Here is a 57,671-nt window from a genome sequence, read left to right on the forward strand (position 1 = left end):
CTCGCTGCTGCGTGTACTCAATCTGCTTGAGATGCCGCGCTCCGGTACGCTCAACATTGCAGGCAACCATTTCGATTTCACCAAAACACCGTCTGACAAAGCGATTCGCGACCTGCGTCGCAACGTCGGCATGGTGTTTCAGCAATACAATCTGTGGCCGCATCTCACCGTGCAGCAAAACCTGATCGAAGCGCCATGCCGCGTACTCGGCTTGAGTAAAGATCAGGCGCTGGCTCGCGCAGAAAAACTGCTTGAGCGTCTGCGTCTCAAACCTTATAGCGATCGTTACCCGCTGCACCTTTCTGGTGGTCAGCAACAACGTGTTGCTATTGCCCGTGCGCTGATGATGGAGCCGCAGGTACTGCTGTTTGATGAACCGACCGCCGCGCTGGACCCGGAAATTACGGCACAGATCGTCAGCATCATTCGTGAGCTGGCGGAGACCAATATTACCCAGGTGATCGTCACCCACGAAGTTGAAGTGGCGCGTAAAACCGCCAGCCGTGTGGTGTATATGGAAAACGGTCACATCGTTGAACAAGGCGACGCGCGCTGCTTTACCGAGCCGCAAACCGAAGCATTTAAAAACTATCTCTCTCACTAAAGATTCGGGATAACGACAATGAAAAAAGTTCTGATTGCCGCGTTAATTGCAAGTTTTAGTCTTTCCGCCACAGCTGCCGAAACCATTCGTTTTGCTACCGAAGCATCCTATCCTCCGTTTGAATCTATAGACGCAAATAACCAGATCGTCGGTTTTGACGTCGACCTCGCACAGGCACTGTGTAAAGAGATTGATGCAACCTGTACTTTCTCCAACCAGGCATTTGACAGCCTGATCCCGAGTCTGAAATTCCGCCGTGTGGACGCCGTTATGGCAGGTATGGATATCACTCCAGAGCGTGAAAAACAGGTGCTGTTCACCACTCCGTACTATGACAACTCCGCCCTGTTTGTGGGTCAGCAAGGTAAATACACCAGCGTTGATCAGCTGAAAGGTAAAAAAGTCGGTGTGCAGAACGGGACGACACACCAGAAATTCATTATGGATAAACATCCGGAAATCACCACTGTCCCGTATGACAGCTACCAGAACGCAAAACTGGATCTGCAAAACGGGCGTATCGACGGTGTATTCGGTGACACCGCAGTGGTAACCGAATGGCTGAAAGATAATCCAAAACTGGCGGCTGTGGGCGACAAAGTGACCGATAAAGATTACTTCGGTACTGGCCTCGGCATCGCAGTACGTCAGGGCAACACTGAACTGCAGCAGAAATTTAATACTGCGCTGGAAAAAGTGAAGAAAGATGGCACTTACGAAACCATCTACAACAAATGGTTCCAGAAGTAATTCCTGATGAATGAATTTTTTCCTTTAGCAAGCGCCGCCGGGATGACCGTCGGCCTTGCCGTTTGTGCATTGATTGTCGGACTGGCGCTGGCGATGTTCTTTGCAGTATGGGAGTCAGCAAAATGGCGCCCTGTTGCGTGGGCAGGTTCGGCGCTGGTGACGATTCTGCGCGGCCTGCCAGAAATTCTGGTGGTGCTGTTTATCTACTTTGGCTCCTCGCAGTTACTGCTGACGCTTGCGGATGGCTTCACCATCAATCTTGGATTCGTGCAGATCCCGGTGCAGATGGACATTGAGAACTTCGACGTTAGCCCGTTCCTTTGCGGTGTTATCGCTCTGTCACTGCTGTATGCCGCTTATGCTTCGCAAACTCTGCGTGGCGCACTGAAAGCGGTGCCGATGGGTCAGTGGGAATCGGGTCAGGCGCTGGGGCTGTCGAAATCGGCTATCTTTTTCCGTCTGGTGATGCCGCAGATGTGGCGTCATGCGCTGCCTGGTCTCGGCAACCAGTGGCTGGTACTGCTGAAAGATACCGCGCTGGTCAGTTTGATTAGTGTGAATGATTTAATGCTGCAAACCAAAAGCATCGCCACCCGTACCCAGGAACCGTTTACCTGGTACATTGTGGCGGCGGCGATTTACCTGGTGATTACCCTGTTGAGCCAGTACATACTCAAACGCATTGACCTGCGCGCGACACGTTTTGAGCGGAGACCTGGCTGATGCTTGAGTATTTACCCGAACTGATGAAAGGGCTGCATACCAGCCTGACGCTGACGGTTGCCTCGCTGATTGTGGCGCTCATTCTGGCGTTGATTTTTACCATCATCCTGACGCTGAAAACACCGGTGCTGGTGTGGCTGGTGCGTGGCTATATCACGCTGTTTACCGGTACGCCGCTGCTGGTGCAGATCTTCCTGATTTATTACGGGCCGGGCCAGTTCCCGACGTTGCAGGAGTATCCGGCACTGTGGCATTTGTTGTCAGAACCGTGGTTATGTGCGCTGATTGCGTTATCGCTGAACAGTGCGGCGTATACCACGCAGCTGTTTTACGGTGCAATTCGTGCGATCCCGGAAGGTCAGTGGCAGTCCTGTAGCGCCCTGGGAATGAGCAAAAAAGATACGCTGGCGATCCTGCTGCCGTATGCCTTTAAACGCTCGCTCTCTTCTTATTCCAACGAAGTGGTGCTGGTGTTCAAAAGTACCTCTCTGGCATACACCATTACGCTAATGGAAGTGATGGGCTACAGCCAGTTACTGTACGGACGTACCTACGACGTAATGGTGTTTGGCGCGGCGGGGATTATTTACCTCGTCGTCAACGGCCTGCTGACGCTGATGATGCGTCTGATTGAGCGTAAAGCACTGGCATTTGAACGTCGGAATTAATGTGACTGCGTACACATTCGCCGGGGGGTTTTGTAGGTCTGATAAGACGCGCCAGCGTCGCATCAGACACCTGCACGGTGCCTGTGCCGGATGCGGCGTACATAGTGCATAAATCCTTATAATGAAGACGGACAACCCACTAAGTTGTCCGTCTTTTTTTATCTCATGCGAACTATTTAATCATATTTATTGCATATAAATTCATTTGATGGCATTGTAAATCCATGCCGCAGACACGGCTAATAATCATAAGATTGACAGACGGGAGTTCCATCATGAAAAAGCTAGTTCTTGCCGCATTACTTGCATCCTGTGCATTCGGCGCTTCTGCCGCAGAGAAAATCAATTTCGGCGTCTCTGCCACTTATCCGCCATTCGAATCGATGGATGCAAATAACCAGATCGTCGGCTTTGATATCGATCTGGCAAAGGCGTTATGCAAACAAATGCAGGCAGAATGTACTTTTACTAATCACGCTTTCGACAGCCTGATCCCGTCACTGAAATTCAGAAAATATGACGCAGTGATTTCCGGGATGGACATCACACCGGAACGTAGCAAGCAGGTAGCCTTTACCACCCCCTATTACGAAAACTCAGCCGTCGTGATTGCCAAAAAAGATACCTATAAGACTTTTGCCGACCTGAAAGGTAAACGTATTGGTATGGAAAACGGCACCACTCACCAGAAATATATTCAGGATCAGCATCCGGAAGTGAAAACCGTCTCTTATGACAGTTATCAGAATGCATTTATCGACCTGAAAAATGGTCGTATTGATGGGGTATTTGGTGATACAGCGGTAGTTAATGAGTGGCTGAAAACCAATCCGCAACTGGGCGTTGCGACTGAGAAAGTAACCGATCCGCAGTACTTCGGCACCGGTCTGGGCATCGCTGTACGCCCGGATAACAAAGCTCTGCTGGAGAAACTGAATAAGGCACTGGCAGCCGTTAAAGCAGACGGTACATATCAGAAAATCAGCGATCAGTGGTTCCCGCAGTAAGATTCAGAAAGCCGCAGATGCGGCTTTTTTATTGCTTCACCAGGAGCGTCAGCACTTCATAATGTGCGGTGTGGGGGAACATATCGAAAAGCTGTACCCGCTCAATGCGATATCCTGGCAGTTCGCGGATATCTTTCGCCATCGTTTGGGCGTTACAGCTTGAGTAGATAATAAAACGCGGTGCCATCGTCGAAAGATAATCACACAGCGGTTTACCAATGCCGCGACGCGGTGGATTAACCAGCACCAGCTCCGGCACTTCACCCTGAGCGGTGGCAAACTGAGTGGAGTCCAGCGCCTGAAATTGCAGACGCGTTAGACCCAGTTCAGCAGCAGATTGTTTCGCACAGGCAATCGCTTCTGGCGCAATCTCAATCCCCGTTAACTGCATTTCTGGCGTTGCGCAATGCAAACCAAAACCGCCAACGCCGCAGAACAGATCCCACATATGATTTACCGGCAATTGTCGCGCCCAGTCACGCGCGGTGGCGTACAGCTGGCTGGCGACAGCCGGATTCGTCTGGAAGAAACTTTGCGGGCGGATCCACAGCGGCACGTCATTAAAACGCTCTGCCAGCGCCTGCTGTTCGGTCAGGTAGATCTCCGTCTCCCCTTCCATTATCGCCATATGCACTGGCTGAATATTGACGGTAATGACTTTTAGCTGTGGCAGTTGTGCCTGTAACCACGGCAGCGCCTTACGCAGTTGCGCCAGCTTGGTTTCAGAACGCAGTACAAAGCGCAGCATCATACCGCCATCTATCTGGCTTTCAGTCAGCAGAATATATTTCAGTTCGCCACGCTTGCGCGCCACGTTGTAGGGCGTCAGCCCCGCACGGGCGATAAACGGTTTTAGCGCCGAAAAAACGGGCGCAAATGAGGCAGGGTAAAGCGGGCAGTCGCAAAGATCTTCTGGCGTACCGTCGCGATGTAGCATTCCGAGCAGTGGTTTTTCAACGCTACCACTCACCACCATTTTGGCTTTATTGCGAAACCCTTGTTCCGGACCAGACACCGGCGCACACCACTCCGAAACCGGAAAATCGGCCAACAGATTTTTAAGATCGGCGGTTTTAGCGGAGAGTTGCTCTGGAATCGGCTGCGTTATCCACTGACAGGAGCGACAGCGACCCGCGTCGTAAAGTGCGCACTGCATACATTGACCTTCACATCATCAGGGGCGAGGATTATACACATTATTGCAACTGGAAGAACCGCCGACTGGTGGCGGGAACGAACAACAGCAATAAGATGAGCATATCCGGCAGCTTTTGTAACATCAGGCTATGGAAGATTTCACGTTTCGATTCACCAGGAATGCTGAACAGCTCAGGGTAACCATAACCGAGCGAAGCTGCCCACAGGTAACTGGCGGCCGTGATTTGCGTCAACAGATACAGCCAGCGCGCCAGGCGACGCCCTTTCACCAGCGAAAACGCACACCAGATTTCAATAAAAACCAGCGCAAGGCTGCTTAGAAAGACCAGCGTTAAACTCCAGGTTTGTACGCTGCGATGAATGAACTCGCCGATACCGCGCACGCCCAGCGTATTGAAAATCATCAGCACGTCGAGGCCACGGATCATAATAATGGCGAGCGCCGCCACCTGCACCAGTGCAGGCACATTCAGGCGAGCATGTGATGAAGATGTTTTCTTAAAAAATCCCAACGTTTCGTCTTCCATGAAAACAATGCCGCGACATGCGCGGCATTATGTAGCCAGGTTGGCAAATTTTAGTGTCTTCAGCCACGTCTTGCACGCTGGATATCGCGTATCCGCTGCTTTTCTGCGCGCGCCATTAAATACCAGGCGATAAATCCGACAATTCCGACCGCACCGAGAATCAATGTTGCCAGGGCGTTGATTTCCGGATTCACCCCCATCCGCACGCTGGAGAAGACCAGCATCGGTAACGTGGTGGCTCCCGGCCCGGAAACAAAGCTGGCGATCACCAGATCGTCGAGCGACAGAGTAAAAGCAAGCAACCAACCAGAAATGATCGCCGGCATGATCATCGGTAGTGTAATGACGAAAAACACCTTCAGCGGCGTCGCGCCGAGATCCATCGCCGCTTCTTCAATGGAGCGATCCAGTTCCCGCAGACGCGAAGAAATAACAACTGCCACATAAGCCGTACAGAAAGTCACGTGCGCCAGCCAGATAGTTAACATACCGCGATCGGCAGGCCAGCCGATGGCATGAGCAAGAGCAACGAACAATAACAACAGCGACAGGCCAGTGATCACATCAGGCATGACTAACGGCGCGGTGATCATAAAGGCAAAGCCATTCGATCCACGAAACCGCCCGAAACGTACCAGCACGACCGCCGCAATAGTCCCGAGGATCGCCGCCGCCGTCGCCGCACAGGCGGCAATCGTCAGACTTAAGCCGACCGCGCTCATCATCGCATCATCACGCAATAACTCACCGTACCAGCGCGTTGACCAACCGGCCCACACCGTCACCAGTTTCGAACTGTTAAATGAATAGATGACCAGCATCAGCATCGGCGCATAGAGAAAGGTGAAGCCCAGCAACAAAATCACAATTCGCCAGGGCGAACGAACGACCGGTAAATTATTCATCCGTGTTCCCCCACGCTTTTTTGCTGATATTTGTGGAACCACATAATTGGCACAATCAGCAGCAATAACATAATGATCGCCACCGCAGAAGCCACCGGCCAGTCGCGGTTATTGAAAAACTCCTGCCACAGAACGCGCCCGATCATGATGCTATCAGGGCCGCCGAGCAGTTCCGGGATCACAAACTCACCCACCGCCGGAATGAAAACCAGCATTGATCCGGCGATAATCCCACCTTTGGTAAGCGGCACAATCACCGTAAAGAAAGTCTTCAGCGGACGCGCGCCGAGATCCAGCGCGGCTTCCACCAGCGAATAATCAATACGAATCAAGGCGGTGTAGATCGGCAGCACCATAAACGGTACGTAGGCGTAAACAATGCCGATATAAACTGCCAGATTGGTATGCAGAATGGTCAGCGGCTGATCGATAACCCCCAGCCACAGCAGGAAGTTATTCAGCACGCCATTGTTTTTTAGTATCCCCATCCAGGCGTAAACGCGGATCAAAAATGAGGTCCACGAAGGCAGGATCACCAGCAGCAATAAGATATTGCGGGTCGACGGTTTACTGTGCGCCACTGCCCACGCCAGCGGATAGCCGAGCAATAAGCAACAAACGGTCGAAATCGCCGCCACCTGTAACGACTGGAGATAAGCATCGAAATAGAGCGGATCGTCAGTCAGTTGCAGAAAATTACCGAGATTAAGAGTGATGGAAAGTTGCCCGTCAGCCCACGCCATCAGTTCGGTATAAGGTGGAATAGCGCGCGCCATCTCCGCCAGGCTTATTTTAAAGACAATCAGAAATGGCAGCAGAAACAACAAAATCAACCAGATATACGGCAGCGCAATCACCAGTTTGCGCCCGTGCTTCATTTGCCACTGTGTAAGCCATTGCTTTAATCCACCCGGCTGGGCAGCAGGTTCAAGTGTACTCATCTTTGCTCCTTAAACCGTCAGCACCACACAACTGTCTGATTCCCAGCACAAACGAACTTCATCGCCCCAGGTCGGTAACCCTTTGCGAAAACGATGGGCGTTTTGTAACTGGGCGCTGATCATCTGCCCGCTTTTCAGGCGGACATGATAAACAGACAAATCACCGAGATAGGCAATATGTGTCACCTCTCCCACTGCAAAATTGCAGCCATCAGCAGGCGGTTCGTCACAGAGCATGATTTTTTCCGGACGCAGCGCCACATGCACCGGCACGTTATCCACCACTGACGCATCGGGATCGACTTTCAACGGATGCACCAGCCCAGGCGAATAAAGCAACAGGCCATCTTCCTGGCGTTCCTTTAGCAGTCCTTCGAAAACATTGACCGATCCAATGAACTCGGCGCTATATCGCGTGGTCGGGTGCTCATAAATTTCTTCCGGCTCGCCAATCTGAACAAATTTACCGCGATTCATAATCGCGATGCGCCCCGCCATGGTCATCGCCTCTTCCTGATCGTGCGTTACCATCACACAGGTCACGCCGACACGCTCCAGAATATCCACCACTTCAAGCTGCATCCGGTCGCGCAGTTTTTTATCCAGCGCGCCCATCGGTTCATCGAGCAGTAATAGTTTCGGGCGTTTGGCAAGGCTTCGGGCCAGCGCCACTCGCTGACGTTGACCACCGGAAAGCTGATGCGGTTTGCGTTTGGCAAACTCCTGCATATGCACCAGCCCCAGCATCTCGTTGACCCGACTGGCAATTTCCGCTTTTGGTAACTTGTCTTGTTTCAGACCAAAGGCAATGTTTTGCTCCACGGTCATATGGGGGAATAGCGCGTAGGACTGGAACATCATGTTGATGGGGCGCAGATAAGGCGGAACCTGTGACAAATCGACGCCATCAAGCATAATCTGCCCGGCAGAAGGTTGTTCGAAACCTGCCAACATACGCAGCAGTGTGGACTTACCACAGCCGGATGCGCCCAGCAGTGCAAAGATTTCGCCTTTATAAATGGTCAGACTGACATCATCGACCGCATGTTGACCATCGTAAGATTTGGTCAAATTGCGGATTTCTAATAGTGGTGTCAGCGACTTACGACTTTTCGCCTGCGGGCGAGGGATAGCGTCATTCACGGCTGCTCTCCGGCATTTAATGTGTGCAAGCGCACCATGATGGTGCGAATTGCCGGCGGGGATGGTGCGCCCGTCCGGCATCTACGGCTGCGGATTATTTTCCGCTCTTCACTTTGGTCCACGCGCGGGTGCGCACACGATCAATTTTCGGATCCTGTACTTGCAGGGTGAACATTTTGGCGCGGACATCTGCCGGAGGATAAATACCAGGATTGTCACGCACTTCCGCGCTCACCAGCGGCGTAGCTGCTTTGTTCGCATTGGCATAGAACACATGGTCAGAGATGTGTGCCACCACATCCGGACGCAGCAAATAATTCAGGAACTGATACGCTTCGTCTTTATTTTTGGCATCGGCAGGCATGGCGAATACATCAAAGAATGCCATCGCCCCTTCTTTCGGAATTGAGAAAGAGACATTCACGCCATTCTTCGCTTCCTTCGCGCGGTTTGACGCCTGCCAGACATCGCCCGCCCAGCCAATCGCCACGCAGATGTCACCATTCGCCAGATCATTGATGTATTGGGAAGAGTGGAAATAACGAATATTCGGGCGCAGTTTCAATAGCAGGTCAGTCGCTGGTCCGGTGTAATCATCCGCTTTGGTGCTGTTCGGATCTTTACCAAGATAATTCAACACAGTGGCAAAAACCTCTTCCGGCGCATCGAGGAAAGAGACACCACAGCTTTTCAGTTTTTCCAGATTTTCAGGTTTGAGAATCAAGTCCCAGCTATCGACCGGCGCGTTTTCGCCCAGCACCGCTTTGACTTTATCGACGTTATAGCCAATCCCGGTAGTCGCCCACATATACGGCATGGCAAATTTATTGTCGGGATCGTGTTTGGCCACCAGCTTCAGCAGCTCCGGATCGAGATTCTTCCACTCCGGCAATTTGCTTTTATCAAGCGGCTGGAATACTCCCGCAGTCAACTGGCGCTCCAGAAAGCTGGCTGACGGCACAACGAGATCAAAGCCGGTACTCCCCGCCATTAATTTGCCTTCCAGCACTTCGTTAGAATCAAAAACATCGTAGACGACTTTGATACCGGTCTCTTTTTCAAAATTTGCCACCGTATCCGGGGCGATATAATCAGACCAGTTATAGATGTGGAGTGTTTTTTGTTCAGCCGCGAGCGTGCCGACAGAGACGGCCATCAGAGCACCCGCAATCAGACCCGATAGCCATTTTTTATTTAAGGCGGTCATATCTCTTTCCTTCTGAAAGTTCGTTAACAAACGAACAAAAGTTGTCACACTGAAAGATATGCAATAAACGTGCATATTTTTTATCGGCGCGGTGCAAGAAAAGAGAACTCTCTCCCGGCCAGCATTGCTCGCTATATAAAAGCCTCGCAAGAATAACTTTAGCCAGGGTTTGAAACTATAGCTGTAATTAAAAAACGGTATTTAACAAATTTTTATGCGTATTTGCTCTATGTGATAAAGCAAACCTGGCACAATAGAAGTGAATTAATCTTTAATGAAAGGTTAAAATCAGCAGGAAATATTACGACGCGCAGTCACTGCGGCAGCGACTGCGTGTTCGAAGAGAGTTATCAGTGAAGGAAATAGTTTTCGGTAACGTTATTTTGCCCTTCATCGTCAGTCGGCAACAGCAGCTGATGGGCATTAGCTTCGAGGATGACCATCGAAATCTGTTCTTCGCTCTGGCGTACAAACCATGCAAACTGTTCATAGGTTACGCCCTGCATAACAGATAAAGACTGGCAAACCACCAGCTTTGGCAGATTATCATCCTGCATATCGAGAAATGCTTTCACGGTCAGTGAGCTGGCATTGATGGCTGATAAATCCGCCGCCAGCGGCAACACGGCTGAAGGCCTGACTTCCGCCATGGCAGAAAACAGGATTGTGTTATCAATCAGGTCGATTTTGGCATCAAAGACACCGTCGAAATTCTGCATATGGGGCAGATGCAAAGCCTGACAGTTATCACATTCAAAAAAACTCATCCCCAGGTCATCGAGCCATTGACGCAACGTATCCAGACCAGGAACGACCAGCGATGTCATAATTTTGTACAACCTCTTCCGATAAAAAGACTGGCACAGCTTACGCAAAAAGCGCAGGCAAAACCATGATCAGTAATGTAATTGCGACTAACCACCCGTTTTCAGGCAATATTCTGCCGTGGCGTGGCGTTCGATCCAGCGGATCATTTTACCCGCAATGTCGATACCGGTGGTTTTTTCTATTCCTTCCAGCCCCGGCGACGCGTTCACTTCCATCACCAACGGCCCGCGATTGGCACGCAGAATATCCACACCGGCAACATCCAGCGCCATCGTTCGCGCAGCTTTGATGGCGATTTCACGCTCTTTCGGCGTGATACTGGCGATGCTTGCCGCGCCGCCACGATGCAAATTGGAGCGAAAATCGCCCTCTTTCGCCCGCCGTTCAATCGCCGCGACAACTTCATCACCGACGACCAGACAGCGGATATCGCACCCTTGCGCCTCTTTTATATATTCCTGCACCAGAATATGAGCGTTCAGGCCGCGAAAAGCATCAATCACGCTTTCTGCCGCCTGGCGCGTTTCCGCCAGCACCACACCAATTCCCTGCGTGCCTTCGACCAGCTTAACCACCAGCGGCGCACCACCGACCATATCGATTAAGTCGCTGGTATCATCCGGCGAATGCGCAATCCCCGTGACAGGCAGGTCAATGCCCTGACGCGCCAGCAGTTGCATTGAACGCAATTTGTCACGCGCCCGGGCAATCGCGACCGATTCGTTCAGCGGATAACTGCCCAGCATTTCGAACTGGCGCAGCGCCGCCGTCCCATAAAAGGTTATAGCAGTGCCAATACGCGGGATCACCGCGTCAAAATGGGGGAGTTTGCGGCCTTTATAGTGAATGGAAGACGCCGCAGGATTAATGTTCATGTAGCAAGAAAGCGGATCGAGAATTTCAACCAGGTGACCACGCTGTATGGCGGCTTCACGCAGCCGCTTACACGAATAGAGCGTTCCATCCCGGGACAATATGGCAATTTTCACCCTGCACCTCTCTGTCAGACCTGGTCAAAAGCCCGCGTATAATACATCGCCGTAACGGTTTTAGCGCGTCGCCCAACCTTGTTTATGCAAATAATCGAGAATAAAAGGACGGCTTTCTTTGATAATCGTCCGGCGAATATGATCGCTCCAGGTATCCCGGCGATTATTGCTGCCACGGGTAAGATAATATTCCGCCAGTTGCTCGTCATACTGCGCCAGAGCATCTTTATCCAGCGGTTGGTAGCTGTTTTCATGCACCAAAATAGAGGCCGGTAAACGCGGCTTGAGATCCGGGTTATCCGCAGGCCAGCCGAGACACAGGCCAAACAGCGGCAGAACATGCTTTGGTAATTTCAGCAGCTCCGTCACCGCTTCAATGTTATTGCGCAGGCCGCCAATATATACACCGCCCAACCCCAGCGATTCCGCTGCGGTTAAGGCGTTTTGTGCCATCATCGCTGTATCAACAACACCGAGCAACAACTGTTCAGCCAGGCCGAGTTGAGCATCCGGGCAGATCTGCAAATGACGGTTAAAGTCGGCGCAAAACACCCAAAACTCCGCCGCTTGCGCAACGTGTTTTTGCCCGCCGGTCAGCGGCACCAGGGCTTCACGCAATGCGGGGTCGGTAATGCGAATAATGCTACTACACTGCAAAAAGCTGGAACTGGAGGTCGCGCGGGCGCTGTTGATAATCGCCTCACGCTGTTCAGCGGAGATAGGTTCATCAGTGAAATGGCGAATGGAGCGGTGACCACAAATAAGTTCAATGGTTGGCGTCATTATCTTTTTCTCTTTCTGAACGTGAAGATTCCGGTGGATGATTCATCAGTTGCGGGGCCAGCCGTTTTGCCACCTGAAGAATAACCACCACCGCAGCGGGAAGCATGAGCAAAACACCGAGAAAAATCATCAGAATTTGCGCTTCTGGCGTAGAAAACGGCGCTGGAAGCGAAAAGTTGTCACTTATCGACAGCAGCGCCGCCGCCAGTAACATCATTCCAATAAATTCCAGTATCAACACGCTTTTAGGCAATTTACCGATCGCGCGCATAAACTTCCCTCTGCAAAGTGAGCTGCCAGTTTAAAACCTTTCGCCGCGTTGTGCTTAACAGTTATAGCTTTAAGCAATCAATGCAACAGGTTAAACCTACTTTCAGCGAATAACATTTGGCGTGATCATGCACACATGAGAGATAAATGGAGAAAGCCAATGCAAACCGTTATTTTCGGTCGTCCGGGTTGCCCTTACTGCGTGCGTGCCAAAGATTTGGCAGAAAAGTTAAGTAATGAACACGATGATTTTCACTACCAGTATGTGGATATTCGTGCTGAAGGGATCACTAAAGAGGATCTGCAACAGAAAGCTGGCAAGCCGGTAGAAACCGTACCGCAGATTTTTGTCGATCAGCAACACATCGGTGGCTATACCGATTTTGCTGCCTGGGTGAAAGAGAATCTTGACGCCTGATTACTGGATAAGCCCTCTCTGTTTGAGGGCTTTATTGATTTTTTCTGTGTTGCGGCCTGAACAAGCTACTGATAAACAAAAAACATAATGCGCCCAGCGCACACCAGAAGACGGCACTCAACAACCACGCCAGCTCCTGCCAGAATGAGCGTGATGGTGAAAAAAACAGACGCATAATTAACATAGAACACGGCGCTGCCAGCATTGCGCCAAACAGTGGTTTAAGGACTTCTCTACGCCGCGAAAAAAAGCTGGCTACAGCCCCAGGAAGAATGAAAAACAGTAAGCCGATTTCAGGGTGCCCGGCAGCCCGAAAAGCTCCCTTCATATGTGTCGCCAGAAAAAGGCACACCACAATAAAGAGGACAAAACAGCAAATTGCCCCCGCCCAATGTTGTTTATGTTTCACATGTTCCTCCTGACACTGCCTCTATCGAACACATTTTTCGCCGGTGTGGCGCTCAGTAAGATAAAGCCGCTTCGCATTCCATGCTAATATAGGCCAACACAATTCTTATAGCCGTTGGTATCTAATGTGATTACACTAGTAAAATATATTGTTACTTTACTATTGATTAAGTGCGCTGAATGAATCTGCGCTCTGAATTCAGGTAAAAACATTATCTTAAATTACCATTTCTTTCAACAGCTTACTCGTAAACAAGAAGTTAGTCTCCGTGAATATAAACGTCGCCGAATTGTTAAATGGGAATTACATTCTGTTATTATTCGTGGTCCTCGCGCTTGGACTATGTCTCGGAAAATTACGACTTGGTTCAATCCAACTGGGTAATTCCATTGGCGTTTTAGTCGTATCACTGTTATTAGGTCAACAACATTTCAGTATTAACACCGACGCGCTTAATCTTGGCTTTATGCTGTTTATTTTCTGCGTCGGGGTCGAAGCCGGACCCAACTTTTTTTCCATTTTTTTCCGCGATGGGAAAAATTACCTAATGTTAGCCCTGGTAATGGTCGGTAGTGCACTGCTGATCGCCTTAGGGCTGGGTAAGTTGTTTGGCTGGGACATCGGCCTGACGGCCGGTATGTTGGCTGGTTCAATGACATCAACACCGGTTTTGGTTGGTGCGGGCGATACCTTACGCCACTCAGGAATAGAAAGCGGGCAGCTCTCTGCGGCACTGGATAATTTAAGCCTCGGGTATGCATTAACCTATTTGATTGGCCTGGTGAGTTTGATTGTCGGTGCGCGTTACTTGCCTAAGTTGCAGCATCAGGACTTACAGACCAGCGCCCAACAAATCGCTCGTGAACGAGGTCTGGATACCGACGCCAGCCGTAAAGTCTATCTGCCGGTCATTCGCGCCTACCGCGTCGGGCCGGAACTGGTCGCCTGGGCCGATGGCAAAAACTTGCGTGAACTGGGTATTTATCGACAAACCGGTTGCTACATTGAACGTATTCGTCGTAACGGGATTCTGGCAAATCCGGATGGTGACGCCGTGCTACAGATGGGCGATGAAATAGCGTTGGTAGGATATCCCGACGCCCACGCCCGGCTCGATCCCAGCTTCCGTAACGGTAAAGAAGTTTTTGATCGAGACCTTCTCGACATGCGTATCGTCACTGAAGAGGTGGTCGTCAAAAACCATAACGCTGTCGGTAAACGTCTGGCACAACTGAAGCTGACCGATCACGGTTGTTTCCTTAACCGCGTCATCCGCAGCCAGATCGAAATGCCGATCGACGATAACGTGGTGCTTAATAAAGGCGATGTATTGCAGGTGAGCGGCGATGCCCGTCGCGTGAAAACCATCGCCGATCGCATCGGCTTTATCTCTATTCACAGCCAGGTTACCGATCTACTGGCATTCTGCGCGTTCTTTGTCATCGGTCTGATGATCGGGATGATCACCTTCCAGTTCAGCACATTCAGCTTCGGCATGGGTAACGCCGCCGGGTTGTTATTCGCTGGTATTATGCTGGGCTTTATGCGAGCGAACCACCCGACCTTCGGCTATATTCCCCAGGGCGCGTTAAGCATGGTGAAAGAGTTCGGTTTGATGGTATTTATGGCGGGTGTGGGTTTAAGCGCCGGTAGTGGCATCAATAACGGCCTGGGTGCGATTGGCGGTCAGATGTTGATTGCCGGGTTAATTGTCAGCCTGGTGCCCGTTGTTATTTGCTTCCTGTTTGGCGCTTATGTGCTGCGCATGAACCGCGCGCTGTTATTCGGTGCAATGATGGGCGCACGTACTTGTGCTCCGGCAATGGAGATCATCAGCGACACTGCGCGCAGCAACATCCCGGCATTAGGTTATGCGGGCACTTATGCAATAGCTAACGTACTGCTGACGCTGGCAGGGACAATCATCGTAATGGTATGGCCAGGACTCGGATAAAACTGAAGTTGCCCCAAAAATGAAATTTTTTTGTACAACCACAGAACTTTTCCTCGGGGCATCAGTCTTAATTAGTGCCACTGCTTTTCTTTGATGTCCCCATTTTGTGGAGCCCATCAACCCCGCCATTTCGGTTCAAGGTTGATGGGTTTTTTGTTGCCTGAATTTTATCTCCTGCCCTGCCAATTGCGCCACCATCTGTAAAATATCCTCGCGCGATAGCGGCTTACGGTCAGTGACAAAATGCAGTGTCATCCCTTCAATAAACGCATCCAGCGCGCGGGCGGTTCCGGGTTCAAACCATTGTTCGAGCGTTTGCTGACTACGCTGCATCCAGTTTTGCATCACCGTTTTTAATAGCGGTTTTCGGCTGGCCAATGCGTAAAGTTGATACATCAGTTCCATGTTATCCGGCGTTGCAACCTGCGAGCTGTAGATCATGTCAGTTATGGCCTGGCAGGCGCCTGATGCATCACTAACATCGCTAAAAAATGCCTGATATTGCTTAGACATTATCTCTGTAAAACTGCTGAACGCCTCCAGCAGCAACTCATCAATTCCTGAAAAATAGTAGGTCATCGACCCCAACGGCACTCCGGCAAGGGTAGCGATTTTGCGGTGCGTAACGGCATGTATCCCGTAAAGTTTCACCGCCTCCAGCGTGGCCTGGATGATTTTTTCTCGCCGTTGCGGATCGTTAGCGCGACGCATGTCATTTCCTCTCTTTGCAATTGTGTACAAATGTACACAACCTTGCTAAGGTTGTCTTCCCTCTTCTTTTTTTGACGTGATCTATGACCGTAAATTCTTCACGTAATGCCTTGAAACGCCGAACCTGGGCGCTGTTTATGTTCTTCTTTTTGCCAGGCTTGTTAATGGCGTCCTGGGCAACCCGTACGCCAGCGATTCGCGACATTCTTTCTGTTTCGATCGCTGAAATGGGCGGTGTACTCTTTGGTTTGTCGATCGGTTCGATGAGCGGAATTCTCTGCTCGGCGTGGTTAGTGAAACGTTTTGGGACGCGTAATGTCATCCTGGTCACGATGTCCTGCGCGTTGATCGGGATGATGATATTAAGTGTGGCGCTCTGGCTGACATCGCCCGTGCTCTTTGCCGTTGGTCTTGGCGTCTTTGGAGCCAGTTTTGGTTCCGCTGAAGTTGCTATAAACGTTGAAGGTGCCGCCGTTGAGCGAGAAATGAATAAAACGGTTTTGCCGATGATGCACGGCTTTTATAGCCTCGGCACGCTGGCAGGCGCTGGTGTTGGGATGGCGCTAACGGCCTTTGGCGTTCCGGCAACTGTGCATATTTTGTTGGCGGCACTGGTAGGCATCGCGCCTATTTATATCGCCATTCAGGCAATCCCTGGCGGTACGGGAAAAAATGCCGCCGATGGCACGCAGCATGGCGAAAAAGGCGTACCTTTTTATCGCGATATCCAGTTGCTGTTGATTGGTGTTGTGGTGCTGGCGATGGCCTTTGCAGAAGGTTCTGCCAACGACTGGTTACCCTTGTTAATGGTTGATGGTCACGGTTTTAGCCCCACTTCCGGCTCACTGATTTATGCCGGTTTCACATTGGGGATGACCGTTGGACGCTTCACTGGCGGTTGGTTCATAGACCGTTACAGCCGCGTTGCCGTGGTTCGGGCCAGTGCGCTAATGGGTGCGTTGGGTATTGGGCTGATTATTTTTGTCGATAGCGCCTGGGTCGCTGGGGTGTCTGTTGTTCTTTGGGGATTGGGTGCCTCGCTGGGCTTCCCGCTGACCATTTCTGCCGCCAGCGATACCGGCCCCGATGCGCCGACCCGCGTCAGCGTAGTAGCGACGACCGGTTATCTGGCTTTCCTCGTCGGGCCGCCGCTGCTGGGCTATCTCGGCGAACATTATGGATTACGTAGTGCAATGCTGGTTGTACTGGCGCTGGTTATTCTCGCGGCTATTGTCGCGAAAGCCGTCGCCAAACCCGATACCAAAACGCAGACGGCGATGGAGAATAATTGATGAGCATTAAATTAATTGCGGTAGACATGGATGGTACTTTCTTAAGCGATCAAAAAACCTATAACCGCGAGCGGTTTATGGCTCAGTATCAGCAGATGAAAGCACAAGGGATTCGCTTTGTGGTCGCCAGCGGGAATCAATATTATCAGTTGATCTCTTTCTTCCCCGAAATTGCCGATGAAATTGCCTTTGTGGCAGAAAACGGTGGTTGGGTTGTGAGCGAAGGCAAAGATGTTTTTAATGGCGAGCTGTCGAAGGATGCATTTGCCACTGTCGTGGAACATTTACTGACGCGCCCGGAAGTGGAAATTATTGCCTGCGGAAAAAATAGCGCCTATACCCTCAAAAAATATGACGATGCCATGAAAACGGTGGCGGAAATGTATTATCACCGTCTGGAATATGTCGATAACTTTGACAACTTAGAAGATATCTTCTTTAAGTTTGGCCTGAATCTTTCCGATGAACTGATTCCGCAAGTGCAAAAAGAGTTACATGATTCGATTGGCGATATTATGGTGCCGGTTCACACCGGCAACGGTAGCATCGATCTGATTATCCCCGGCGTACATAAAGCCAATGGCCTGCGGAAACTCCAGAAGTTATGGGGAATAGATGACAGTGAAGTGGTGGTCTTTGGCGATGGCGGTAACGATATCGAAATGCTGCGCCAGGCTGGCTTTAGCTTTGCGATGGAAAATGCTGGCAACGCGGTCGTAGCTGCGGCGAAATACCGCGCAGGCTCCAATAACCGTGAAAGCGTACTGGATGTGATCGATAAAATTCTTAAGCACGAAGCGCCATTTAATCAATAAAACGGCAGCACGCCCGGCAACACAATGCCTGAATGAAGGATGCATAATTCGCGGAAATTCCCCTTCTGGATTATTTCAGGCGAAATGATGATGAAAAATTGTGTACTGCTGGGCGCGTTTCTGTTGAGTTTTACTGGTGTGGCAATGGCGCAAAGTGTCACCGTTGATGTGCCGAGCGGATACAAAGTGGTGGTAGTCCCCGATTCAGTCAGCGTTCCACAAGCGGTCAGCGTCGCGACTGTACCACAAACTGTCTATGTGGCGCCTACTCCAGCTCCGGCTTACCGCCCACATCCGTATGTTCGTCATCTTGCCAGCGTAGGCGAAGGGATGGTTATCGAACATCAAATCGACGACCATCACCATTAATCCATGAATGCCTGATTGTACAAAGCAACCAGGCATTTTCTTATCCGTCGTTTGAATTTCCTGTTTGTTTATCTTTTAAAAAAATAAACATCAGCAGCAGCCACAAAATTCCGTTGGCAAGGTTAAAGAGATTAAACAGTCCATTACCGCCATTCAGCCAGGCATGTTTACTGATCTCGATACCGACGGTAAAGATCAGCATTTGTAACATCCCCATCGCCGCAGAAACCGTACCTTTACTCATATCGCTGGCAAACAGGGTTAATCGCACCAGTCCCGCATTCGCCAGACCAATACCGAAAGCATAAATACTTAACCCGGCGGTCATCCATAAATACGCGTGCGATGAGATAACCGTTGCGGCAGCGGCGACGAGCAAGCCAATCATAATCGGCCAGCCACCCATGATGATCAATGCACGAACGGTGCGGCGCGAGGTCAAACGCGCTAACAGCAAGTTACCCGCAATTAACGCCCCGAAAACTGGCACTTGCAGCAACCCATATTCATAGCTACTCAACTTTTCGCCGGTGATGATGATAATCGGTGACTGGGCGATCCACGCCAGCAGCGGCAGGCTGACGAATCCCAGCGCCAGAGCTCCGGCAACAAAGCGACCGTTCTTCAGCACCAGCTTGTAGTCATGGCCTAGCTCTTTCAGGGACAGTTTCTCACCAATACGCGTGGCAGTTTCCGGCATAGCGCGTTGCAGACCGAAAAAGGAGATCGCCGCCAATGCAGCAAACAGCACAAACATGCCTTCCCAGGGCAGCACATGGATCCACGCGGCGCCCACCAGCGGACCGAGTAGCGGAGCAATCAGCGCCACGTTCGCCATCAGCGCGGTGATCTTGATACAAACCGCCTCTTCGAAGGATTCCTGAATCGCGGCGTATCCAACAGCGCCAATGAAACAAAGGCTTATCCCCTGCAGGAAGCGCAATAACGTGAATTGTTCAATGTTTTGCGCCAGCAATATTGCCAGACAGGTGACGATAAACCACACCACGCCTGCCAGCATCACCGGACGGCGACCAATACGATCCGACAGCGGCCCCAGGAGCCACTGTAAAAACATCCCGCCCGCCAGGTAAGCGGTCATCGAAGTAGGAACCCAGTCAATACCCGCCTGATACTCTTCCACTACCGCGAGCATACCGGGTTGAATCATATCATTGCCGATATAGGTCGAGAATTCGTAGAGCACCAGACAGAGGGGGAAAAGTAATGCCTGACGCCCAAGTCTGGCACCAGTAGCTAATCTATTTTGCATGCAATTTCTTCGCCAAGAATAATCGCACAAAGTTTAATAAAAGCGCAGCAAACGAGAAAGCAAATTTTGTAGTTGAAACCACGCTTAAGCACATTCTTACATTATTCCGAGTATAGCCACTCTTTCTTTAAGCTTTATTTAATTCCTTCGCGTTACTATTCCCTGTTGTAAGCCAATCCGAAAGTGAAATAAGACGATGCTGCTTTACCCTGTTTAACACGCACTTTATGCTCATCGACTTGCCTGATGGCTCCCCATTTTAATCACCTTTTGAGTCTGAAAGTTATGCTGGAAAATCTGAATTACTCATTATTCTCTCTTATTAATGCGACGCCAGACTCATCCGCATGGATGATTTCGTTAGCGATTTTTATTGCCAAAGATTTAATTACTGTAGTGCCGCTGCTGGCTACGGTGCTTTGGCTATGGGGATTTACGGCTCAACGGCAACTGGTGATAAAAATCGCCATCGCGCTGGCAGTCAGCCTGTTTGTTTCCTGGACGATGGGGCACTTATTTCCGCACGACCGTCCGTTTGTTGATCATATCGGCTATAACTTCCTGCATCATGCGGCGGATGACTCTTTCCCAAGCGACCACGGTACGGTGATTTTCACCTTTGCGCTGGCATTTTTATGCTGGCATCGCCTGTGGTCAGGCACAATCCTTATGGCGCTGGCGGTGGTCATTGCCTGGTCACGTGTATATCTCGGTGTTCACTGGCCGCTGGACATGCTCGGTGGATTGTTGGCAGGAATGATTGGTTGCCTTAGCGCCCAGATTATCTGGCAGGCTGTGGGGGCTATACTCTACCAGAAGCTGCAATTGTGGTATCGCTTCTGTTTCGCCTTACCTATACGTAAAGGCTGGGTGCGTGGCTGATTTCGGATAAAAAGTGTAATATCAGGCGGCTCGCTTCAATAACTATTCAGAGGGAATATGGAAACACGTCGCGAAGAGCGTATAGGGCAGTTACTACAAGAATTAAAACGCAGCGATAAGTTACACCTGAAGGACGCCGCCGCCCTGCTCGGGGTTTCAGAGATGACGATTCGTCGCGATTTGAATAACAACAGTGCCCCCGTCGTACTACTCGGCGGCTATATTGTTCTGGAACCGCGTAGTGCCAGCCATTACCTGTTAAGCGATCAAAAATCCCGCCTGGTGGAAGAAAAACGCCGGGCGGCAAAACTGGCCGCGACGCTGGTTGAACCCGATCAGACCCTCTTTTTTGACTGCGGCACCACCACGCCGTGGATTATTGAAGCGATAGATAATGAAATCCCTTTCACCGCCATTTGTTATTCACTAAATACCTTTCTGGCGCTAAAAGAGAAACCCCATTGCCGCGCGTTTCTTTGTGGTGGTGAATTTCACGCCAGCAACGCCATTTTCAAACCCATTGATTTTCAGCAAACACTGAATAATTTTTGCCCGGATATTGCTTTTTATTCCGCAGCGGGCGTGCATGTCAGTAAAGGCGCAACCTGTTTTAATCTTGAAGAGTTGCCGGTAAAACACTGGGCGATGTCGATGGCACAAAAGCACGTGCTGGTTGTCGACCACAGTAAGTTTGGCAAGGTACGTCCGGCGCGCATGGGCGAGCTGAAACGCTTTGATATTGTGGTGAGCGATTGTTGTCCGGAAGATGAGTATATGAAGTATGCGCAGACGCAGCGTATTAAGTTGATGTATTAATAACGCATAACCGGATGACGTTTTCGCGCCATCCGGTCATCAGAAGATTAAGAGAACCAGCTGCCGAACCACTGATGGAATTTCATCATCACGAAGTCCCACATCCGACCAAAGAACCCGCCCTCTTCCACATTTTCCATCACGATCAGCGGACGCTGTTCAATAGATTTACCGTTAAGCTGGAAATCAATGGTGCCGACAACCTGACCTTTTTTCAGCGGCGCGGTGAGCTGCGGTTCCGTTAACGTATAACTCGCTTTCAGGTTTTTCAGTTGCCCGCGTGGGATGGTCACTGATCCCCCTTCGCCTGCGCCGAGATTCACTTCGCTCTTATCACCGAACCAGACGCGCTGAGTCACAAAGGTGGCATCAGGTTTAATTGGCGTCACGGTTTCAAAAAAGCGGAAGCCCCAGGTCAGTAATTTCTCAGACTCATTAAAACGGATGCGGTCAGTTTTTGCCCCCAGCACCACGGAGATCAAACGCATATCACCCTGAGTAGCAGAAGCGACCAGATTGTATCCCGCACCAGCCGTGGTTCCGGTCTTCATACCATCAACGTTAACGTTGCTGCTCCACAGCAGACGGTTACGGTTTGGTTGGCGAATTTTGTTAAAGGTAAACTCTTTCTCTTTATGAATGGCGTACTCTTCCGGCACATCGTGGATTAACGCTTTACCCAGCAACGCCATATCGCGCGCGGTACTGAATTGCCCCGGCGCATCCAGACCGTGCACAGTCTGGAAGGTAGTGTTGGTCAGGCCCAGTTTTTTGGCATAACCATTCATCAAACCAATAAATGACTCCTGGCTCCCGGCAACGTAATCGGCCAACGCAATACAGGCGTCATTACCGGACTGGATAATCACACCTTTGTTCAAATCTGCCACCGAAACCTGATCGCCCGGTTTGAGGAACATCACCGACGAACCGCGCAGTGCCGGGTTTCCCGTCGCCCAGGCATCTTTACCGACCGTCACCATATCGGTGAGTTTGATCTTATCAGCCTTAAGCGCCTGTCCAACCACATAGCTGGTCATTATTTTGGTCAGGCTCGCGGGATCCAGTTTCTCATCCGCATTGCCTTCTGCCAGCACTTTACCGCTGGCGTAATCCATTAAAATCCATGCACGCGCATCCACGCTCGGCGCGTCAACGGTTTGTTCCGCCGCGAATGCCGTTGGGGCAAAAAGGAATAAAAATGCAGAACCCGCTGCAAGACCACGAAGGAAAGAGGAGTATTGCGTCATAAATGCCACCCGAGTATCCATTCAAAAAAATACGTTATATCGCCGTATGATAAGTTCGGTGATTAATAACGCACACACAAGTTTAAAGAAACCGTAAGTTGGTAAAGTTTTTAAAGTTTATGCAATATCCTGCCGCTTCGCTGCTTCTGGCGTCATTTTTTTACTCGCTGTTGCTTAAAAGTTAACTTTACTTCACCATCGGAGTCCTGTTCAGCCTGTGGCTGCCTGTCGGAAAAGGGGTGAGTATGATTACGCTGTGGGGTCGGAATAATTCAACCAACGTTAAAAAAGTGTTGCTAACACTCGAAGAACTGGAACTGCCTTATGAGCAAATTTTGGCGGGTCGTGAGTTTGGGGTAAACCATGACGCCGATTTTCTGGCGATGAATCCCAACGGGCTGGTGCCGCTGTTGCGTGACGACGAAAGTGACTTAATTCTTTGGGAATCAAATGCCATTGTCCGCTACCTGGCTGCACAGTACGGGCAAAAACGTCTGTGGATCGACTCGCCGGCACGTCGCGCAGAAGCCGAAAAGTGGATGGACTGGGCAAACCAGACGCTCAGCAATGCCCATCGTGGGATCCTGATGGGGTTAGTCAGAACGCCACCGGAAGAACGTGATCAGGCCGCCATTGATGCCAGCTGCAAAGAGTGCGATGCCCTGTTTGCTCTACTTGATGCGGAACTGGCAAAAGTAAAATGGTTTTCTGGCGACGAGTTTGGTGTGGGCGATATTGCTATCGCACCGTTTATCTACAATTTGTTTAACGTTGGCCTGACCTGGACACCGCGTCCGAATCTGCAACGCTGGTATCAGCAACTCACCGAACGCCCCGCAGTGCGTAAAGTGGTGATGATCCCCGTTAGCTAATTGCGTGGGCTAACTTTGAGTAATTCCCCGTTGGACTCGTCGGTGAGAACGTATAAATAACCGTCGGGTCCAGTGCGAACATCACGAATTCGCTGCCCTCTGTCCGTTAAAATACGACCATCTTCTGTCACTTTATCGCCGTTGACGCTCATCACGATGACATCTTTATCTTTCAGCGCACCAATAAATAATTTTTGCTGCCACTGGGGGAATTTGTCGCTGTTATAGAAGGTCATGCCGCTCACCGCTGGTGAGTCTTTCCAGTAAAAAACCGGTTGCTCGGTTCCGGCGACAATTTCCCCTTTCGCTTCCGGTATTTTAAAACCTGAGTAATTAATGCCCCAGGTTGCCAGCGGCCAGCCGTAGTTTTTGCCTTTTTGCGGGATATTTATTTCATCGCCGCCGCGCGGGCCATGTTCATTCAGCCACAGTGCATTACTCCACGGGTTCATCGCCATTCCTTGCGGGTTACGAATGCCATAAGACCAGATCTCTACGCGCGCACCGGATTCCCTGGCAAAAGGATTATCATCCGGGATCTCGCCATGGTCAGTCAGACGCACTAATTTACCCTGCAATTTATCCAGATCCTGCGCTGTCGGGCGCTGATTGTTTTCTCCCAGAGCAATAAAAAGATAACCTTTACCGTCGAAGACCAGCCGCCCGCCAAAATGGTTGCCGGTAGACAGTTTTGGCATCTGGCGAAAGACGGTGCGGAAGTCGGTCACTTTTGAGAGGTCATCACTTAAGCGGCCATAACCCACAGCAGTTCCGGCTTTGCCATCATCGCCAACTTCGGAATAACTTAACCAGATGCGGCGCGACTGGGCAAAATCAGGCGCTAATGCCACATCCAGCAAGCCTCCCTGCCCATGCGCCCAGACGTTCGGCACACCGGCAAGCGGCGCAGATAATCCTTTTCCTGCTTGCCAGTGACGCAACTCGCCACCGCGCAGGGTGATTAACATGCCATGATTATCAGGTAAAAAGGCCAGCGCCCACGGATGATCGAGTTTGTCTTGCAGTACTTCGACATTTACCGGCGCAGGAGCCGCCCAGAGAGCGGAAGAAACACAGAAAAAGGGCACAAGGAAAAGGGATTGTCGATGCATAACGCCTCCGGATTGACTCTGGCTTAAAGCGTAGTCAGTGGAGGAGATGACAAATTCATTTTTACAAAAACTTAAACATGAAGGGGGAGACGCTTTCTCCCCCTTAGTTTTCAGGCCTGCTCAAGCATGGTGTGCTGTTCAAGGCTCTGGATACTCAGCGTTAAGCTCATCAGACAATTTTCAAGCTTATCGGCGTTGACGGTAATAACAGTCGGGCAATCATGATGCCCGCTCATCAAACATACTGCGGCTGTCGCTAATGCTTCTTCAGCATGATGAAGAGCACTCCACTCTTCCTGATCCAGATGAAGATTCAACCGCAGCGATTTATCGTGCAGTTCGCGATTCAGTTTAAAAAAGTTATCTCGTAGATGATTGCTTTCGCTGACGGACATGTATCCTTTGGCCTTCCTCAGTTGCACGTATGCGGCGAGGTCAACTCTTGCATCGATCAACCGGTTAAGTAGATCGCTTCGCTGTCTGTCAACGAACATACTTCGATCCTCCTCTTTGCAGCCTTTGTGCAATTAAATAGTATGGCTATTTTTTGTACAAAATGCTGTCAGGGATCAATACTTCACATCTTATTAATAAGAATTTACATTATTTCTCTTTCCAGTACCTCACATCCCCACGGCGCCAGTTCTAATTCTTGTGAACAAGCCTTGCCTGTTTCCGTCACTCGCCACGCTCCAGGAAGCACAACATTTTGTACATGAGCAGTGTAATTTTGTACAAAAACCCATTCCTGCTCGCCGTCTGTCCGACGCGTTGCAATAACGCCAGCAGGAAGTTCAGTAGCAAGTGCTTTTGGGAGATGAAGTGTGTTGATCAACATCGCGGCAAACGCTTGATGAAATGACGCATCATTACGCGAAGCCACATAGAAAGCTCGACCTTGTCCGACGTGATTTACTGTTAACGCAGGTGTACCCGCATAAAAATCCTCACCATAGCGCGCCAGAACCTGTGCACCTTCGGCGTGAATAACCGCACATAATTCCCGTGCCTGCCATTGCCCCTGCAGTCCATACGCATTCGGCTCGCAGATAACTTCGTTATGCTGATAATCATTAAGGCTATCAATCTCTTCAGCCCACACACCCATCAGGTCACGCAACGGGCCAGGGAATCCACCCAGATGACATAAATCGGTTTCATTGACAATCCCGGACCAGTAAGTGGTGACAAAATTGCCACCAGCTTCAACATAGGCGCGAGCACGAGCAGCAAATCCATCGCGAACCATATAGAGCATTGGGGCAATAACTAACTGATAACCCGTAAGATCACAATCAGCATTGATAATATCGACCGCCACGCCCTGCTCCCAGAAAGGTCGGTAATGCTCCACTACCGTTTGCTCGTAGTGGATACCGCAATTGCGCGGCCCGGCAGCATCATTGACAGCCCAGCGGTTTTCCCAGTCGAAAATAATGGCAACTTTTGCCTGGGTTTTCGTTCCGACCAATTGCTTAAGATGTGCCAGTCGTTGCCCCAGTTGTATGACTTCGCGCCCGGTACGCGTCTCCAGATGACCGACGTGATCAACCACCGCACCATGAAACTTCTCCACGGCGCCACGACTCTTACGCCACTGAAAATAATGCACGCCGTCTGCGCCGTGAGCGACGGCCTGTAAGGAAGAAAGAATATTCATTCCCGGCTTTTTCAATTTGCTGGTTGGCTGCCAGCTTGTCTGGCTGGGCGTGGATTCCATCAGAATAAACGGTTTATTTTTTAAAGTACGCATCAGGTCGTGATACATCGCTGTTTTACAAGCAACGGCGCGTTCATCTTCCTGTTTATGCCACATGGGATAGCTATCCCAACTCACAAAATCAACCACTTCAGCTAATGCCCAGTAGTTGTAGTCATTGAAATACCACATAAAATTGGTCGTCGCTGGTAAATCGGGGCGTACTGCTTTTAACGGCGCGATCTCCATTTGATAGAACTCTTTTACCTGCGATGTGACAAAGCGCCGCCAGTCAAGATTTAAACCGTGGTTAGACATCTCACCTAATGGGGAAGGAGATTCAATTTGTGACCAGTCACTGTATGTATGGCTCCAGAAGCCAGTCCACCATGCCTGATTAAGCGCCTCAAGAGTGGTGTAACGAGTCTGCAACCAACGGCGAAACGCCTGTTGGCATCCATTACAATGACACTCTCCGCCATACTCATTACTGATATGCCATCCCAGAACCGCCGGATGATTTGCGTATCGCTGCGCCAGCTTACGGTTAATTTGCGTCACTTTCTCTTTATACACGGGAGAAGAAAGGCAGTGATTATGGCGACCGCCGTGAAGCATTTTCTCGCGTGAGGCGCTAACTCTCAGAACCTCTGGATAACGTGCAGCAAGCCAGGCAGGTTTGGCTCCGCTTGGTGTTGCGAGGAAGACAGAGATCCCACCAGCATGAAGTTTATCCAGCACCTCATCCAGCCAGTTAAAGCAATATTCCCCCTCTGTGGGTTCCAGCATTGACCAGCTAAAAATACCCACCGACATGGTGTTACAACCAGCCTGTTGCATCATGGCGATATCTTTCTCCAGAATCCCGGGGACATGTAACCATTGCTCCGGGTTGTAATCAGCACCATGAAGTAACCATGGGGCTCTGGGGATGATCGGTGGGTGCTTGTCCATGCTGACTCCTGAATTGTTTTAAACAGACAAAAAATGTTATTCGTTCACAATACTGTCATCTAGTAATTAATTGCTTCGTTATGCAAGGAATGTCCGGCAGGAATGTGATCAAGTACGCGTTTTTCCCTGCAAACAGGTTCGATGGGTCAGCTTACCGGCACTGAGACAGGTGAGCGTGATACGTATGACATTCACTGCGGTATACTGTGACAAATCTTTTAGCCGGGGCGAATATGAAAACCAAAGCTGCAACCCTTGCCGATGTTGCTCGTCATGCCAATGTTTCTTATCAGACAGTGTCGCGGGTGCTTAACAATTCAGCGAACGTGTCTGCCAAAACACGTCAAAAAATTGAGCAAGCCATTGCTGAACTTAAATACGTTCCAAATCGCGTAGCTCAACAGTTGGTAGGGAAAGAGAGCAAAACGGTCGGACTGGTTACAACTTCGCTCGCCCTACATGCCCCCTCGCAAATTGCGGCAGCAGTGAAAAAATATGCCGGAGAACAGGGATATCAGGTGCTGATATCCATGATAGATGATGTTGATATTAAAGGTATTCAGGCTGCAATTAATGACTTAAAAGCACAACGGGTAACAAAGATTATTATCAACGCACCGCTGGAAACGGCATTGGCTGAAACTCTGGTTGCTGAAAACAGCGATGTGTTGTGTCTGTTTCTCGACGTGGACCCTTATAGCCCGGTGTTTAACGTCACTTTTAATCCTGCAGAAGGTGCACGCGCCAGCGTGAAATATCTTTACGATTTGGGGCATCGTCAATTTTGCCTGATCTCTGGCCCAGAAAACTCAGTACCGGCGCGGCTACGACTCAATACCTGGCGCGATACTCTCGCCTCACTCCAACTGACGCCGCTGGCCATTCATTACGGTAGTTGGGACGCTCAAAGCGGCTATCTGGCGACGTTACAGATGCTACGTGAAACGCCACAGGCGACCGCTCTTCTGATCGCCAATGATCAGATGGCATTGGGGGCGTTAAGCGCCTTACATCAACAAAAACGTAAAATCCCGCAAGATATTTCTGTCATAGGCTATGACGACACCTATGAGAGTGCGTTTTTTGAACCTTCACTGACGACCGTCGCAATCGACTTCGATTTACAAGGAAAAATTGCCGTTCAACAGATTTTACAACCGGACGATGAACACGCAATGCTCCGCTCTTCAACCATCCTTCCCAGTCGCCTGGTCGTGCGTAACTCTGCTGGCCCTCTGCACTCACCACAGACTGATCTGATGAATATTGCTGAACACCTTCGCACACTGGCGGATGAGCTAACACGCAAGGCATAAAAGTAATACGTTCTCATAAAAAGATTTAGTGATCTATTTCGCTAAATCTTTTTTATTACCAGCAATAATTGTGATGCAAATCGCAAACATTCATTTAACACATTGCCTAATCATCACTGTTAGGGTCAGAGTAAAAATGAAATTGTTAACGTATGACATTTTACGGAGATGCATACCAAAACAATAACCAGTAAGCACAGCGAATGCCTGTGCCAACGGTAAATGACCCAACGCCAGTGATTGAGGATATGGCTATGTTATTGCCCGGTAAACGTAATTATATTTTGCTCAGTATTTTCGATTTCCTGTACCTCTTTGCCTGGTCGGCAACGATGGCATTTTTTGTCATATGGACGACACAGCATCTGGAAATTACCGCCACACGCACAGGATTACTTTATTCCGTTAATGCTTTCATTGCGTTATTAATGCAACCGTTCTTCGGTTTCATCTCCGATAAATTTGGTCTTAAGAAACAACTCATCTGGATCCTCGTCGCATTATTACTTCCCGTAGGCCCATTCTTTATTTATGTGTATGCCCCGCTTCTGGTTCATAACTTCTGGCTGGGCGCTGTTTTGGGTGGCGTTTACCTGGGGATAATTTTTAATTCTGGTTGTGGCGTTCTGGATTCCTGGATAGATAAAGTTTCGCGTCGTTATCATTTTGAATATGGTCGCGTAAGAATGTGGGGCTCTCTGGGATGGGCCGCCGCCGCGTGGATTGTGGGTAAATACATTGATACCAACCCTAATCTCTCTTTCTGGCTGGCAAGCTGTGCCATTGTGGTCGCCGCAATCTGCTTTATGTTTACCAAAATCGAACTTACCGAGGCCGAAATTGAAAAAACTAATTCGCTGAAAGCTATCCATGCGCTTGAACTGGCGAAAAATAGTCAGTTCTGGTTTTTATTGATGTTCACTCTGTTCGTAACGCAAATTTATGACACCTACGATCAACAATTCGCACAATATTTTTCGCTGCAATTTCCGACGCCAGAAGAAGGCAATCGCTGGTACGGGATTTTGGCTTCTGTCCAGGTCTGCGGAGAAACCCTATTTCTCTGTCTGATGCCGTGGTTTGTTAACCGCACTGGCGCAAAATGGGCATTAGTGATTGCCGGAACCATTATGTCGTTACGCATTGCCGGTTCTGCTATCCAACTGGGACCGGTGTGGATTGCGGCCGTTAAAATGATGCATGCCATCGAAAAACCACTGATCCTGGTGTCTGTGTTTAAATTTATCGCGGCTAACTTTGATCACAAACTCTCTTCGACGGTCTACCTGCTGGTGCTTTTTGTGGCATCCATCGCCACGGCAATCTATTCACCCATTGCTGGCTATCTGTATGACACCATTGGCTTTGCTGAAACCTATCTCATCCTGGGGGCGATTGCCGGTTGCTTCACGCTTATTTCGGTCTTTACGCTGCGGGACAAATCCAGCAACCAGCCTGCAAAGGCGCTAACTGAAACCCCAGTAGCCTGATAACCATTTACGCCCCGATAGTTGGGGCGTTTTCCTCGCCTGTTGACCAGATTACGATACAAATTTTATCCAGAACTCTGTAGAATCCCTGCCCTGACCTTTCCTGTAACTGAATATTTTTTAAGCTATGAGCAAAGTAACTCCCCAGCCGAAAATCGGCTTTGTTTCCCTCGGCTGTCCGAAAAACCTCGTCGATTCAGAGCGTATCCTGACCGAACTGCGCACTGAAGGTTATGACGTAGTACCGAGCTACGACGACGCAGACATGGTGATCGTCAACACCTGCGGTTTTATTGACAGTGCGGTGCAAGAATCACTGGAAGCCATTGGTGAAGCGTTGAATGAAAACGGCAAGGTAATAGTGACCGGTTGTCTGGGGGCGAAAGAAGATCAGATCCGCGAAGTCCACCCAAAAGTGCTGGAAATCACCGGCCCTCATAGCTATGAGCAGGTTCTGGAGCACGTTCATCACTACGTGCCAAAACCGAAACACAACCCATTCCTGAGCCTGGTGCCGGAGCAAGGCGTTAAGCTGACGCCACGTCATTACGCCTATCTGAAGATTTCCGAAGGCTGTAACCACCGCTGCACCTTCTGCATTATTCCGTCTATGCGCGGCGATCTGGTGAGCCGTCCGATTGGCGAAGTGTTAAGCGAAGCGAAACGCCTGGTAGATGCAGGCGTTAAAGAGATTCTGGTGATCTCCCAGGATACTTCCGCGTATGGCGTTGATGTTAAACACCGTACAGGCTTCCACAACGGCGAGCCGGTAAAAACCAGTATGGTCAGCCTGTGCGAACAGTTATCAAAACTGGGGATCTGGACACGTCTGCACTACGTTTACCCTTACCCGCATGTAGATGACGTTATCCCGCTGATGGCTGAAGGCAAAATCCTGCCGTATCTGGACATTCCGTTGCAGCACGCCAGCCCGCGAATTCTCAAACTGATGAAGCGTCCGGGTTCTGTAGATCGCCAACTGGCGCGCATTAAACAGTGGCGCGAAATTTGCCCGGAACTGACCCTGCGTTCAACCTTTATTGTCGGCTTCCCTGGCGAGACGGAAGAAGATTTCCAGATGCTGCTCGACTTCCTGAAAGAAGCACGTCTGGATCGCGTTGGCTGCTTTAAATACAGCCCGGTTGAAGGCGCTGATGCCAATGCTCTGCCAGATCAAGTGCCGGAAGAAGTGAAAGAAGAACGCTGGAATCGCTTCATGCAACTGCAACAGCAGATTTCTGCCGAGCGCCTGCAAGAAAAAGTGGGCCGTGAAATTCTGGTGATCGTCGATGAAGTAGACGAAGAAGGCGCAATCGGCCGCAGCATGGCAGACGCTCCGGAAATCGACGGCGCAGTTTATCTCAATGGTGAAACCAACGTTAAGCCGGGCGATATCCTGCGTGTGAAAGTCGAGCACGCCGACGAGTACGATTTGTGGGGTAGCCGGGTTTAATTAATTCAGGCCGGGCAAAATCATTTGCCCGGTTCGTTAATAAAAATTACTGCCAGCTAATCTGTGCCCTGCCGTTTTTCTTACTCTTATACAGCCGCTCATCCGCCAACATTTTCAGTCGTTCAACGGTAGTACATTCATTTGAATGCGCCACGCCGATACTGGTGCTTAAATTAATACTCCCCACCTGGAAATTGACAATATCTTTTAAAATCGATAGCAACTCATCCAGGGTTCCGCCAGTATAAATTATCGCAAATTCGTCGCCGCCAAAGCGGTAGACTTTACCTTTATCCACCGGGATTTGTGATTTAAGGATTTTCACTACCTTCATCAACACTTCATCGCCCAACAAATGACCGAAGGTGTCGTTAATATTTTTGAATTTATCGACGTCAAACAGGCATAAATAACCGCCTTTTTCCGGTAAGGCTTTTAAGTCTTCGTCAAAGGATTTTCTGCCCATTGCTTTGGTCAGATCGTCAAGAAACGCCGAGTTATACATGCTGTAGAGTTTTTTGACATCCGCCGCTGAAAAGAAAACCCCACCGTCCAGAACGCGATCAAAATGGTTATTAATAATGGCTTCTTTCTCAACAATGCCACGATTAATCACTCTGCGTATCAGATAAAGGCAACTTGTGCCTGAAATAACTGCCACCAGGGCAGCAAAGAAAATAATCAGCGTACATACCTGCAAATAAACGTCTTTTTTATAAGCAAATACGTACAATCCGGTCGGCAAATAGGAGAAATGCTCCATCGCTTCCGAAACGGTGAAGATGGCATTTTTGGCATTATATTCATCACCGGTAACTGGTTTGCCGTTCTTAAACAGTGAGAACATCAGGTTCTCGCTATCCATTGCCAGTGACTTTGACAGTAACGAAAATCGTTCCAGCCCAAGCAAAAATATCAAACTGCGATTGTGAGTAACCGGATAGAGATAATAGACGAAGGTTTTGCCGTCAAAAGAGATGAACCCCGTATTTTTAACATGCCGATACTTAACAACCTGCATAATATCTGCACAATAATTGTTTTCATACTCCTTAATCTGAATACACTCATCACTGGAAATCAGATAAGGACCAACATCATACAAATAAGAAGGTGAAACCGAGTCAGCGTAAGCTGTGCGCAAGCCAGCCAGCAATTCTTCTTCAGTCGGGTTAAGCGTGTTAATGAGATCAATTGCCACACTACGCCGATATTCAGCAATATTTGCCACCGCAAAAGCAGTATCAATAACGGACTGTTTCAGGCCATACACCCGTTCTTTTACCATCTGGGTATAGATCCCGCAGGCAACCGCTGAAATCATGATAAAAATCAGCAGACTGACTGTAAGTACGAATTTATTGATTCTGGACATACCTAAACTACTCTTTTACTAACTTCCCATTTTTGTCCCAGGCAGAGAATGGCAACGGCTTCTGGTACAGATACCCCTGGGCCTGAATACACCCTAATTTGATTAATTCACGCGCAACCTCTTCGCTCTCAACACCTTCTGCAATCACCGGGATCCGGTTATAGCGTGCCAGATCGAAGATAATGCGCAAAATTTTGCCCGCAGTGCCGAAAATATCGCCGGTAAATTGCGAGTCCACTTTTATGCTATCAGGATTAATTTCATAAAAACGTTTCAGGTTTGACAAACCTGTACCAAAGTCATCAATCGATATTCGTACCCCTTGTTTACGCAATTGTTCAATATTGAGATAAAAATGTTCACTAATTCGCTCGATCACAGTTTCAGTGATCTCAATACAGAGACTTTTCGCTGTCAGTTCATGTTCTTTCATGATGGCGATAAAACGCTCATGAAAATGTGGTTCGTTTAACTGCCAGGGCGAAACATTAATATGCAGTAAGAAATCCTGTTTCAGGAGCACACGCTGGCTAAAATGGCGGAATTCAGCCATCGCCGTTTTAATAATTTGGTAACCCAGTTCATTGATAAAACCGATATCTTCCGCGATAGCAATAAACTTCAGCGGCGAGATGATCCCCCGCTCCGCAGAAACCCAGCGACACAGCGCCTCAGCGCCCAGAATGTCGCGGGTGTTAATATCAACAATCGGTTGATAAACCAGGAATAGCTCGCCTTTTTCCATGGCGTGACGGATATTGCGCGCAATCCAGATATTCTCTTCAATTTCGCTGAGTTTCGCATCATCACAGAAAATAAACTCAGAGAACATATGGTCACGGATGCTGGAAATCGCCAGCTTCAGTTTTTCTGCATAGCTCCAGGCATTTTCGCCCTTCAGAGGTTCACAAATGGCAGATTTGTGTATACGCAGATTGCGGTAGCCAAAGCTACTGTCGAAATCGTTTATCATCGCGATCTTACGGGTAAAAGTCTGTATATTTTCCCGACACAATAATAAATAGAGATCGGCATTAAATGTCACGATATCGCAGCATTGTGCATATTTCTCGGCAATTCGCTGACACAGCTTCCTGACAATTTTGTTGCGTTCCTCGACACCAAACACGGCTTCGACGGCTTCCAGTCCGCACAGTTTGATGATCCCGGCGGCCAGATACTGATTATTGTTTGACTCAATAATCGCCATATTTTTGATAAAACCGCTTTCCTGATCGTAGGAGATCAGTGAGAGCAATTTATTTGAACGCTCAACTTCAGCATCTTTCATTTCCGCGATCGAATTTTTGATGCTGATAATCTCTTTCGCATCGCCGTCACGAATTTTCAGTGCCTGCATTTGATCCGCAGAGTCAGGTAAAAACTCCAGCGTATTGACCAGCGTTGTCATTTCTGAAAATTGGCGACGGAACACACGGGTCGTCATTAAGTAAAGCGCCAGCAATACGACAATAATGAAAGCAAACGGCAAATAAAAGAGTTTATCTGACGCGTTAAATAGTTTCCCCGTAGGATAATAAAAATAGATTTCGAATAGCGAGTTATTGGGTACGCGCGATGTTTTTGCTATATACTCCGTATCGACAGAATCAATAATATTATAATTATCTTCGCTATTATAAATAATCAATTTTTCACGGGCGAGTTGGTTCTTGGCAATGATTTCATAACCTTGTTTCAGAAACAAGACTTCATCAGTTGCGCTGATATGATCAAGGTATTCGTTCAGATATCGCCAGTTTAAATCGACATGAATTTTATCAATAGCCAGCAAATCACGGTCTTTGCCGTTAATTCGCAGCGTAAAAGAAATACATTTTTTCCCCGGACGATCAAAGCAATTATATGCCGGATTCCAGCTACTGTCAGAGCCATCCGAAGCTACTGACCACGGGCGCTGCGACGGATTAAAATCGGCAAAGATGACGCGTCCTGCTTCATCAACAAGGGGGCCATTTACCTTTTCCTGATGATAAACACCGATTTTATCATTCGTCCGCCGCGAAAATAGATAATATTTATTATTATCCAGTACCAGCCCCACTGAGTCTAAAAATGGCATCATTTCCATTTTCAGGATGACGGCACGTTTAATCTCCTCACTGTTTTTCAATAAATAGAGTGAGTCCTTTAACGTCAGAGCGGAACGTTCAATATCTTTAAAGAAATAGCCAACGTTTTTTTGAATAAGTTCAAAGCGGCTATCGGCACGTTTTACCGCACGCTCCGATACCAGTTGATAGTTAATGATGAAAAAAAGAACAATAAATGACAGCGCAGCCAATAAAAATAAAATTATCAGCCTTATCTTTATCTTTTCGTATAAACTCAGCATGTTAATACATTTAACAAAATAACTGTCAGTACGCTGTGCCGCTGCATAAATAGTCCCTCGCAACGGCTTTTTAACAAAATTACCCGATTCTACAAAATTAGAAGAAAGTTACAACACTTGCTTAAGGCAATAATTTCCTCTGAGGTCATTACCCTTTCAAGCAATATTCAACCGTGACTATCCTTTAATTTTGGGGGCCAGCGCATCACGCAAACCATCACCCAGCAAGTTGAACGCCAACACGGTCAGGAAAATAGCCAGTGCCGGAAAAACCGCCACATGCGGCGCGATAACCATATCCGCTCTCGCTTCGTTGAGCATCGCTCCCCACTCCGGGGTCGGCGGCTGCGCTCCCAGGCCGAGAAACGACAGACTGGCGGCGGAGATAATCGAGGTGCCAATGCGCATGGTGAAAAACACGACGATGGAAGAGACTGTCCCCGGTAAGATGTGGCGCAACAAAATCGTCATATCGCTGGCACCAATACTGCGCGCTGATTCAATAAAGGTTTGCTGTTTTAACACCAGCGTGTTGCCGCGCACCAGTCGGGCAAACGCCGGAATAGAAAAGATAGCGACGGCGATAATCACGTTAGCAATGCCGCTTCCCAGCACCGCAACAACAGCAATAGCCAGCAAAATGCCAGGGAAAGCAAACAGCACATCACAAATACGCATGATCAGCCGATCCCACCAGCCTTCATAATATCCAGCCAGCAAACCCAGCAACGTCCCAATCGCCGCACCGATAAACACCGCAAACACACCCGCCGCCAGCGAGATTTGTGCACCAACCAGGACACGGCTGAAAATGTCGCGCCCCAGTGAATCGACGCCAAACCAGTGCTGCAAAGAAGGTCCGTTATTCAGATTGTCATAATCGAAATAATTTTCGGCGTCATAGGGGGCGATCCAGCGAGCAAAAATGGCCACCACAATCAATAAAATAACGAACAATACGGCGGTCATCGCCATATGCTGACGGCGAAAACGTCGCCAGAACTCATGCCACGGAGTACGCACCTGATCAGGTTTTACCAGTGGCATGGCGTTTAACACCGCCTGACGACGCCAGTTAAATAATCGCATCCTTACTTGTACCTGATAGCCGGGTTAATGGCGGCATAAAGCACGTCCACCACTAAGTTGATAAGAATAAATTCCAGCGAGAAAAGCAGAATTTCCGCCTGAATCACCGGGTAATCGCGCATTTCTACGGAGTCAACGAGTAAGCGCCCAAGTCCGGGCCAGTTGAAGACTTTCTCCACCACGATGGACCCACCGAGCAAAAAGCCAAACTGTAAGCCCATCATGGTCACTACCGGAATCATCGCGTTGCGTAGCCCATGTTTGAGGACAACCCAGGTTTCGCTCACCCCTTTCGCCCTCGCGGTACGCATATAATCTTCGCTTAATACGTCGACAAACGACGCGCGGGTAAAGCGCGCCATCACGGCTGCCACTGCCGCGCCGAGCGTCAGGGAGGGTAAAATGTAGTGCTGCCAACTATCCGCACCGACAGTCGGCAGCCAACCCAGCTCAACGGAAAAAACCTGAATCAAAAGCATCCCCAGGGCAAATGCCGGGAAGGAGATCCCCGACACCGCGATGGTCATACTCAAGCGATCTGGCCAGCGGTTACGCCAGACGGCGGCAACAATCCCCGCCGCCATACCAAATATCACCGCCCAGGCCATACTGGTTATGGTCAGCCACAACGTTGGCATGAAGCGGCTGGCAATCTCATCGGCAACCGGACGACGCGAGACCATCGACAGGCCAAAATCTCCCTGCACGGCATTGCTGATATAGTGCCAGAACTGGTGATACAGCGGCTGATCCAACCCCAGTTGCTGACGCACCAGTTCGATGACCTGAGCATCAGCTTCGGGCCCGGCAATCAATCGCGCCGGATCGCCGGGCAGCATATGGACAAATAAAAACACCAGCACCGAGACGATAAACAGCGTCGGAATCAACCCCAGTAAGCGTTTTATAACGTAATTAAGCATTCCACTCCCTGCGTTGCTTATTGCAAGTCCGCATCTTCAAAGCTGAAGCCGGTGTCTGGCATGATCCAAAAACCGGTCAGATTTTTACTGTGTGCCGACACCAGTTTTTCGACCACCAGCGGAACCCACGGCGACTCTTGCCAGATGATATCCTGCGCCGCCTTATACAAGCGGGTCTTTTCCGCCGGATCGTTAGTTTTCAGTGCCTGAGCCAGGTAGTCATCTACCTGTTTATTGCTGTAAAACGCAGTATTAAACAGCGTCGGTGGCCAGTTCTGTGACGCAAACAGCGGCGATAACGCCCAGTCAGCTTCGCCGGTCGATGCCGACCAGCCGGTATAGAACAGTCGCACGCCACTCTCTTTTTGCCCTTTACCTTCTACTTCTGCCGCCCGCTGTCCGGCATCCATCGCCGTCACCTGGGCTTTAATCCCTACCTGCGCTAACTGCTGCTGGGTAAATTGCAGCACTTTCTGCGCGGTGCTGTGGTTATGCGACGACCACAGCGTGGTACTGAAACCGTTGGGATATCCCGCCTCTTTGAGTAATGCGCGCGCTTTTGCCGGATCGTAAGGCCACGGTTGGTAACTTTGCGCGTAGGCGATACTCGGCGGCACCACGCCAGTGGCGGGCGTTGCATATCCCGCAAACGCGACTTTCACCAGCGCCGGACGGTTGATGGCATAATTCAGCGCCTCACGTACCTTCGGGTTATCGAATGGCTTTTGCGTCACATTCATACTGATATAACGCTGCATAATCGACGGACTGGCCATCAGCTCGATATTTTTGTTTTTCTCCAGCAGCGCGGCCTGCTCGTAGGGAATGGGGAAAGCAAACTGCGCTTCACCGGTTTGCAGCATGGCCGCACGGGTGTTGTTATCCGCCACCGGACGCCAGGTAATGCTGTCCAGTTTGGGCAGTCCCGACTGCCAGTAACCAGTGAATTTTTTGACCTTCACAAAATCGGTCTGATTCCAGGTATCCAGTTCATACGGCCCGGTGCCGACCGGATGAAAGCCGATCTCCGTGCCATATTTTTCCAGCGCCGCCGGAGAAATCATCGCTGTCGCCGGATGGGCAAGAATATTAATAAACGCTGAGAACGGCTGCTTAAGCGTAATCTTCACCGTTGTCGGGTCGACCGCTTCAGTTTTGGCAATATTCTTGTACAGGTTATAGCGTTTAAGATGATTCGCTGGGTCACTGGCCCGATCCAGATTCGCTTTTACCGCCGCCGCGTTGAAGTCGGTGCCGTCCTGGAACTTAATCCCTTCACGCAATTTCACGGTATAAGTGAGGCCGTCGCCGGAGACGGTATAACTCTCCGCCAGCACATTTTTCAGCTTCATCTCTTTATCCAGACCGAACAGCCCCTGGTAAAACGATTTCGCCACGGCCTGTGACAACGTGTCATTCGCGTCATACGGGTCGAGGGTGGTGAAGTTCGATCCCACCGCCACAACCACATCTTTGGCAGCGAATGCACAAGATGCCATCAACGCTGTGACAATACCCAGCGCCACTAACCCACTACGGTGTACAGCTCTTGCCATTTGATTCTCCGCCTGAATGTTATCTACGCATGAATGCGTATTCTGATTGTGGTTGTGCGACGTAATGCCCCGGCCCGACGCATTGCAACGAGACGGCTGCAACCTCTTCGCCACGCTGATAAATATTGCTGGGAAGATCGTCCGATAGCAGTACGCGCTGTGGCCGCAGTCGGGATGGTTCAGCAACCGGAACTGCCGCCAGTAATTTACGCGTATAAGGGTGCTGCGGATTTTCAAAGATCGCGCGTCGGGGGCCTATTTCGACAATTTGCCCGAGATACATCACCGCTACACGATGGCTGATCCGCTCCACGACCGCCATATCGTGGGAGATAAACAGATATGCAATACCGAAATCACGCTGGAGATCGAGCAACAAGTTGATAATCTGCCCGCGAATAGAAACATCCAGCGCCGACACGGCTTCATCGGCAATAATGACTTTGGGATTCAACGCCAGCGCACGGGCAATACAGATACGCTGACGCTGACCGCCGGAAAACTCATGCGGGTAGCGCCACGCATGTTCGGGTAACAGACCAACGCGTTCCAGTAGCCACGCAACGCGTGCAGCAGCGTCTTTACCCTGCAATAACCCATGAACACGCAGCGGTTCGATAATCGAATCACCGATCGTCTGGCGTGGATCCAGTGAGGCGTAAGGATCCTGAAAAATGAACTGAATATCGCGGCGCAATGCCTGAAGTTTGCCGGGTGACAGAGTATCAATTCGCTGACCGTTGAAGATAATTTCGCCGCCCTGGCTTTCAACCAGGCGCAACAGCGCCCGTCCGGTGGTGGATTTGCCACTGCCAGACTCCCCCACCAGCGACAACGTTTCACCCGGCCAGAGATCAAAACTAACCTTTTCAACGGCGTGCACTTCCTGCGTTACGCGATTCAACAACCCACTACGCAAAGGGAAACGGGTGACCAGATTACGCACCTGTAAAACAGGTTCGCCATCAACTACCGTTTTCTGCTCGACAGGGCGTTCCTGTTTAGTCGGATGTTCAAGCGATATCAACGGGAAACGTCGGGGATAATCTTGCCCTCTCATCGCGCCAAGTTGCGGAACAGCAGCCAATAGCGCACGGGTATAAGGATGCTGTGGCGCATGAAAAATCTGTTCGACGCTGCCCGTTTCCACCGCCTCGCCCTGATACATCACCAGTACCCGATCGGCAATCTCCGCCACCACGCCCATGTCGTGAGTGATAAAGATGACGCCCATCGACATCTCTTTTTGCAACACTTTGATTAATTGCAGGATCTGCGCCTGAATGGTGACGTCCAGTGCGGTCGTCGGCTCATCGGCTATCAGCACCGCCGGGCGACATGACAGCGCCATGGCAATCATCACCCGCTGGCGCATCCCACCGGAGAGTTGATGCGGATAACGCGAAAGAATGGTTTGCGCTTCCGGGATGCGAACCTGATCCAGCATCCGCTTCGCCTCCGCCATCGCGTCTTCACGACTGGCGTTCTGATGCAGACGGATAGACTCGGCAATCTGCTCGCCCACGGTAAATACCGGATTTAGCGACGTCATTGGCTCCTGGAAAATCATCGCCATATCCGCACCGCGTATATGCTGCATTTGCCGGGAACTCTGCTCACTAAGCTCAATCACCTCACGACTGCGGCGCCGCAATACCATTTTGTCGCACTGCACCAGGCCGCCCGCCTGTTCAAGCAGACGCATCAGCGCCAGTGCTGTAACTGACTTGCCGGAACCGGACTCTCCAACAATCGCCAGCGTCTCGCCACGTCGCAGGCTAAAAGAGAGACCGCGAACCGCAGCTACTTTCTGCTGGTCCTGCATAAAGGCAATATTGAGATTATCAACCGCCAGCACATCACCGGCATCAAGCTCATCACTGTGTGGCAACGGTGTCCCCTTTTTCACGATAGATACCGGTGGTTGGCGTATCGCCTGCGTAGCCCCAGGCGCGATACATTCCCTCGGTGTTAAAAGGTAGCGCGACGTTACCTTCGTGATCGATAGCGATTAGACCGCCACTGCCGCCAAGCGCAGGGAGTTTTTCCATAACGACCCGCTCGCAGGCTTGTGCGAGGCTTAATCCGCCGTAATCCATCAACGCGGCAATGTCATACGCCGCCAGCGCGCGAATGAAAACTTCGCCTGTGCCGGTACAAGAAACTGCCACGTTGGCGTTATTGGCGTAACATCCGGCGCCAACCAGCGGGCTGTCGCCGACCCGACCAGGTAATTTATTGGTCATTCCCCCCGTGGACGTGGCAGCCGCCAGATTGCCATGGAGATCCAACGCCACGGCTCCCACAGTGCCCATTTTCTGTTTTTCATCCAGCGGTGCGCCACTATGGTCAAGGAGCGTTTCCCCTTCCTCACGCGCTGCCAGCAATTGTTCATAACGCAAAGGCGTGGAGAAAATCTCCGGCGAGACGCGCTCCATGCCATGAGCAAAAGCAAAATTTTCTGCGCCCTCACCTATCATCATCACATGCGGGCTTTGTTCCATCACCAGACGGGCGGCAAGAACCGGATTACGCAGATGACTGACGCCCGCCACAGCACCGGCTTTCAGGGTGTTGCCATCCATCACGCAGGCGTCGAGCTCATGGGTTTCATCACGCGTAAAGACAGCGCCAGTTCCGGCGTTAAACAGTGGACACTCTTCCAGCAAGCGCACGGCTTCCGTCACTGCATCCAGCGCACTTGCGCCCGCTTCGAGCATTTTCTGTCCGGTTTCGACAATGGCTGACAGTGCCTCAATGTAGCGTAATTCCTGTTGCAGACTCATCTGTGCGCGGCTAATTGCGCCTGCGCCGCCGTGAATTGCAATGACTGCTTTGCCCATAGTATTCGTCCATTAAGGGTGGCTCGCCACTTTGCTATAAATATCAGAATTTTTATGAATTATTCATTCAATTTTTGAATATAGAAAGATGTATATGGCATGTAAAGGCAGGAGCCCGCTCTACGACCGAGGTGGCATACAGTCCGTGGCGTTTTTCTGACATAATAGGCGGATTCGATTTTGCCCCGCAGGAGTGTTTTCATGGAATTTACCACCGGTTTGATGTCGCTCGACACCGCGCTTAATGAGATGCTTTCTCGCGTTACCCCTTTGACTGCCCAGGAAACGCTGCCACTGGTTCAGTGTTTTGGTCGTATTCTGGCGAGCGATGTGGTTTCGCCGCTCGATGTCCCTGGATTTGATAACTCGGCAATGGACGGCTACGCGGTTCGCTTAGCCGATATCGCCTCCGGGCAACCGCTTTCTGTTGCTGGCAAATCGTTTGCCGGTCAGCCGTATCATGGTGAATGGCCTGCGGGCACCTGTATTCGCATTATGACCGGTGCTCCGGTGCCGGAAGGCTGCGAAGCGGTGGTGATGCAGGAACAGACCGAACAAACAGACGCAGGAGTGCGTTTTACCGCTGAAGTGCGTAGCGGGCAAAATATTCGTCGTCGCGGTGAAGATATCTCTGCGGGTGCGGTTGTTTTCCCGGCGGGTACTCGCCTGACTACCGCAGAGCTGCCGGTGATTGCTTCGCTGGGAATTGCCGAAGTTCCGGTGATTCGCAAAGTGCGTGTGGCGCTGTTTTCCACCGGTGATGAACTCCAGTTGCCAGGTCAGCCACTGGGCGACGGTCAAATCTACGATACCAACCGTCTCGCCGTACACCTGATGTTAGAACAACTGGGTTGCGAGGTGATCAACTTAGGGATTATCCGCGACGATCCCCACGCCTTGCGCACAGCATTTATTGAAGCCGACAGTCAGGCGGATGTAGTGATCAGTTCTGGCGGTGTTTCGGTTGGTGAAGCAGATTACACCAAAACCATTCTCGAAGAGCTGGGTGAAATTGCCTTCTGGAAGCTGGCGATTAAACCGGGTAAACCGTTCGCGTTCGGTAAACTCGGCAATAGCTGGTTCTGCGGCCTGCCGGGTAATCCAGTTTCAGCAACGCTAACCTTCTACCAACTGGTACAACCGTTACTGGCAAAATTAAGCGGCAACACCGCCAGCGGCCTGCCCGCGCGTCAGCGCGTACGCACGGCTTCTCGCCTCAAGAAAACGCCTGGTCGTCTTGATTTCCAGCGTGGTGTGCTGCAACGCAATGCCAACGGCGAACTGGAAGTCACCACTACCGGGCATCAGGGCTCACATATATTTAGCTCCTTTAGCCTCGGCAACTGTTTTATCGTGCTGGAACGCGATCGCGGCAATGTGGAAGTGGGCGAATGGGTGGAAGTCGAGCCATTTAACGCGTTATTCGGAGGCCTGTAATGGCGGAACTCAGCGATCAGGAGATGCTGCGCTACAACCGGCAAATCATCCTGCGTGGTTTTGATTTTGACGGTCAGGAAGCGTTAAAAGATTCTCGCGTGCTGGTCGTCGGCCTTGGTGGACTCGGCTGCGCAGCCTCGCAGTATCTGGCAAGCGCCGGTGTAGGTAACCTGACGCTGCTCGACTTCGACACTGTCTCGCTCTCGAATCTGCAACGCCAGACGCTACACAGTGACGCTACGGTCGGGCAACCGAAGGTTGAATCTGCTCATGACGCCCTGGCACGGATCAATCCCCATATCTCGATTACGCCGGTGAATGCGTTGCTTGATGACGCTGAGCTTGCTGCTTTGATTGCTAAACACGATCTGGTGCTCGACTGTACGGATAACGTAGCGGTACGTAATCAACTGAACGCTGGCTGTTTTGCCGCAAAGGTGCCGCTGGTTTCCGGAGCAGCAATTCGTATGGAAGGTCAAATCACGGTCTTTACTTATCAGGACGGCGAGCCTTGCTACCGCTGCCTTAGCCGTTTGTTTGGCGAGAACGCGCTAACCTGCGTGGAAGCAGGTGTGATGGCGCCGTTGATTGGCGTAATTGGTTCGTTGCAGGCAATGGAAGCGATCAAACTGCTGGCAGGTTATGGCAAACCTGCCAGCGGAAAAATCGTGATGTACGATGCGATGACCTGTCAGTTCCGCGAAATGAAACTGATGCGCAATGCGGGATGTGAGGTTTGCGGGCAGTAATTGTCGCCTCCAGGCCTGATAAGACGCGGCAGGCATCGGTGCACTCCGCCACGTCATAAGCAATTTATGAGGATGCAGAACATCCTGTTAAATCGACGTTCTGCCAAACGCGCCCTGCCAGTCCTGCTCAAACTTCGCCACGGCAGCATCAACCGCCGGATAGCTAATCATCTGCTGCGCCACATCCAGCGGCAGGGTGATTGATTCACATCCTGCCAGTAAGCAGTCCAGCGCCTGACGCGGGGTTTTGAAACTCGCGGCTAACACTTTCGCCTGTGGCGCATGCATTTTCAGTAACTGATGCAAATCGGTCACGGTTTGAATACCGCTCCCCCCCTGAGCATCAATACGGTTGACGTAAGGCGCAACATATTCCGCGCCCGCCAGCGCCGACAACAGCCCTTGTGCTGCGCCATACACCGCCGTGCCCAGCGTCGGGATCCCTTCCGCTTTTAACATTTTGATAGCTGCCAGCCCCTCGGCGGTCACCGGTACTTTCACCACGATATCCGCAATGATAGAACGCAGTTTGCGTGCATCGTTCACCATGCCTTCAGCAGTGGTAGCCATTACCTGCGCAAACAAACGCCCCTGACCGCCCATCGCTTCATGAAGTTCCGGAAGCACAACGTCCAGCGTTTTTTTACCCGCAGCGATAATGCTTGGGTTAGTGGTCACACCCGCCAGCGGAAAAACGCGCGCCAGCGCCTTCACTGCAGCAACGTCTGAAGTATCCAGATACAGTTCCATAACCATCCTCAAAATGTACTTTTGTCTGAAACCAGACTACCACGAGAAAACTCTCTGAACAGTTGACGCACATCAACATAACTTTCATTCGAAAGTAATTTAATGTTTGAACGAAACAGAGAGGCATCTATGATCTTCAATATTCAACGCTACTCGACCCACGACGGTCCCGGCATTCGCACAGTGGTTTTTCTGAAAGGTTGCTCGCTGGGTTGCCGCTGGTGTCAGAACCCAGAAAGCCGCGCCCGCACGCAGGATCTGCTGTATGACGCGCGTCTGTGCCTGGAGGGCTGCGAGCTGTGTGCTAAAGCCGCCCCGGAAGTGATTGAGCGCACGCTGAATGGCCTGCTTATCCATCGGGAAAAGTTAACCCCTGAACATCTGACGGCGTTAACCGACTGCTGCCCGACACAGGCGTTAACCGTGTGCGGCGAAGTGAAAAGCGTTGAGGAGATCATGGCGACCGTTCTGCGCGATAAACCGTTTTACGATCGCAGCGGCGGCGGATTAACGCTTTCTGGCGGTGAACCGTTTATGCAGCCGGAAATGGCGATGGCGCTACTGCAAGCCAGCCACGAGGCCGGCATTCATACTGCGGTAGAAACCTGCCTGCATGTGCCGTGGAAATATATCGCCCCTTCTCTGCCCTATATCGATCTGTTTCTTGCCGATTTAAAACACGTCGCCGACGCGCCGTTTAAACAGTGGACCGACGGTAACGCCGCCAGAGTGCTGGATAACCTGAAAAAACTCGCCGCAGCGGGCAAAAAAATCATCATTCGCGTGCCGCTGATTCAGGGCTTTAATGCCGATGAAACCTCTGTGAAAGCCATTACCGATTTTGCCGCCGACGAGCTGCACGTTGGCGAAATTCATTTCCTGCCCTACCACACGCTGGGCATCAACAAATATCACTTACTTAATCTGCCCTATGACGCCCCGGAAAAACCGCTTGATGCGCCAGAACTGCTCGACTTTGCCCAGCAGTATGCCTGCCAGAAAGGGTTAACCGCGACTTTACGAGGATAACAACCATGACAACACTGAAACTGGACACGCTCAGCGACCGCATTAAAGCGCACAAAAATGCGCTGGTGCATATTGTGAAACCGCCGGTTTGTACCGAGCGCGCACAGCACTATACCGAGATGTATCAACAACATCTCGATAAGCCGATCCCGGTACGTCGCGCACTGGCACTGGCACATCACCTGGCGAATCGCACCATCTGGATCAAACACAATGAGTTGATCATCGGCAACCAGGCAAGCGAAGTTCGTGCCGCGCCGATCTTCCCGGAATATACCGTCTCCTGGATCGAAAAAGAGATTGATGATCTGGCGGATCGTCCGGGTGCTGGTTTTGCGGTGAGCGAAGAGAACAAACGCGTTCTGCATGAAGTGTGCCCGTGGTGGCGCGGTCAGACGGTACAGGATCGCTGCTACGGCATGTTTACCGATGAGCAAAAAGGCCTGCTGGCGACCGGTATCATTAAAGCAGAAGGCAATATGACCTCCGGCGATGCGCACCTGGCGGTGAATTTCCCGCTGCTGCTGGAAAAAGGGCTTGATGGTCTGCGCGAGAAAGTGGCGGAGCGTCGCTCGCGTATCAACCTGACGGTACTGGAAGATCTGCACGGCGAGCAGTTCCTGAAAGCCATTGATATCGTGCTGGTGGCAGTCAGTGAACATATTGAACGTTTCGCTGCTCTGGCGCGTGAAATGGCAGCCACCGAAACTCGCGAAAGCCGTCGTGATGAACTGCTGGCGATAGCAGAAAACTGCGATCTTATCGCCCACCAGCCGCCGCAAACTTTCTGGCAGGCGCTGCAACTGTGCTACTTCATCCAGTTGATTTTGCAGATTGAATCTAACGGTCACTCGGTTTCGTTTGGTCGTATGGACCAGTATCTCTATCCGTACTATCGCCGCGACGTTGAACTCAACCAGACGCTGGATCGCGAACATGCCATCGAGATGCTGCATAGCTGCTGGCTGAAACTGCTGGAAGTAAACAAGATCCGCTCCGGCTCGCACTCGAAAGCCTCTGCGGGAAGTCCGCTGTATCAGAACGTCACCATTGGCGGGCAAAATCTGGTTGATGGTCAGCCGATGGACGCAGTGAATCCGCTCTCTTACGCGATCCTTGAATCCTGCGGTCGTCTGCGCTCCACTCAGCCTAACCTCAGCGTGCGCTACCATGCAGGAATGAGTAACGATTTCCTCGATGCCTGTGTACAGGTGATCCGCTGCGGCTTCGGGATGCCCGCGTTCAACAACGACGAAATCGTGATCCCGGAATTTATCAAACTCGGTATTGAACCGCAGGACGCTTACGATTACGCAGCGATTGGTTGTATCGAAACCGCCGTCGGCGGTAAATGGGGCTATCGCTGCACCGGCATGAGCTTTATCAACTTCGCCCGCGTGATGCTGGCGGCGCTGGAAGGCGGTCGTGATGCCACTAGTGGCAAAGTGTTCCTGCCACAAGAAAAAGCGTTGTCAGCGGGTAACTTCAACAACTTCGATGAAGTAATGGACGCGTGGGATACGCAAATCCGTTACTACACCCGCAAATCAATCGAAATCGAATATGTCGTCGACACCATGCTGGAAGAGAACGTGCACGATATTCTCTGCTCGGCGCTGGTGGATGACTGCATTGAGCGAGCGAAAAGTATCAAGCAAGGCGGCGCGAAATATGACTGGGTTTCCGGCTTGCAGGTTGGTATTGCCAACCTCGGCAACAGCCTGGCGGCAGTGAAAAAACTGGTATTTGAACAGGGCGCGATTGGTCAGCAACAACTGGCTGCCGCACTGGCGGAAGACTTCGAAGGTCTGACTCACGAGCAACTGCGTCAGCGTCTGATTAACGGCGCGCCGAAGTATGGCAACGATGATGATAGCGTCGATACGCTGCTGGCTCGCGCCTATCAGACCTATATCGACGAACTGAAGCAGTACCACAACCCGCGCTACGGTCGTGGTCCGGTTGGCGGCAACTATTACGCAGGTACATCATCTATTTCCGCCAACGTACCGTTTGGCGCGCAGACGATGGCAACGCCGGACGGACGTAAAGCGCATACCCCGCTGGCAGAAGGCGCAAGCCCGGCCTCCGGTACTGACCATCTCGGCCCTACTGCGGTCATTGGCTCGGTGGGTAAACTGCCTACGGCGTCGATTCTCGGCGGTGTGTTGCTCAACCAGAAACTGAACCCGGCGACGCTGGAGAACGAATCTGACAAGCAGAAACTGATGATCCTGCTGCGTACCTTCTTCGAAGTGCATAAAGGCTGGCATATTCAGTACAACATTGTTTCCCGAGAAACATTGCTGGAAGCGAAAAAACATCCCGATCAATACCGCGATCTGGTGGTGCGTGTCGCGGGCTATTCCGCCTTCTTCACCGCGCTCTCTCCTGACGCACAGGACGATATCATCGCCCGCACCGAACACATGCTGTAATCCCCTCAGCCCGGCGTCGCCGCCGGGCTAAAACATTCACGAAATCAATTTTACTCTCGCTTTCATTCGAAATTAGTTTGTGCTCCGCATCACATTGTCATTACACTGTGGCGTTTGCATTCATTGCCGGGAGCACTTTTATGACTGTAAAAGTTATCGTTTGCGATATGGACGGTACTTTTCTTAACGACGCCAAAATGTACAACCAGTCACGTTTTATGGCGCAGTATCAGGAACTGAAAAAGCGCGATATTGAGTTCGTTGTCGCCAGTGGTAACCAGTATTACCAGCTTATTTCCTTCTTTCCTGAGCTAAAAGATGAAATCTCTTTTGTCGCGGAAAATGGCGCACTGGTCTACGAACATGGCAAGCAGTTGTTCCACGGTGAACTGACCCGGCATGAATCCAGAATTGTCATTGGTGAACTGCTGAAAGATAAACAACTCAATTTTGTCGCCTGTGGTCTGCAAAGCGCATACATCAGTGAAAATGCGCCGGAAGCATTCGTCGCACTGATGGAAAAACACTACCATCGACTGAAACCTGTGAAGGATTACCAAGAGATTGATGACGTGCTTTTCAAGTTTTCGCTCAACCTGCCGGATGAACAAATCCCGCTGGTTGTCGACAAACTGCACGTTGCGCTCGATGGCATTATGAAACCTGTCACCAGTGGCGCGGGTTTTATCGACCTGATTATTCCCGGCCTGCATAAAGCAAATGGTATTTCGCGGTTGTTAAAACGCTGGGATCTGTCGCCGCAAAATGTGGTAGCGATTGGCGACAGCGGTAACGACGCAGAGATGCTTAAAATGGCACATTATTCCTTTGCAATGGGCAATGCTGCGGAAAACATTAAACAAATCGCCCGTTACGCTACCGATGATAATAATCATGAAGGCGCGCTGAATGTGATTCAGGCGGTGCTGGATAGCACCACTCCTTTCAATAAGTAATCTTCTCCCGGCCGGAGTGACCGCTCCGGCATCTCTCTTTTTTGCTCACTTTGTGCCCTAACTCAAGATTTTCATCTTGCGTTAACTTATTTTTAACTTAAAGTATCAATCGCAATCACTTTTACTTTCGAACGAAAGTTGTGAGGTTGATATGACTTTTACCCATGAGACGCTGCCAACAGATGCGAAAACGGCTATCCGTGAGATGAAAACGGAGCTGCGGCAACAGATCGGCGATGTACAACAGGTCTTCGATAAACTCTCTGCAAAAATCGAAGCGCGTGTAGCAGAAATAGACGCACTGAAAGCGCAAGGACTGCCGGTTTGGCCGGAAGTTCCTTATAGCGACATTGCAGCAGGTACAGTGAGTGAAGCCACGCGCAATGAGATAAAACGTCGCGGCTGCGCGGTAATAAAAGGCCATTTCCCCCGCGAGCAGGCGCTGGCGTGGGATCGCGCAATGCTCAACTACCTTGATGCCAATCACTTTGATGATGTTTATAAAGGTCCCGGTGACAGCTTTTTCGGCTCGCTGGAGGCGTCTCGCCCCGAAATCTATCCCATTTACTGGTCACAGGCACAGATGCAGGCGCGGCAGAGCGACAATATGGCTGCGGTGCAATCTTTCCTTAACCGCCTGTGGAAGTCTGAAAGCAACGGCAAACAATGGTTTGATCCCGATGTCAGCGTAATCTATCCAGACAGGATCCGCCGTCGCCCACCGGGCACGACGTCCAAAGGTCTGGGCGCACACACTGATTCTGGCGCGCTGGAACGCTGGTTATTACCCGCTTATCAGCGCGTTTTTGCCCATGTTTTCAACGGTAATTTTGATGATTACGATCCGTGGGATGCCGCACACCGTACCGATGTAGAAGAATACACCGTCGATAACACTACCAAATGTTCAGTGTTCCGCACGTTCCAGGGCTGGACGGCACTTTCCGATATGTTACCAGGCCAGGGGTTGTTGCATGTGGTGCCGATCCCGGAAGCGATGGCGTATGTTTTATTACGCCCGCTGTTGGATGACGTGCCGGACGACGAGCTGTGCGGAGTCGCGCCTGGTAAAGTTCTGCCTGTTTCTGAAAAATGGCACCCCTTATTGATGAAAGCACTAACGTCAATTCCGGCAATAACAGCGGGGGATTCTGTCTGGTGGCACTGCGATGTGATCCACTGTGTCGCACCGGTAGACAATCAACAGGGCTGGGGGAACGTGATGTATATTCCTGCCGCGCCGATGTGCGAGAAGAACCGGGCTTATGCGCACAAGGTCAAAGAGGCACTGGAAAAAGGCATCTCGCCAGGGGATTTCCCACGGGAAGATTATGAAACAAACTGGCAAGGTCGTTTTACGCTGGAGGATCTGAACGTTCACGGTAAACGCGCGCTGGGCATGGATGTTTGAGAAGTGATGGATTAGTGGAAGTGAATTGATGTGAGGTTAAGAAAGTAGGTTCGATGTTGCTCAGATTGCTGACAAAGTGCCCTTTGTTCATGCCGGATGCGGCGTTAACGCCTTATCCGGCCTACAAAGCCCTTCAGATTCAATATATTGCAGGGTCTACGTAGGCCTGATAGCAATCTTGTATTTGTCATCAGTAGCCCTGACATAACCAGGGCTACTGACTATAACTTACTCGATTCCTTTACTACGCAGGTAATCTTCGTAATTACCGCTAAAGTCAATCACGCGTTCCGGCGTGATTTCCAGAATGCGGGTCGCCAGGGAGCTTACGAACTCACGGTCGTGTGAAACAAAGATCAGCGTGCCCTGATACAGTTCCAGCGCCATGTTCAGTGACTCGATGGATTCCATATCCAGGTGGTTGGTCGGTTCGTCCATGATCAGAATGTTCGGTTTCTGCATCATTAACTTACCAAACAACATACGGCCTTTTTCACCACCGGAAAGCACTTTGGCAGGCTTTTTGATGTCATCCTGACTGAACAATAAGCGACCGAGAATGCTGCGCACCGCCTGCTCGTCATCGCCTTCCTGCTTCCACTGGCTCATCCATTCAAACACGGTCAGGTCATTATCGAACTCATATTCGTGATCCTGCGCGTAGTAACCAATGCGCGCGTTCTCTGACCATTTTACGGTGCCACTATCCGGTTCCAGATCACCCACCAGCGTTTTCAGCAAGGTCGATTTACCGACGCCGTTGGTGCCGAGCACCGCCAGTTTTTCACCAACTTCCAGCAGCAGGTTGAGATTTTTAAACAGCGGACCGTTATCAAACCCTTTGGTCAGCCCTTCCACTTCCAGCGCGTTACGGAACAGTTTCTTATCCTGCTCAAAACGGATGAACGGGTTCTGACGGCTGGAGGCTTTCACCTCTTCCAGTTTGATTTTATCAATCTGACGCGCACGCGAAGTTGCCTGACGAGATTTAGAGGCGTTGGCGCTAAAGCGGCTAACGAAAGATTGCAGCTCGGCAATCTGCGCTTTCTTCTTGGCGTTATCAGCCAGCAGACGTTCGCGTGCCTGAGTCGCCGCCGTCATGTACTCATCGTAGTTGCCCGGATAAACGCGCAGTTCGCCGTAATCCAGATCCGCCATGTGGGTACAAACCATGTTCAGGAAGTGACGGTCGTGCGAGATGATAATCATGGTACTGTCACGCTCGTTCAGCACCTGCTCCAGCCAGCGAATGGTATCGATGTCGAGGTTGTTGGTTGGTTCGTCGAGCAGAAGAATGTCCGGATCAGCAAACAGCGCCTGCGCCAGCAGCACACGCAGCTTCCAGCCGGGAGCAACTTCACTCATCGGGCCGTAGTGTTGTTCCACTGGAATTCCCACGCCAAGCAATAACTCACCGGCGCGCGCTTCCGCAGAGTAACCGTCCATTTCGCCGTATTTCACTTCCAGATCGGCAACTTTATAGCCATCTTCTTCGCTCATTTCCGGCAAAGCATAGATGCGGTCGCGCTCCTGCTTCACTTCCCACAACTCTTTATGCCCCATGATCACCGTATCCAGCACGGTGAACTCTTCAAAGGCAAATTGATCCTGGCGCAGTTTACCAATGCGCTCGTTGGGATCGAGGGAAACGTTACCCAGCGTCGGCTCTAAGTCGCCGCCGAGAATCTTCATAAAGGTGGATTTACCACTACCGTTCGCGCCAATCAGGCCGTAACGGTTGCCGCCGCCAAATTTGACGGAAATGTTTTCAAACAACGGCTTACTGCCGAACTGCATGGTGACGTTACTGGAAACTAACACAGGCGTATCCTGAAAAGAGATATGACAAACCGCGCATTATGCCATAAATCTGAAAGAAGATCCCGTCCCCCGCTTAAGGTCTACACTCTTCCCAAAGGCAAAAAATGTGATTTCGTACACATCTGATTTCACTGTTAGCTGGAATGAACATATAATGCGCTTCCAATACTCTAATATTCTCAACCTAATGGCCTGCCAGGCACGAAATCTCGCTTAACATGAATATGAAATTGAAAACGTTATTCGCAGCGGCCTTCGCTGTTGTCGGCTTTTGCAGTACCGCTTCAGCGGTAACTTATCCTCTGCCAACCGACGGGAGTCGCCTGGTTGGTCAGAATCAGGTGATCACTATCCCTGAAGGTAACACTCAGCCGCTGGAGTACTTTGCGGCTGAGTATCAGATGGGGCTTTCCAATATGATGGAAGCGAACCCTGGTGTGGATACCTTCCTGCCGAAAGGCGGCACCGTACTGAACATCCCGCAGCAACTGATCCTGCCGGACACTGTTCATGAAGGCATTGTGATTAACAGCGCAGAGATGCGTCTGTATTACTATCCGAAAGGGACTAACACCGTTATCGTACTGCCGATCGGCATTGGTCAGTTAGGTAAAGACACGCCTATCAACTGGACCACCAAAGTAGAGCGTAAGAAAGCAGGCCCGACCTGGACGCCGACCGCTAAAATGCATGCAGAATACCGCGCTGCGGGCGAACCGCTTCCGGCTGTCGTTCCGGCTGGCCCGGATAACCCGATGGGACTGTATGCACTGTATATCGGTCGCCTGTACGCTATCCACGGCACCAACGCCAACTTTGGTATCGGCCTGCGCGTAAGCCACGGTTGTGTGCGTCTGCGTAACGAAGACATCAAATTCCTGTTCGAGAAAGTGCCGGTCGGTACTCGCGTACAGTTTATTGATGAGCCGGTAAAAGCGACCACCGAGCCGGACGGCAGCCGTTATATTGAAGTCCATAATCCGCTGTCTACGACCGAAGCCCAGTTTGAAGGTCAGGAAATTGTGCCGATTACGCTAACCAAGAGCGTGCAGACAGTGACCGGTCAGCCAGATGTTGACCAGGCTGTTCTGGATCAGGCTATTCAAAACCGTTCCGGGATGCCGGTTCGTCTGAATTAATCTTTAAAACTTAAAGCGCAAGGCGGACTCATAATCCGCCTTAGACTGCTGATGGCAATACATAATTGCCTGATGCGCTACGCTTATCAGGCCTACGCGGAACCTGCAATATATTGAATCCGCAAGATTTTGTAGGCCGGATAAGGCGTTTACGCCGCATCCGGCATGAACAAAGCGCACATTACCAACAATCAGAGGCAGACTCATAATCCGCCTTTTTTATTTGCCAGCTCTTACACTGCCGGGAGCATAACTAACAAAACGTATCCTACCAGCGCCGCCCACAACAGCATTGGTATCGAATAAAGATGGAAACGCCACCAGATACGACGATCGTTCGCCATCCGTAGCGCAATCAAATTTGCCAGCGATCCCGGTAACAAGCCAAAACCACCTACGTTAACCGCCCATGCCAGCAGCAACGACGGCGGCACATAGTTCAGCAGCAAAATAGTACTCGGCACGTTACTGATCACCTGCGATAAACCAATCGCCGTTAACCATAATCCGGGTTCGGATAAATGACTCACGTTACTCAACACGCCTTGCAACGCCGGAAGCTGGGTCAGTAAATGGACGTCAATAAACATCGCCATAAACACCAGCAGCAACGTCCAGTCCACACTGAGCACCACGCGACGTGCCAGCAGCGCAAAGCCCGCCGCCACAATCACCAGCCCCCACAGCTCTTGTTTCAACTCCAGCGCCGTAAGGAAGACGATATACAGCCCCAGACAACTCCACACCAGCCGTGGTTTCCACTCCGGCGTTTGCGTCCCCGTATGATATTGCAGCGCCTTTCCAGGAAAACAACACCAGCACAGCAGCAGCAATGTCAGCATCATCGCACCAGCCAGCGGTGCCATCTGTGCAATAAAACCGGCAAACGAAAGACCCGAACGTCCCCAGATAAGGATATTTTGCGGATTACCAATCGGCGTCAGCAGCGATCCGGCATTCACTGCCAGCGCCTCAAAAATAATCAGCCGATTAACCGGGATCTCACACAGTCTTTTCAGCGTGATGGTCAGCGGGACAACAATAAACAGCGCGACATCGTTGGTCAGAAAGGTAGAAAGCAGCGCCGCCGCCAGTACCATAAACATCGCCAGCCGACGCTCAGTAGCAAAACGGCGCACCATTTTGCGCCCCAGCACATCAAAATAACCGCTTAATTCAACACCTTTGGTCAGCAGCATCAGGCCACTTAAAGTAATGATGGTGTGCCAGTCGATAGCAGCAGGCCAGGATTTCGGCGCAAAGGGAACAAAAAAACTTAATCCGATACCAACGAGAATTAATAACTGAAAAAAGCGATCGCCTTGCAGCGTGCGTAAAAAAGGCAGGCTCATTTGGCACCGTGTTTCTGGGTAAACAAACGAAAGGCGTCCAGCGTCTCTTCACTCACATGGTGTTCCATACCCTCCGCGTCACGACGGGCAATTTCCGGGCTGACGCCCAACACCAGCAAGAAATTTTCGACTATCTGATGGCGCTCGCGGCTTTCCTGCGCCAGCTTCTCCCCTTCCACCGTTAAAAACACGCCACGCCACGGGATCATTTCAATCAGTCCCATGGTTGCCAGCCGCTTAAGCATTTTAGCCACCGTCGGTTGCGAAACGCCCAGACGAGCAGCCATGTCCACCTGACGGGCTTCCCCCACTTCTCTTATCAGGTCAGATATCAGCTCAACATAATCGTCAATAAGTTCACGGCGATGCGCTTCTCTGACCTGGCGAAACCCTTCAACGTGTTCTTCCACGTTCACTAACTGCGTCACTTTTTTTGCTGTTGGCGTACCTGCGCGACGACTCATTGTGCTTCCTCATTATGGTGACACATATATAGCGTTCTCATTTCGTGCGCACATTGTAAACCAGAGTTGCGAAGGCACAAAAAATTAACGTTTTAGCAATAGCTATATAATATAGCCTGTGCTATATCTGTATGTAATGCAATCATCCCTCATGGATCGACGGGATTAGCAAGTCAGGAGGTCTTATGAATGAGTTCAAGAGGTGTATGCGCGTGTTTAGTCATTCTCCCTTTAAAGTACGGTTAATGCTGCTCTCTATGTTGTGCGATATGGTCAACAATAAACCGCAGCAAGATAAACCTTCCGATAAATAGCGGCGTCGCGGTACGCCGCTTCACTCCTGCTTTTATGCAGGCACGACGCGTTTTGGTCTGAAAAACCCCACTTTTTGTCGGATTTGCAATCCCCTTCGCAAAAGATTTGTTCGTCAGTAGTTGACCTGAACGGCGGCTCGCTCTATCTTCTTGCAGCCCTGCGTATATTGCGGCTCGCGGATGCGGACCCCTTTCCCCTCTTCACGCACTCTTGCAGGTATTGACCCTTGACGCCAGGGTAAGCACATGGCGTTTGTTACGATAGTGGCATATGAATTTAACCCTCAAAGAATCGCTTGTTACCCGTAGCCGGGTATTTAGCCCGTGGACTGCGTTCTACTTTTTACAGTCGCTATTAATTAATCTCGGCTTAGGCTATCCCTTCAGTTTTCTCTACACCGCCGCGTTTACGGCTATTTTGCTTTTGCTATGGCGGACATTGCCTCGCGTGCAAAAAGTCCTGGTTGGCGTCAGTTCGTTAGTGGCAGCCTGTTATTTCCCTTTTGCTCAGGCCTACGGCGCGCCTAACTTCAATACCTTGCTGGCCCTGCACTCCACCAATATGGAAGAGTCGACTGAAATCCTGACGATTTTTCCGTGGTACAGCTATCTGGTCGGCTTATTTATTTTTGCGCTCGGCGTGATAGCTGTCCGGCGAAAAAAAGAGAGTAAAAAAACGCGCTGGAGTAAATTCGACAGCCTGTGTCTGGTATTCAGCGTGGCGACTTTTTTTGTTGCCCCCGTGCAAAACCTGGCCTGGGGCGGCGTATTTAAATTGAAGGATACTGGCTATCCGGTATTTCGTTTCGCTAAGGATGTCATCGTCAACAATAACGAGGTGATTGAAGAGCAAGAGCGGATGGCAAAACTTTCCGGGATGAAAGATACCTGGACGGTTACTGCAGTTAAACCGAAATATCAGACCTACGTGGTGGTGATCGGTGAAAGCGCACGTCGCGACGCTCTCGGTGCCTTTGGCGGTCACTGGAACAACACCCCGTTTGCCAGCAGCGTTAACGGTCTGATCTTCGCTGACTACATTGCCGCCAGCGGCTCCACGCAAAAATCGCTTGGCTTAACGCTTAACCGCGTCGTCGATGGCAAGCCACAATTTCAGGATAACTTTGTCACCCTTGCCAACCGCGCAGGTTTTCAGACCTGGTGGTTTTCCAATCAGGGACAAATTGGTGAGTACGATACCGCCATCGCCAGCATTGCTAAACGTGCAGATGAAGTGCACTTCCTGAAAGAAGGTAATTTTGAAGCAGATAAGAACACCAAAGACGAAGCGTTACTGGACATGACCGCTCAGGTGCTGGCGCAAGAACACTCGCAACCGCAACTGATTGTTTTACATCTGATGGGCTCACATCCGCAGGCCTGCGACCGGACACAAGGCAAATACGAAACCTTTGTGCAATCGAAAGAGACGTCGTGCTATCTCTACACCATGACGCAAACGGACGATTTACTGCGCAAACTCTATGACCAGTTACGCAACAGCGGTAGCAGTTTCTCGCTGGTTTACTTTTCTGACCACGGTCTGGCCTTTAAAGAACGCGGTAAAGAAGTGCAATATCTGGCTCATGACGATAAATATCAGCAAAATTTCCAGGTGCCTTTTATGGTCATTTCCAGCGACGATAAAGCGCACCGGATAATTAAAGCCCGCCGTTCAGCCAATGACTTCTTAGGTTTTTTCTCTCAATGGACAGGGATTAAAGCGAAGGAGATCAACATCAATTACCCGTTTATCTCTGAGAAGAAAGCCGGGCCGATATACATCACTAACTTCCAGTTACAGAAGGTGGATTACAACCATCTCGGAACCGATATATTCGATCCCAAATCTTAAGATAAAAAAATCCGCCCCGAGAGGCGGATTTTTTATATCACCGAAGTGATTAGAAGCGGTAACCAACACCGGCAATCCAGGTGCCTACGTCAACGTTACGAATACGGCTCTGCTCGTAAGAGAAGTCCAGAGCAACGTTTTCGATTGGGTTGAACTGCAGACCCGCGCCGTAGGAGAAGCCGTAGTCGCTGGTGTCATGTTTGTAGATCGGGTATTCAGTGGTCTG

The 57,671-nt window shown here is 50.5% G+C and carries 54 protein-coding genes (2 of these 54 cut by a window edge); 25 read left to right on the plus strand and 29 right to left on the minus strand.

The features are described from left to right. The 5 genes from artP to artJ form a co-directional block, all read left to right on the plus strand. Window positions 1–604: the 3' portion of an arginine ABC transporter ATP-binding protein ArtP gene (artP, locus tag BEG40_RS08175; RefSeq protein WP_000027204.1), read on the plus strand. 125 nt of this gene lie to the left of the window's left edge; 604 of the gene's 729 nt are visible here — the last part of the coding sequence; the start codon falls outside the window, past its left edge; the stop codon is at window positions 602–604. Between the two features lie 18 nt (window positions 605–622). Beyond that, the gene (artI, locus tag BEG40_RS08180; RefSeq protein WP_105285210.1) at window positions 623–1,354 is read left to right on the plus strand and encodes an arginine ABC transporter substrate-binding protein ArtI; all 732 of its coding nucleotides are present in this window, start codon (window positions 623–625) and stop codon (window positions 1,352–1,354) included. 6 nt (window positions 1,355–1,360) lie between these two features. Beyond that, entirely contained in the window at window positions 1,361–2,077 is a 717-nt protein-coding gene (gene artQ, locus BEG40_RS08185) for an arginine ABC transporter permease ArtQ (RefSeq protein WP_105285211.1), read from the plus strand. After that, a complete protein-coding gene (gene artM / locus BEG40_RS08190) occupies window positions 2,077–2,745 on the plus strand; it encodes an arginine ABC transporter permease ArtM (protein WP_000895401.1) in 669 nt (222 codons plus the stop codon). The genes artQ and artM overlap by 1 nt, the downstream gene beginning before the upstream one ends. Before the next feature lie 275 nt (window positions 2,746–3,020). Further along, window positions 3,021–3,752 carry an arginine ABC transporter substrate-binding protein ArtJ gene (gene artJ, locus BEG40_RS08195; protein WP_010349646.1) on the plus strand — a complete coding sequence of 244 codons (732 nt, stop codon included), beginning with the start codon at window positions 3,021–3,023 and terminating at the stop codon, window positions 3,750–3,752. Window positions 3,753–3,780: 28 nt separating this feature from the next. Here the strand turns inward: artJ and rlmC are convergent, their stop codons facing one another. The 10 genes from rlmC to BEG40_RS08250 all read right to left on the minus strand — a co-directional run bounded on the left by rlmC (window position 3,781) and on the right by BEG40_RS08250 (window position 12,504). Further along, complete coding sequence (rlmC, locus tag BEG40_RS08200) at window positions 3,781–4,908, minus strand: 23S rRNA (uracil(747)-C(5))-methyltransferase RlmC (protein ID WP_105285212.1); 1,128 nt, start codon at window positions 4,906–4,908, stop codon at window positions 3,781–3,783. 40 nt (window positions 4,909–4,948) lie between these two features. Then, window positions 4,949–5,437 carry a YbjO family protein gene (locus BEG40_RS08205; protein WP_000389254.1) on the minus strand — a complete coding sequence of 163 codons (489 nt, stop codon included), beginning with the start codon at window positions 5,435–5,437 and terminating at the stop codon, window positions 4,949–4,951. A gap of 59 nt (window positions 5,438–5,496) precedes the next feature. Continuing rightward, window positions 5,497–6,342: a putrescine ABC transporter permease PotI gene (gene potI, locus BEG40_RS08210; protein WP_001061658.1), complete on the minus strand. Its 846-nt coding sequence runs from the start codon at window positions 6,340–6,342 to the stop codon at window positions 5,497–5,499. Further along, on the minus strand, window positions 6,339–7,283 hold the full coding sequence (gene potH, locus BEG40_RS08215; RefSeq protein WP_105285213.1) for a putrescine ABC transporter permease PotH: 945 nt from the start codon (window positions 7,281–7,283) through the stop codon (window positions 6,339–6,341). Before potH ends, potI begins: the two co-directional genes overlap by 4 nt. 9 nt (window positions 7,284–7,292) lie before the next feature. Beyond that, a complete protein-coding gene (gene potG, locus BEG40_RS08220; protein ID WP_000995981.1) occupies window positions 7,293–8,426 on the minus strand; it encodes a putrescine ABC transporter ATP-binding subunit PotG in 1,134 nt (377 codons plus the stop codon). Between the two features lie 94 nt (window positions 8,427–8,520). Next, the gene (gene potF / locus BEG40_RS08225; RefSeq protein ID WP_000126057.1) at window positions 8,521–9,633 is read right to left on the minus strand and encodes a spermidine/putrescine ABC transporter substrate-binding protein PotF; all 1,113 of its coding nucleotides are present in this window, start codon (window positions 9,631–9,633) and stop codon (window positions 8,521–8,523) included. A gap of 350 nt (window positions 9,634–9,983) precedes the next feature. Then, window positions 9,984–10,460: a type III secretion system chaperone family protein gene (locus tag BEG40_RS08235; RefSeq protein ID WP_000203025.1), complete on the minus strand. Its 477-nt coding sequence runs from the start codon at window positions 10,458–10,460 to the stop codon at window positions 9,984–9,986. An 87-nt stretch (window positions 10,461–10,547) separates the two neighbouring features. Further along, complete coding sequence (rimK, locus tag BEG40_RS08240; RefSeq protein ID WP_000684316.1) at window positions 10,548–11,450, minus strand: 30S ribosomal protein S6--L-glutamate ligase; 903 nt, start codon at window positions 11,448–11,450, stop codon at window positions 10,548–10,550. Between the two features lie 60 nt (window positions 11,451–11,510). Further along, window positions 11,511–12,233 (minus strand): nitroreductase NfsA, encoded by a 723-nt coding sequence (gene nfsA / locus BEG40_RS08245; RefSeq protein ID WP_021550513.1) that lies wholly within the window; start codon window positions 12,231–12,233, stop codon window positions 11,511–11,513. Further along, window positions 12,217–12,504, minus strand: a complete 288-nt coding sequence (locus BEG40_RS08250) for a YbjC family protein (RefSeq protein ID WP_001201566.1) — start codon at window positions 12,502–12,504, stop codon at window positions 12,217–12,219. The genes nfsA and BEG40_RS08250 overlap by 17 nt, the downstream gene beginning before the upstream one ends. 159 nt (window positions 12,505–12,663) lie before the next feature. Here BEG40_RS08250 and grxA point away from each other — a divergent pair, with 159 nt between their 5' ends. Continuing rightward, the gene (grxA, locus tag BEG40_RS08255) at window positions 12,664–12,921 is read left to right on the plus strand and encodes a glutaredoxin 1 (RefSeq protein WP_001195223.1); all 258 of its coding nucleotides are present in this window, start codon (window positions 12,664–12,666) and stop codon (window positions 12,919–12,921) included. A gap of 31 nt (window positions 12,922–12,952) precedes the next feature. Here grxA and BEG40_RS08260 read toward each other — a convergent pair whose 3' ends face one another. Then, the gene (locus BEG40_RS08260; protein ID WP_000681103.1) at window positions 12,953–13,330 is read right to left on the minus strand and encodes an inner membrane protein YbjM; all 378 of its coding nucleotides are present in this window, start codon (window positions 13,328–13,330) and stop codon (window positions 12,953–12,955) included. Between the two features lie 268 nt (window positions 13,331–13,598). On the opposite strand from BEG40_RS08260, the gene BEG40_RS08265 reads away from it, so the two are divergent. Beyond that, entirely contained in the window at window positions 13,599–15,284 is a 1,686-nt protein-coding gene (locus BEG40_RS08265) for an aspartate:alanine antiporter (protein ID WP_001024862.1), read from the plus strand. 135 nt (window positions 15,285–15,419) lie between these two features. On the opposite strand, the gene rcdA is transcribed toward BEG40_RS08265, so the two are convergent. Further along, the gene (rcdA, locus tag BEG40_RS08275; RefSeq protein WP_001250444.1) at window positions 15,420–15,995 is read right to left on the minus strand and encodes a DNA-binding transcriptional regulator RcdA; all 576 of its coding nucleotides are present in this window, start codon (window positions 15,993–15,995) and stop codon (window positions 15,420–15,422) included. A gap of 83 nt (window positions 15,996–16,078) precedes the next feature. Here rcdA and BEG40_RS08280 point away from each other — a divergent pair, with 83 nt between their 5' ends. The 3 genes from BEG40_RS08280 (at window position 16,079) to ybjH (ending at window position 18,471) form a co-directional block, all read left to right on the plus strand. Continuing rightward, on the plus strand, window positions 16,079–17,287 hold the full coding sequence (locus BEG40_RS08280; protein ID WP_105285214.1) for an MFS transporter: 1,209 nt from the start codon (window positions 16,079–16,081) through the stop codon (window positions 17,285–17,287). Further along, entirely contained in the window at window positions 17,287–18,102 is an 816-nt protein-coding gene (gene ybjI, locus BEG40_RS08285; protein WP_105285215.1) for a 5-amino-6-(5-phospho-D-ribitylamino)uracil phosphatase, read from the plus strand. The genes BEG40_RS08280 and ybjI overlap by 1 nt, the downstream gene beginning before the upstream one ends. An 84-nt stretch (window positions 18,103–18,186) precedes the next feature. Further along, window positions 18,187–18,471 carry a protein YbjH gene (gene ybjH / locus BEG40_RS08290; RefSeq protein WP_077629224.1) on the plus strand — a complete coding sequence of 95 codons (285 nt, stop codon included), beginning with the start codon at window positions 18,187–18,189 and terminating at the stop codon, window positions 18,469–18,471. A gap of 40 nt (window positions 18,472–18,511) precedes the next feature. Here the strand turns inward: ybjH and mdfA are convergent, their stop codons facing one another. Then, on the minus strand, window positions 18,512–19,744 hold the full coding sequence (gene mdfA / locus BEG40_RS08295; protein WP_001181217.1) for a multidrug efflux MFS transporter MdfA: 1,233 nt from the start codon (window positions 19,742–19,744) through the stop codon (window positions 18,512–18,514). 285 nt (window positions 19,745–20,029) lie between these two features. On the opposite strand from mdfA, the gene ybjG reads away from it, so the two are divergent. Together ybjG and deoR are read left to right on the plus strand one after the other, a co-directional pair. After that, complete coding sequence (ybjG, locus tag BEG40_RS08300; RefSeq protein ID WP_000892325.1) at window positions 20,030–20,626, plus strand: undecaprenyl-diphosphate phosphatase; 597 nt, start codon at window positions 20,030–20,032, stop codon at window positions 20,624–20,626. 57 nt (window positions 20,627–20,683) lie between these two features. Next, window positions 20,684–21,442 carry a DNA-binding transcriptional repressor DeoR gene (gene deoR / locus BEG40_RS08305; protein ID WP_000450136.1) on the plus strand — a complete coding sequence of 253 codons (759 nt, stop codon included), beginning with the start codon at window positions 20,684–20,686 and terminating at the stop codon, window positions 21,440–21,442. Window positions 21,443–21,489: 47 nt separating this feature from the next. Here the strand turns inward: deoR and dacC are convergent, their stop codons facing one another. Further along, window positions 21,490–22,692 (minus strand): serine-type D-Ala-D-Ala carboxypeptidase, encoded by a 1,203-nt coding sequence (gene dacC, locus BEG40_RS08310; protein WP_016159005.1) that lies wholly within the window; start codon window positions 22,690–22,692, stop codon window positions 21,490–21,492. Window positions 22,693–22,937: 245 nt separating this feature from the next. On the opposite strand from dacC, the gene gstB reads away from it, so the two are divergent. Then, window positions 22,938–23,564 (plus strand): glutathione S-transferase GstB, encoded by a 627-nt coding sequence (gene gstB / locus BEG40_RS08315; protein WP_010354318.1) that lies wholly within the window; start codon window positions 22,938–22,940, stop codon window positions 23,562–23,564. On the opposite strand, the gene yliI is transcribed toward gstB, so the two are convergent. The 3 genes from yliI to BEG40_RS08330 all read right to left on the minus strand — a co-directional run bounded on the left by yliI (window position 23,561) and on the right by BEG40_RS08330 (window position 27,329). Next, the gene (gene yliI / locus BEG40_RS08320; RefSeq protein WP_105285216.1) at window positions 23,561–24,676 is read right to left on the minus strand and encodes an aldose sugar dehydrogenase YliI; all 1,116 of its coding nucleotides are present in this window, start codon (window positions 24,674–24,676) and stop codon (window positions 23,561–23,563) included. The genes gstB and yliI overlap by 4 nt on opposite strands. Window positions 24,677–24,786: 110 nt before the next feature. Continuing rightward, entirely contained in the window at window positions 24,787–25,170 is a 384-nt protein-coding gene (gene bssR, locus BEG40_RS08325) for a biofilm formation regulator BssR (RefSeq protein WP_000497145.1), read from the minus strand. Between the two features lie 104 nt (window positions 25,171–25,274). Next, window positions 25,275–27,329, minus strand: a complete 2,055-nt coding sequence (locus BEG40_RS08330) for a beta-galactosidase (protein WP_105285217.1) — start codon at window positions 27,327–27,329, stop codon at window positions 25,275–25,277. Window positions 27,330–27,562: 233 nt separating this feature from the next. Here BEG40_RS08330 and BEG40_RS08335 point away from each other — a divergent pair, with 233 nt between their 5' ends. The 3 genes from BEG40_RS08335 (at window position 27,563) to rimO (ending at window position 31,588) form a co-directional block, all read left to right on the plus strand. Next, a complete protein-coding gene (locus BEG40_RS08335; protein WP_000849772.1) occupies window positions 27,563–28,645 on the plus strand; it encodes a LacI family DNA-binding transcriptional regulator in 1,083 nt (360 codons plus the stop codon). Between the two features lie 254 nt (window positions 28,646–28,899). Next, a complete protein-coding gene (locus BEG40_RS08340; protein ID WP_105285218.1) occupies window positions 28,900–30,135 on the plus strand; it encodes an oligosaccharide MFS transporter in 1,236 nt (411 codons plus the stop codon). A 127-nt stretch (window positions 30,136–30,262) separates the two neighbouring features. Beyond that, entirely contained in the window at window positions 30,263–31,588 is a 1,326-nt protein-coding gene (gene rimO / locus BEG40_RS08345) for a 30S ribosomal protein S12 methylthiotransferase RimO (protein ID WP_000049371.1), read from the plus strand. 46 nt (window positions 31,589–31,634) lie between these two features. Here rimO and BEG40_RS08350 read toward each other — a convergent pair whose 3' ends face one another. The 7 genes from BEG40_RS08350 to iaaA form a co-directional block, all read right to left on the minus strand. Continuing rightward, window positions 31,635–32,963 carry a GGDEF domain-containing protein gene (locus tag BEG40_RS08350; RefSeq protein ID WP_105285219.1) on the minus strand — a complete coding sequence of 443 codons (1,329 nt, stop codon included), beginning with the start codon at window positions 32,961–32,963 and terminating at the stop codon, window positions 31,635–31,637. A gap of 7 nt (window positions 32,964–32,970) precedes the next feature. After that, window positions 32,971–35,319: a sensor domain-containing phosphodiesterase gene (locus tag BEG40_RS08355; RefSeq protein ID WP_105285220.1), complete on the minus strand. Its 2,349-nt coding sequence runs from the start codon at window positions 35,317–35,319 to the stop codon at window positions 32,971–32,973. A gap of 177 nt (window positions 35,320–35,496) precedes the next feature. After that, window positions 35,497–36,408: a glutathione ABC transporter permease GsiD gene (gsiD, locus tag BEG40_RS08360; protein ID WP_105285221.1), complete on the minus strand. Its 912-nt coding sequence runs from the start codon at window positions 36,406–36,408 to the stop codon at window positions 35,497–35,499. Window positions 36,409–36,410: 2 nt separating this feature from the next. Then, a complete protein-coding gene (gene gsiC, locus BEG40_RS08365) occupies window positions 36,411–37,331 on the minus strand; it encodes a glutathione ABC transporter permease GsiC (protein ID WP_000936029.1) in 921 nt (306 codons plus the stop codon). A gap of 17 nt (window positions 37,332–37,348) precedes the next feature. Beyond that, entirely contained in the window at window positions 37,349–38,887 is a 1,539-nt protein-coding gene (gene gsiB, locus BEG40_RS08370) for a glutathione ABC transporter substrate-binding protein GsiB (protein WP_000090189.1), read from the minus strand. Window positions 38,888–38,906: 19 nt separating this feature from the next. Further along, window positions 38,907–40,778, minus strand: coding sequence for a glutathione ABC transporter ATP-binding protein GsiA (gene gsiA, locus BEG40_RS08375; RefSeq protein WP_105285222.1), 1,872 nt, complete (start codon window positions 40,776–40,778; stop codon window positions 38,907–38,909). After that, window positions 40,765–41,730 carry a beta-aspartyl-peptidase gene (gene iaaA / locus BEG40_RS08380; RefSeq protein WP_000513750.1) on the minus strand — a complete coding sequence of 322 codons (966 nt, stop codon included), beginning with the start codon at window positions 41,728–41,730 and terminating at the stop codon, window positions 40,765–40,767. Before iaaA ends, gsiA begins: the two co-directional genes overlap by 14 nt. A gap of 201 nt (window positions 41,731–41,931) precedes the next feature. Between iaaA and moeA the strand changes: the two genes are divergently transcribed. Next, window positions 41,932–43,167, plus strand: a complete 1,236-nt coding sequence (moeA, locus tag BEG40_RS08385; RefSeq protein WP_000397376.1) for a molybdopterin molybdotransferase MoeA — start codon at window positions 41,932–41,934, stop codon at window positions 43,165–43,167. Then, on the plus strand, window positions 43,167–43,916 hold the full coding sequence (moeB, locus tag BEG40_RS08390) for a molybdopterin-synthase adenylyltransferase MoeB (protein WP_000829240.1): 750 nt from the start codon (window positions 43,167–43,169) through the stop codon (window positions 43,914–43,916). Before moeA ends, moeB begins: the two co-directional genes overlap by 1 nt. Before the next feature lie 87 nt (window positions 43,917–44,003). Here moeB and fsa read toward each other — a convergent pair whose 3' ends face one another. After that, window positions 44,004–44,666 (minus strand): fructose-6-phosphate aldolase, encoded by a 663-nt coding sequence (gene fsa, locus BEG40_RS08395; protein WP_016159017.1) that lies wholly within the window; start codon window positions 44,664–44,666, stop codon window positions 44,004–44,006. 129 nt (window positions 44,667–44,795) lie between these two features. Here fsa and BEG40_RS08400 point away from each other — a divergent pair, with 129 nt between their 5' ends. The 4 genes from BEG40_RS08400 (at window position 44,796) to BEG40_RS08415 (ending at window position 50,500) form a co-directional block, all read left to right on the plus strand. Further along, window positions 44,796–45,695: a glycyl-radical enzyme activating protein gene (locus tag BEG40_RS08400; RefSeq protein WP_010351157.1), complete on the plus strand. Its 900-nt coding sequence runs from the start codon at window positions 44,796–44,798 to the stop codon at window positions 45,693–45,695. A gap of 5 nt (window positions 45,696–45,700) precedes the next feature. Then, window positions 45,701–48,133 (plus strand): glycyl radical protein, encoded by a 2,433-nt coding sequence (locus tag BEG40_RS08405; RefSeq protein WP_105285223.1) that lies wholly within the window; start codon window positions 45,701–45,703, stop codon window positions 48,131–48,133. 140 nt (window positions 48,134–48,273) lie between these two features. After that, complete coding sequence (gene ybiV / locus BEG40_RS08410) at window positions 48,274–49,089, plus strand: sugar-phosphatase YbiV (protein WP_105285224.1); 816 nt, start codon at window positions 48,274–48,276, stop codon at window positions 49,087–49,089. A gap of 151 nt (window positions 49,090–49,240) precedes the next feature. Continuing rightward, window positions 49,241–50,500 (plus strand): DUF1479 domain-containing protein, encoded by a 1,260-nt coding sequence (locus tag BEG40_RS08415; RefSeq protein ID WP_105285225.1) that lies wholly within the window; start codon window positions 49,241–49,243, stop codon window positions 50,498–50,500. A gap of 228 nt (window positions 50,501–50,728) precedes the next feature. Here BEG40_RS08415 and BEG40_RS08420 read toward each other — a convergent pair whose 3' ends face one another. Further along, window positions 50,729–52,321 (minus strand): ABC-F family ATPase, encoded by a 1,593-nt coding sequence (locus BEG40_RS08420; protein ID WP_000961452.1) that lies wholly within the window; start codon window positions 52,319–52,321, stop codon window positions 50,729–50,731. A gap of 218 nt (window positions 52,322–52,539) precedes the next feature. Here BEG40_RS08420 and ldtB point away from each other — a divergent pair, with 218 nt between their 5' ends. Beyond that, window positions 52,540–53,460, plus strand: a complete 921-nt coding sequence (gene ldtB / locus BEG40_RS08425) for a L,D-transpeptidase (RefSeq protein WP_001056379.1) — start codon at window positions 52,540–52,542, stop codon at window positions 53,458–53,460. A 233-nt stretch (window positions 53,461–53,693) separates the two neighbouring features. Here the strand turns inward: ldtB and BEG40_RS08435 are convergent, their stop codons facing one another. After that, entirely contained in the window at window positions 53,694–54,812 is a 1,119-nt protein-coding gene (locus tag BEG40_RS08435) for an anion transporter (RefSeq protein ID WP_000056428.1), read from the minus strand. Beyond that, complete coding sequence (gene mntR / locus BEG40_RS08440; protein WP_096961723.1) at window positions 54,809–55,276, minus strand: manganese-binding transcriptional regulator MntR; 468 nt, start codon at window positions 55,274–55,276, stop codon at window positions 54,809–54,811. Before mntR ends, BEG40_RS08435 begins: the two co-directional genes overlap by 4 nt. A gap of 185 nt (window positions 55,277–55,461) precedes the next feature. On the opposite strand from mntR, the gene mntS reads away from it, so the two are divergent. Both mntS and opgE read left to right on the plus strand, forming a co-directional pair. Continuing rightward, window positions 55,462–55,590 (plus strand): manganase accumulation protein MntS, encoded by a 129-nt coding sequence (gene mntS / locus BEG40_RS08445; RefSeq protein ID WP_001001761.1) that lies wholly within the window; start codon window positions 55,462–55,464, stop codon window positions 55,588–55,590. Between the two features lie 271 nt (window positions 55,591–55,861). Continuing rightward, window positions 55,862–57,445: a phosphoethanolamine transferase gene (opgE, locus tag BEG40_RS08450; RefSeq protein WP_105285227.1), complete on the plus strand. Its 1,584-nt coding sequence runs from the start codon at window positions 55,862–55,864 to the stop codon at window positions 57,443–57,445. Between the two features lie 49 nt (window positions 57,446–57,494). Here opgE and ompX read toward each other — a convergent pair whose 3' ends face one another. Continuing rightward, window positions 57,495–57,671, minus strand: the final stretch of a protein-coding gene (gene ompX, locus BEG40_RS08455) for an outer membrane protein OmpX (protein ID WP_010351215.1). 339 nt of this gene lie beyond the right edge of the window; 177 of the gene's 516 nt are visible here — the last part of the coding sequence; the start codon falls outside the window, past its right edge; its stop codon occupies window positions 57,495–57,497.

Origin of the sequence: Escherichia sp. MOD1-EC5495, assembly GCF_002965965.1 — a bacterium.
GTDB lineage: Bacteria > Pseudomonadota > Gammaproteobacteria > Enterobacterales > Enterobacteriaceae > Escherichia > Escherichia ruysiae.

Excerpts from the sequence above, each read along its gene's own strand:
- artI (WP_105285210.1), top strand. The coding sequence starts at position 623 with ATGAAAAAAGTTCTGATTGCCGCGTTAATTGCAAGTTTTAGTCTTTCC.
- artQ (WP_105285211.1), top strand. The coding sequence starts at position 1,361 with ATGAATGAATTTTTTCCTTTAGCAAGCGCCGCCGGGATGACCGTCGGC.
- artM (WP_000895401.1), top strand. The coding sequence starts at position 2,077 with ATGCTTGAGTATTTACCCGAACTGATGAAAGGGCTGCATACCAGCCTG.
- artJ (WP_010349646.1), top strand. The coding sequence starts at position 3,021 with ATGAAAAAGCTAGTTCTTGCCGCATTACTTGCATCCTGTGCATTCGGC.
- rlmC (WP_105285212.1), bottom strand. The coding sequence starts at position 4,908 with ATGCAGTGCGCACTTTACGACGCGGGTCGCTGTCGCTCCTGTCAGTGG.
- BEG40_RS08205 (WP_000389254.1), bottom strand. The coding sequence starts at position 5,437 with ATGGAAGACGAAACGTTGGGATTTTTTAAGAAAACATCTTCATCACAT.
- potI (WP_001061658.1), bottom strand. The coding sequence starts at position 6,342 with ATGAATAATTTACCGGTCGTTCGTTCGCCCTGGCGAATTGTGATTTTG.
- potH (WP_105285213.1), bottom strand. The coding sequence starts at position 7,283 with ATGAGTACACTTGAACCTGCTGCCCAGCCGGGTGGATTAAAGCAATGG.
- potF (WP_000126057.1), bottom strand. The coding sequence starts at position 9,633 with ATGACCGCCTTAAATAAAAAATGGCTATCGGGTCTGATTGCGGGTGCT.
- BEG40_RS08235 (WP_000203025.1), bottom strand. The coding sequence starts at position 10,460 with ATGACATCGCTGGTCGTTCCTGGTCTGGATACGTTGCGTCAATGGCTC.
- nfsA (WP_021550513.1), bottom strand. The coding sequence starts at position 12,233 with ATGACGCCAACCATTGAACTTATTTGTGGTCACCGCTCCATTCGCCAT.
- BEG40_RS08250 (WP_001201566.1), bottom strand. The coding sequence starts at position 12,504 with ATGCGCGCGATCGGTAAATTGCCTAAAAGCGTGTTGATACTGGAATTT.
- grxA (WP_001195223.1), top strand. The coding sequence starts at position 12,664 with ATGCAAACCGTTATTTTCGGTCGTCCGGGTTGCCCTTACTGCGTGCGT.
- rcdA (WP_001250444.1), bottom strand. The coding sequence starts at position 15,995 with ATGCGTCGCGCTAACGATCCGCAACGGCGAGAAAAAATCATCCAGGCC.
- BEG40_RS08280 (WP_105285214.1), top strand. The coding sequence starts at position 16,079 with ATGACCGTAAATTCTTCACGTAATGCCTTGAAACGCCGAACCTGGGCG.
- ybjI (WP_105285215.1), top strand. The coding sequence starts at position 17,287 with ATGAGCATTAAATTAATTGCGGTAGACATGGATGGTACTTTCTTAAGC.
- ybjH (WP_077629224.1), top strand. The coding sequence starts at position 18,187 with ATGATGATGAAAAATTGTGTACTGCTGGGCGCGTTTCTGTTGAGTTTT.
- mdfA (WP_001181217.1), bottom strand. The coding sequence starts at position 19,744 with ATGCAAAATAGATTAGCTACTGGTGCCAGACTTGGGCGTCAGGCATTA.
- ybjG (WP_000892325.1), top strand. The coding sequence starts at position 20,030 with ATGCTGGAAAATCTGAATTACTCATTATTCTCTCTTATTAATGCGACG.
- deoR (WP_000450136.1), top strand. The coding sequence starts at position 20,684 with ATGGAAACACGTCGCGAAGAGCGTATAGGGCAGTTACTACAAGAATTA.
- dacC (WP_016159005.1), bottom strand. The coding sequence starts at position 22,692 with ATGACGCAATACTCCTCTTTCCTTCGTGGTCTTGCAGCGGGTTCTGCA.
- gstB (WP_010354318.1), top strand. The coding sequence starts at position 22,938 with ATGATTACGCTGTGGGGTCGGAATAATTCAACCAACGTTAAAAAAGTG.
- yliI (WP_105285216.1), bottom strand. The coding sequence starts at position 24,676 with ATGCATCGACAATCCCTTTTCCTTGTGCCCTTTTTCTGTGTTTCTTCC.
- bssR (WP_000497145.1), bottom strand. The coding sequence starts at position 25,170 with ATGTTCGTTGACAGACAGCGAAGCGATCTACTTAACCGGTTGATCGAT.
- BEG40_RS08330 (WP_105285217.1), bottom strand. The coding sequence starts at position 27,329 with ATGGACAAGCACCCACCGATCATCCCCAGAGCCCCATGGTTACTTCAT.
- BEG40_RS08335 (WP_000849772.1), top strand. The coding sequence starts at position 27,563 with ATGAAAACCAAAGCTGCAACCCTTGCCGATGTTGCTCGTCATGCCAAT.
- BEG40_RS08340 (WP_105285218.1), top strand. The coding sequence starts at position 28,900 with ATGTTATTGCCCGGTAAACGTAATTATATTTTGCTCAGTATTTTCGAT.
- rimO (WP_000049371.1), top strand. The coding sequence starts at position 30,263 with ATGAGCAAAGTAACTCCCCAGCCGAAAATCGGCTTTGTTTCCCTCGGC.
- BEG40_RS08350 (WP_105285219.1), bottom strand. The coding sequence starts at position 32,963 with ATGTCCAGAATCAATAAATTCGTACTTACAGTCAGTCTGCTGATTTTT.
- BEG40_RS08355 (WP_105285220.1), bottom strand. The coding sequence starts at position 35,319 with ATGCTGAGTTTATACGAAAAGATAAAGATAAGGCTGATAATTTTATTT.
- gsiD (WP_105285221.1), bottom strand. The coding sequence starts at position 36,408 with ATGCGATTATTTAACTGGCGTCGTCAGGCGGTGTTAAACGCCATGCCA.
- gsiC (WP_000936029.1), bottom strand. The coding sequence starts at position 37,331 with ATGCTTAATTACGTTATAAAACGCTTACTGGGGTTGATTCCGACGCTG.
- gsiB (WP_000090189.1), bottom strand. The coding sequence starts at position 38,887 with ATGGCAAGAGCTGTACACCGTAGTGGGTTAGTGGCGCTGGGTATTGTC.
- iaaA (WP_000513750.1), bottom strand. The coding sequence starts at position 41,730 with ATGGGCAAAGCAGTCATTGCAATTCACGGCGGCGCAGGCGCAATTAGC.
- moeA (WP_000397376.1), top strand. The coding sequence starts at position 41,932 with ATGGAATTTACCACCGGTTTGATGTCGCTCGACACCGCGCTTAATGAG.
- moeB (WP_000829240.1), top strand. The coding sequence starts at position 43,167 with ATGGCGGAACTCAGCGATCAGGAGATGCTGCGCTACAACCGGCAAATC.
- fsa (WP_016159017.1), bottom strand. The coding sequence starts at position 44,666 with ATGGAACTGTATCTGGATACTTCAGACGTTGCTGCAGTGAAGGCGCTG.
- BEG40_RS08400 (WP_010351157.1), top strand. The coding sequence starts at position 44,796 with ATGATCTTCAATATTCAACGCTACTCGACCCACGACGGTCCCGGCATT.
- BEG40_RS08405 (WP_105285223.1), top strand. The coding sequence starts at position 45,701 with ATGACAACACTGAAACTGGACACGCTCAGCGACCGCATTAAAGCGCAC.
- ybiV (WP_105285224.1), top strand. The coding sequence starts at position 48,274 with ATGACTGTAAAAGTTATCGTTTGCGATATGGACGGTACTTTTCTTAAC.
- BEG40_RS08415 (WP_105285225.1), top strand. The coding sequence starts at position 49,241 with ATGACTTTTACCCATGAGACGCTGCCAACAGATGCGAAAACGGCTATC.
- ldtB (WP_001056379.1), top strand. The coding sequence starts at position 52,540 with ATGAATATGAAATTGAAAACGTTATTCGCAGCGGCCTTCGCTGTTGTC.
- BEG40_RS08435 (WP_000056428.1), bottom strand. The coding sequence starts at position 54,812 with ATGAGCCTGCCTTTTTTACGCACGCTGCAAGGCGATCGCTTTTTTCAG.
- mntR (WP_096961723.1), bottom strand. The coding sequence starts at position 55,276 with ATGAGTCGTCGCGCAGGTACGCCAACAGCAAAAAAAGTGACGCAGTTA.
- mntS (WP_001001761.1), top strand. The coding sequence starts at position 55,462 with ATGAATGAGTTCAAGAGGTGTATGCGCGTGTTTAGTCATTCTCCCTTT.
- opgE (WP_105285227.1), top strand. The coding sequence starts at position 55,862 with ATGAATTTAACCCTCAAAGAATCGCTTGTTACCCGTAGCCGGGTATTT.